At 43.5% G+C, this 57,671-nt stretch carries 59 protein-coding genes, 2 other RNA genes, 1 pseudogene and 2 other annotated features (1 of these 64 only partly in view); of the genes and pseudogenes, 53 read left to right on the top strand and 9 right to left on the bottom strand.

Features of this window, described 5'->3' with window-relative positions:
* The first annotated feature begins 228 nt into the window (after window positions 1–228).
* From mreC to obgE, 12 genes are all read left to right on the top strand, one after another.
* Complete coding sequence (mreC, locus tag CJ483_RS06945; protein ID WP_120033442.1) at window positions 229–1,122, top strand: rod shape-determining protein MreC; 894 nt, start codon at window positions 229–231, stop codon at window positions 1,120–1,122.
* Window positions 1,119–1,634 (top strand): rod shape-determining protein MreD, encoded by a 516-nt coding sequence (gene mreD / locus CJ483_RS06940; RefSeq protein WP_120033438.1) that lies wholly within the window; start codon window positions 1,119–1,121, stop codon window positions 1,632–1,634. The genes mreC and mreD overlap by 4 nt, the downstream gene beginning before the upstream one ends.
* Window positions 1,635–1,710: 76 nt before the next feature.
* A complete protein-coding gene (gene minC, locus CJ483_RS06935; protein WP_120033435.1) occupies window positions 1,711–2,397 on the top strand; it encodes a septum site-determining protein MinC in 687 nt (228 codons plus the stop codon).
* Window positions 2,390–3,199, top strand: coding sequence for a septum site-determining protein MinD (gene minD / locus CJ483_RS06930; RefSeq protein ID WP_120033432.1), 810 nt, complete (start codon window positions 2,390–2,392; stop codon window positions 3,197–3,199). The genes minC and minD overlap by 8 nt, the downstream gene beginning before the upstream one ends.
* 135 nt (window positions 3,200–3,334) lie before the next feature.
* Complete coding sequence (locus CJ483_RS06925) at window positions 3,335–3,994, top strand: M23 family metallopeptidase (RefSeq protein WP_120033429.1); 660 nt, start codon at window positions 3,335–3,337, stop codon at window positions 3,992–3,994.
* Window positions 3,987–4,844 carry a M50 family metallopeptidase gene (locus CJ483_RS06920; protein WP_259455583.1) on the top strand — a complete coding sequence of 286 codons (858 nt, stop codon included), beginning with the start codon at window positions 3,987–3,989 and terminating at the stop codon, window positions 4,842–4,844. The genes CJ483_RS06925 and CJ483_RS06920 overlap by 8 nt, the downstream gene beginning before the upstream one ends.
* Window positions 4,845–4,897: 53 nt before the next feature.
* Window positions 4,898–6,364, top strand: a complete 1,467-nt coding sequence (locus CJ483_RS06915) for an Rne/Rng family ribonuclease (protein WP_120033426.1) — start codon at window positions 4,898–4,900, stop codon at window positions 6,362–6,364.
* A gap of 46 nt (window positions 6,365–6,410) precedes the next feature.
* Window positions 6,411–6,491 (top strand) — a sequence feature (ribosomal protein L21 leader region).
* Between the two features lie 13 nt (window positions 6,492–6,504).
* Entirely contained in the window at window positions 6,505–6,813 is a 309-nt protein-coding gene (gene rplU, locus CJ483_RS06910) for a 50S ribosomal protein L21 (RefSeq protein ID WP_120033422.1), read from the top strand.
* A gap of 12 nt (window positions 6,814–6,825) precedes the next feature.
* Window positions 6,826–7,158: a ribosomal-processing cysteine protease Prp gene (locus tag CJ483_RS06905; RefSeq protein ID WP_120033419.1), complete on the top strand. Its 333-nt coding sequence runs from the start codon at window positions 6,826–6,828 to the stop codon at window positions 7,156–7,158.
* A gap of 15 nt (window positions 7,159–7,173) precedes the next feature.
* Entirely contained in the window at window positions 7,174–7,458 is a 285-nt protein-coding gene (gene rpmA / locus CJ483_RS06900) for a 50S ribosomal protein L27 (protein ID WP_049663432.1), read from the top strand.
* 245 nt (window positions 7,459–7,703) lie between these two features.
* Window positions 7,704–8,249, top strand: coding sequence for a Spo0B C-terminal domain-containing protein (locus CJ483_RS06895; RefSeq protein ID WP_120033416.1), 546 nt, complete (start codon window positions 7,704–7,706; stop codon window positions 8,247–8,249).
* A 42-nt stretch (window positions 8,250–8,291) separates the two neighbouring features.
* Window positions 8,292–9,581 carry a GTPase ObgE gene (obgE, locus tag CJ483_RS06890; protein ID WP_120033413.1) on the top strand — a complete coding sequence of 430 codons (1,290 nt, stop codon included), beginning with the start codon at window positions 8,292–8,294 and terminating at the stop codon, window positions 9,579–9,581.
* 108 nt (window positions 9,582–9,689) lie between these two features.
* Here obgE and CJ483_RS06885 read toward each other — a convergent pair whose 3' ends face one another.
* Window positions 9,690–9,896 (bottom strand): hypothetical protein, encoded by a 207-nt coding sequence (locus CJ483_RS06885; RefSeq protein ID WP_120033410.1) that lies wholly within the window; start codon window positions 9,894–9,896, stop codon window positions 9,690–9,692.
* Window positions 9,897–10,077: 181 nt separating this feature from the next.
* Here CJ483_RS06885 and CJ483_RS06880 point away from each other — a divergent pair, with 181 nt between their 5' ends.
* The gene (locus CJ483_RS06880) at window positions 10,078–10,533 is read left to right on the top strand and encodes an ACT domain-containing protein (protein WP_120033407.1); all 456 of its coding nucleotides are present in this window, start codon (window positions 10,078–10,080) and stop codon (window positions 10,531–10,533) included.
* A gap of 56 nt (window positions 10,534–10,589) precedes the next feature.
* A complete protein-coding gene (gene pheA, locus CJ483_RS06875; protein ID WP_120033404.1) occupies window positions 10,590–11,447 on the top strand; it encodes a prephenate dehydratase in 858 nt (285 codons plus the stop codon).
* 229 nt (window positions 11,448–11,676) lie between these two features.
* Here pheA and CJ483_RS06870 read toward each other — a convergent pair whose 3' ends face one another.
* The gene (locus tag CJ483_RS06870) at window positions 11,677–12,216 is read right to left on the bottom strand and encodes a transcription repressor NadR (RefSeq protein ID WP_120033400.1); all 540 of its coding nucleotides are present in this window, start codon (window positions 12,214–12,216) and stop codon (window positions 11,677–11,679) included.
* A 60-nt stretch (window positions 12,217–12,276) separates the two neighbouring features.
* Entirely contained in the window at window positions 12,277–13,401 is a 1,125-nt protein-coding gene (locus CJ483_RS06865) for an IscS subfamily cysteine desulfurase (RefSeq protein ID WP_120033397.1), read from the bottom strand.
* Between the two features lie 105 nt (window positions 13,402–13,506).
* Between CJ483_RS06865 and nadB the strand changes: the two genes are divergently transcribed.
* The 9 genes and pseudogenes from nadB to rpmG all read left to right on the top strand — a co-directional run bounded on the left by nadB (window position 13,507) and on the right by rpmG (window position 23,511).
* Complete coding sequence (nadB, locus tag CJ483_RS06860) at window positions 13,507–15,102, top strand: L-aspartate oxidase (protein ID WP_120033394.1); 1,596 nt, start codon at window positions 13,507–13,509, stop codon at window positions 15,100–15,102.
* Window positions 15,071–15,949 carry a carboxylating nicotinate-nucleotide diphosphorylase gene (gene nadC, locus CJ483_RS06855; protein ID WP_120033391.1) on the top strand — a complete coding sequence of 293 codons (879 nt, stop codon included), beginning with the start codon at window positions 15,071–15,073 and terminating at the stop codon, window positions 15,947–15,949. The genes nadB and nadC overlap by 32 nt, the downstream gene beginning before the upstream one ends.
* The gene (gene nadA / locus CJ483_RS06850) at window positions 15,927–17,030 is read left to right on the top strand and encodes a quinolinate synthase NadA (RefSeq protein ID WP_120033388.1); all 1,104 of its coding nucleotides are present in this window, start codon (window positions 15,927–15,929) and stop codon (window positions 17,028–17,030) included. The genes nadC and nadA overlap by 23 nt, the downstream gene beginning before the upstream one ends.
* Window positions 17,031–17,302: 272 nt before the next feature.
* Window positions 17,303–17,450: pseudogene (safA, locus tag CJ483_RS25710) on the top strand (SafA/ExsA family spore coat assembly protein); the annotation flags it as partial.
* 1,049 nt (window positions 17,451–18,499) lie between these two features.
* Window positions 18,500–19,396 carry an aminoglycoside phosphotransferase family protein gene (locus CJ483_RS06840; protein WP_120033382.1) on the top strand — a complete coding sequence of 299 codons (897 nt, stop codon included), beginning with the start codon at window positions 18,500–18,502 and terminating at the stop codon, window positions 19,394–19,396.
* A gap of 140 nt (window positions 19,397–19,536) precedes the next feature.
* Entirely contained in the window at window positions 19,537–20,250 is a 714-nt protein-coding gene (locus CJ483_RS06835) for a YhcN/YlaJ family sporulation lipoprotein (protein ID WP_120033377.1), read from the top strand.
* A gap of 271 nt (window positions 20,251–20,521) precedes the next feature.
* Window positions 20,522–21,934: a glycoside hydrolase family 18 protein gene (locus CJ483_RS06830; RefSeq protein ID WP_120033374.1), complete on the top strand. Its 1,413-nt coding sequence runs from the start codon at window positions 20,522–20,524 to the stop codon at window positions 21,932–21,934.
* A gap of 225 nt (window positions 21,935–22,159) precedes the next feature.
* Entirely contained in the window at window positions 22,160–23,338 is a 1,179-nt protein-coding gene (locus tag CJ483_RS06825; protein ID WP_120037839.1) for a GTP-binding protein, read from the top strand.
* A gap of 23 nt (window positions 23,339–23,361) precedes the next feature.
* A complete protein-coding gene (gene rpmG / locus CJ483_RS06820; protein WP_120033371.1) occupies window positions 23,362–23,511 on the top strand; it encodes a 50S ribosomal protein L33 in 150 nt (49 codons plus the stop codon).
* 69 nt (window positions 23,512–23,580) lie between these two features.
* Here the strand turns inward: rpmG and ssrS (CJ483_RS06815) are convergent.
* Window positions 23,581–23,766: non-coding RNA, 6S RNA (gene ssrS, locus CJ483_RS06815), on the bottom strand.
* 121 nt (window positions 23,767–23,887) lie between these two features.
* Between ssrS (CJ483_RS06815) and CJ483_RS06810 the strand changes: the two genes are divergently transcribed.
* From CJ483_RS06810 to yajC, 8 genes are all read left to right on the top strand, one after another.
* Entirely contained in the window at window positions 23,888–24,109 is a 222-nt protein-coding gene (locus tag CJ483_RS06810) for a hypothetical protein (protein WP_120033368.1), read from the top strand.
* Between the two features lie 109 nt (window positions 24,110–24,218).
* Window positions 24,219–24,497, top strand: coding sequence for a BofC N-terminal domain-containing protein (locus CJ483_RS06805; protein WP_120033365.1), 279 nt, complete (start codon window positions 24,219–24,221; stop codon window positions 24,495–24,497).
* Window positions 24,498–24,613: 116 nt separating this feature from the next.
* Complete coding sequence (gene ruvA / locus CJ483_RS06800) at window positions 24,614–25,225, top strand: Holliday junction branch migration protein RuvA (protein WP_120033361.1); 612 nt, start codon at window positions 24,614–24,616, stop codon at window positions 25,223–25,225.
* A 23-nt stretch (window positions 25,226–25,248) separates the two neighbouring features.
* Window positions 25,249–26,262 (top strand): Holliday junction branch migration DNA helicase RuvB, encoded by a 1,014-nt coding sequence (ruvB, locus tag CJ483_RS06795; RefSeq protein WP_120033358.1) that lies wholly within the window; start codon window positions 25,249–25,251, stop codon window positions 26,260–26,262.
* Window positions 26,246–26,452, top strand: coding sequence for a DUF2905 domain-containing protein (locus CJ483_RS06790; RefSeq protein ID WP_120033355.1), 207 nt, complete (start codon window positions 26,246–26,248; stop codon window positions 26,450–26,452). Before ruvB ends, CJ483_RS06790 begins: the two co-directional genes overlap by 17 nt.
* 19 nt (window positions 26,453–26,471) lie before the next feature.
* Window positions 26,472–27,500: a tRNA preQ1(34) S-adenosylmethionine ribosyltransferase-isomerase QueA gene (gene queA, locus CJ483_RS06785; RefSeq protein WP_120033352.1), complete on the top strand. Its 1,029-nt coding sequence runs from the start codon at window positions 26,472–26,474 to the stop codon at window positions 27,498–27,500.
* A 521-nt stretch (window positions 27,501–28,021) separates the two neighbouring features.
* A complete protein-coding gene (tgt, locus tag CJ483_RS06780; protein WP_120033349.1) occupies window positions 28,022–29,161 on the top strand; it encodes a tRNA guanosine(34) transglycosylase Tgt in 1,140 nt (379 codons plus the stop codon).
* Window positions 29,162–29,187: 26 nt separating this feature from the next.
* Window positions 29,188–29,454, top strand: a complete 267-nt coding sequence (gene yajC, locus CJ483_RS06775; protein ID WP_120033344.1) for a preprotein translocase subunit YajC — start codon at window positions 29,188–29,190, stop codon at window positions 29,452–29,454.
* 44 nt (window positions 29,455–29,498) lie between these two features.
* Here the strand turns inward: yajC and CJ483_RS06770 are convergent, their stop codons facing one another.
* Window positions 29,499–29,870, bottom strand: coding sequence for a TIGR04086 family membrane protein (locus tag CJ483_RS06770; protein ID WP_259455582.1), 372 nt, complete (start codon window positions 29,868–29,870; stop codon window positions 29,499–29,501).
* Between the two features lie 97 nt (window positions 29,871–29,967).
* On the opposite strand from CJ483_RS06770, the gene CJ483_RS06765 reads away from it, so the two are divergent.
* A complete protein-coding gene (locus CJ483_RS06765) occupies window positions 29,968–30,612 on the top strand; it encodes a DUF421 domain-containing protein (RefSeq protein WP_120033340.1) in 645 nt (214 codons plus the stop codon).
* An 8-nt stretch (window positions 30,613–30,620) separates the two neighbouring features.
* Here CJ483_RS06765 and spoVB read toward each other — a convergent pair whose 3' ends face one another.
* Entirely contained in the window at window positions 30,621–32,159 is a 1,539-nt protein-coding gene (gene spoVB / locus CJ483_RS06760) for a stage V sporulation protein B (protein ID WP_120037835.1), read from the bottom strand.
* Window positions 32,160–32,273: 114 nt separating this feature from the next.
* Between spoVB and CJ483_RS06755 the strand changes: the two genes are divergently transcribed.
* The 8 genes from CJ483_RS06755 (at window position 32,274) to dtd (ending at window position 42,385) form a co-directional block, all read left to right on the top strand.
* On the top strand, window positions 32,274–32,588 hold the full coding sequence (locus CJ483_RS06755; protein WP_120033337.1) for a post-transcriptional regulator: 315 nt from the start codon (window positions 32,274–32,276) through the stop codon (window positions 32,586–32,588).
* A 140-nt stretch (window positions 32,589–32,728) separates the two neighbouring features.
* Window positions 32,729–34,993, top strand: coding sequence for a protein translocase subunit SecDF (gene secDF, locus CJ483_RS06750; protein ID WP_120033333.1), 2,265 nt, complete (start codon window positions 32,729–32,731; stop codon window positions 34,991–34,993).
* Window positions 34,994–35,239: 246 nt separating this feature from the next.
* Entirely contained in the window at window positions 35,240–36,148 is a 909-nt protein-coding gene (locus CJ483_RS06745; protein WP_120033330.1) for a cation diffusion facilitator family transporter, read from the top strand.
* Window positions 36,149–36,167: 19 nt separating this feature from the next.
* A complete protein-coding gene (locus tag CJ483_RS06740) occupies window positions 36,168–36,497 on the top strand; it encodes a LapA family protein (RefSeq protein ID WP_120033327.1) in 330 nt (109 codons plus the stop codon).
* A 128-nt stretch (window positions 36,498–36,625) separates the two neighbouring features.
* The gene (gene recJ / locus CJ483_RS06735) at window positions 36,626–38,992 is read left to right on the top strand and encodes a single-stranded-DNA-specific exonuclease RecJ (protein WP_120033323.1); all 2,367 of its coding nucleotides are present in this window, start codon (window positions 36,626–36,628) and stop codon (window positions 38,990–38,992) included.
* Entirely contained in the window at window positions 38,983–39,498 is a 516-nt protein-coding gene (locus tag CJ483_RS06730) for an adenine phosphoribosyltransferase (protein ID WP_120033320.1), read from the top strand. Before recJ ends, CJ483_RS06730 begins: the two co-directional genes overlap by 10 nt.
* A 237-nt stretch (window positions 39,499–39,735) precedes the next feature.
* A complete protein-coding gene (locus CJ483_RS06725; RefSeq protein ID WP_120033317.1) occupies window positions 39,736–41,931 on the top strand; it encodes a RelA/SpoT family protein in 2,196 nt (731 codons plus the stop codon).
* A 13-nt stretch (window positions 41,932–41,944) separates the two neighbouring features.
* On the top strand, window positions 41,945–42,385 hold the full coding sequence (gene dtd / locus CJ483_RS06720) for a D-aminoacyl-tRNA deacylase (protein WP_120033314.1): 441 nt from the start codon (window positions 41,945–41,947) through the stop codon (window positions 42,383–42,385).
* A gap of 200 nt (window positions 42,386–42,585) precedes the next feature.
* Here dtd and CJ483_RS06715 read toward each other — a convergent pair whose 3' ends face one another.
* Entirely contained in the window at window positions 42,586–43,920 is a 1,335-nt protein-coding gene (locus tag CJ483_RS06715; RefSeq protein WP_120033311.1) for an N-acetylmuramoyl-L-alanine amidase family protein, read from the bottom strand.
* Between the two features lie 319 nt (window positions 43,921–44,239).
* Window positions 44,240–44,470: a binding site (T-box leader), on the top strand.
* Window positions 44,471–44,538: 68 nt separating this feature from the next.
* Here CJ483_RS06715 and hisS point away from each other — a divergent pair.
* From hisS to CJ483_RS06670, 9 genes are all read left to right on the top strand, one after another.
* The gene (hisS, locus tag CJ483_RS06710; RefSeq protein ID WP_120033308.1) at window positions 44,539–45,816 is read left to right on the top strand and encodes a histidine--tRNA ligase; all 1,278 of its coding nucleotides are present in this window, start codon (window positions 44,539–44,541) and stop codon (window positions 45,814–45,816) included.
* Window positions 45,816–47,591 carry an aspartate--tRNA ligase gene (gene aspS / locus CJ483_RS06705; protein WP_120033305.1) on the top strand — a complete coding sequence of 592 codons (1,776 nt, stop codon included), beginning with the start codon at window positions 45,816–45,818 and terminating at the stop codon, window positions 47,589–47,591. The genes hisS and aspS overlap by 1 nt, the downstream gene beginning before the upstream one ends.
* A 69-nt stretch (window positions 47,592–47,660) precedes the next feature.
* Window positions 47,661–47,849: non-coding RNA, 6S RNA (gene ssrS, locus CJ483_RS06700), on the top strand.
* A 157-nt stretch (window positions 47,850–48,006) separates the two neighbouring features.
* Window positions 48,007–48,780 carry a tRNA threonylcarbamoyladenosine dehydratase gene (locus tag CJ483_RS06695; RefSeq protein WP_120033302.1) on the top strand — a complete coding sequence of 258 codons (774 nt, stop codon included), beginning with the start codon at window positions 48,007–48,009 and terminating at the stop codon, window positions 48,778–48,780.
* 279 nt (window positions 48,781–49,059) lie between these two features.
* Window positions 49,060–49,836: a hypothetical protein gene (locus CJ483_RS06690; protein ID WP_120033299.1), complete on the top strand. Its 777-nt coding sequence runs from the start codon at window positions 49,060–49,062 to the stop codon at window positions 49,834–49,836.
* A gap of 3 nt (window positions 49,837–49,839) precedes the next feature.
* Window positions 49,840–50,223, top strand: coding sequence for a GntR family transcriptional regulator (locus tag CJ483_RS06685; protein ID WP_120033295.1), 384 nt, complete (start codon window positions 49,840–49,842; stop codon window positions 50,221–50,223).
* Window positions 50,216–50,905, top strand: a complete 690-nt coding sequence (locus CJ483_RS06680; RefSeq protein ID WP_120033292.1) for an ABC transporter ATP-binding protein — start codon at window positions 50,216–50,218, stop codon at window positions 50,903–50,905. Before CJ483_RS06685 ends, CJ483_RS06680 begins: the two co-directional genes overlap by 8 nt.
* An 11-nt stretch (window positions 50,906–50,916) precedes the next feature.
* A complete protein-coding gene (locus CJ483_RS06675) occupies window positions 50,917–51,837 on the top strand; it encodes an ABC transporter ATP-binding protein (RefSeq protein WP_120033289.1) in 921 nt (306 codons plus the stop codon).
* Window positions 51,837–52,784: an ABC transporter permease gene (locus CJ483_RS06670; RefSeq protein ID WP_120033286.1), complete on the top strand. Its 948-nt coding sequence runs from the start codon at window positions 51,837–51,839 to the stop codon at window positions 52,782–52,784. Before CJ483_RS06675 ends, CJ483_RS06670 begins: the two co-directional genes overlap by 1 nt.
* Window positions 52,785–52,989: 205 nt before the next feature.
* On the opposite strand, the gene CJ483_RS06665 is transcribed toward CJ483_RS06670, so the two are convergent.
* Window positions 52,990–53,793 (bottom strand): DUF2935 domain-containing protein, encoded by an 804-nt coding sequence (locus tag CJ483_RS06665; RefSeq protein ID WP_120033283.1) that lies wholly within the window; start codon window positions 53,791–53,793, stop codon window positions 52,990–52,992.
* Between the two features lie 117 nt (window positions 53,794–53,910).
* Entirely contained in the window at window positions 53,911–55,176 is a 1,266-nt protein-coding gene (locus CJ483_RS06660) for a replication-associated recombination protein A (RefSeq protein ID WP_182916986.1), read from the bottom strand.
* Window positions 55,177–55,330: 154 nt separating this feature from the next.
* Between CJ483_RS06660 and CJ483_RS06655 the strand changes: the two genes are divergently transcribed.
* The 4 genes in view from CJ483_RS06655 to mnmA are tightly spaced (at most 34 nt apart) and all read left to right on the top strand, a layout consistent with a single transcriptional unit that may run on beyond the window.
* The gene (locus CJ483_RS06655; RefSeq protein ID WP_120033277.1) at window positions 55,331–56,008 is read left to right on the top strand and encodes a YczE/YyaS/YitT family protein; all 678 of its coding nucleotides are present in this window, start codon (window positions 55,331–55,333) and stop codon (window positions 56,006–56,008) included.
* The gene (gene cymR / locus CJ483_RS06650) at window positions 56,005–56,427 is read left to right on the top strand and encodes a cysteine metabolism transcriptional regulator CymR (RefSeq protein ID WP_120033274.1); all 423 of its coding nucleotides are present in this window, start codon (window positions 56,005–56,007) and stop codon (window positions 56,425–56,427) included. Before CJ483_RS06655 ends, cymR begins: the two co-directional genes overlap by 4 nt.
* Before the next feature lie 15 nt (window positions 56,428–56,442).
* Window positions 56,443–57,588, top strand: coding sequence for a cysteine desulfurase family protein (locus tag CJ483_RS06645; protein WP_120033271.1), 1,146 nt, complete (start codon window positions 56,443–56,445; stop codon window positions 57,586–57,588).
* A gap of 34 nt (window positions 57,589–57,622) precedes the next feature.
* On the top strand, window positions 57,623–57,671 hold the beginning of the coding sequence (gene mnmA, locus CJ483_RS06640; RefSeq protein WP_120033268.1) for a tRNA 2-thiouridine(34) synthase MnmA. Its footprint extends 1,067 nt past the window's final position; the window shows 49 of its 1,116 coding nt (coding positions 1–49); the start codon lies at window positions 57,623–57,625; its stop codon lies off the right edge, out of view.

Below are 57,671 nucleotides of genomic sequence, written 5' to 3'. Positions count from 1 at the left end.
GAAGAGCGGGAGGATATTGTTCTCTCTGAACAAGCGCCTTTTATATTTTTCATGCAGTTGCTATTTCTAGAACAACTGGCTTGGCCTTTCCAGCCTAAATACAGCTATGAGATACAGTCTTCTCCTGCGCTTGTTAGGACTGGACGGGCGTTTTCTCTTTTCATTTATCCGGCAGCAGCTGACAGCTGCCGGATTCTAACTTAATGCAAACAAACAGAGGTGGAGTATATGCCACAATTTTTTACAAATAAGCGTCTGATCATTTTACTTGGAAGCATTATTGTTCTTGTCGCTTTAATTGGTTTTTCTCTTCGCGATAGGGAGAATTTATCCTGGCCGGAGCAATTCGTCAAAGACATTGTCGGTTTGGGACAAGCAGCGGTGTCTAAACCTGCCAACAGCTTCGCAGGTTTTTTTGATGAAATTAAAGACTTGCGGAATACATACGAGGAGAACAAAGAGCTACGAGCAAGAATTGATAAGACTGCCCAGCTCGAAAGTGATGTTGCCCGTCTTCAAAAGGACAATCAGGAACTTCGAAAAGTGCTTGATAAAAAGAAGAGTTTAGCAGATTACGAGCCAGTACAGGCGACCGTGATTGCCCGCAATCCGGACCGTTGGTATGACGTTATCACCATTGATCAGGGAGAAGCGACCGGCGTCGAGCCTAATATGGCTGTCATTACTGCTCAAGGTTTGATCGGTAAAGTGCAGAGTACATCAAAATTCACATCGACTGTTCAGTTGTTGAGCGCCCACGATTCAAGAAATCGTGTATCAGCCGTCATTCAAGGAAAGAACAATGTTTTTGGAGTGATTGAAGGCTATGATAAAGAGAAGAAAGCATTGCTTATGACGAAAGTTCCCTATGATTCTAAAGTGAAAAAAGGAATGCTCGTTATGACTTCTGGTAAAGGCGGTGTTTTTCCGGAAGGCTTAATTATTGGGAAGATCGAAGAAATGGTCCCTGATGAGTTCGGCTTGACACAAACAGCCCTTATCAAACCAGCGGCTTCTTTTAATGATCTTGAGCATGTGATGGTTACAAAACGCAGCATGACAACAGTTCTTCCAGAAAAGGAAGAGCGTAAACAGGTTCTTGTTGAGGAGGGGAACTTGTGAAACGGCTTTATCTTCCTCTCCTAATGATTGTCCTCTTTTATAGTGACAGCTTGTTTCTTACTGTATTCCCGGAAACGGCGTTTGATGGCAAATATGTAATCACCCCACGCTTTTTTGTCATCGGTTTGCTGCTGATGGCCGTTTTCTTTGACCGTAATACAGCAATTAAATATGGTTTTCTCTTTGGTTTTCTCTTTGATATTTTCTACACGGGGATACTAGGGGCTTATATGTTCTTCCTGCCTCTTGTTGTGTATATTGTATCGAAGCTTGTAAAAGTTCTGCAAAACAATTTATTTATTCTTGGTTTTATTGTTTTGTTTGGGGTCTTTTTGTTGGAATTGATTTTATTCCAGCTAAATGTGCTGATTAAGCGGACTGATATAGACTTAACACAATTTATGTCGATTCGCTTGGGACCAACTTTACTTTTAAATCTTATCTTTTATATTCTTCTAGCATTTCCGCTAAAAAATGCTTTTGAGAAGCTTCAGCGCATTTACAATGACTAGCTTCATAGGAATGGAAAAAGAGGAATCAGGAGAAGGCTTGTCGAATTAATTGGACAACAGAGGTGAATTTCGTGCTATGAAAACAAAACAGAACGTTGTCATTAAAGGGACAAAAGATGGGCTCACGCTGCATTTGAATGACAAATGTGCATACGATGAATTGCTGCAGGAACTAAAAGATAAAATGGATGCCGTTAGTGGCCAAGAGCACGGTTCTCTCCTTACAGTCACTGTTCAGGCGGGAAACCGCTATTTATTAGATAAAGAAATAGAAGAAATAAAAAATTTAATTAACCAGCGCGAGCATCTTGCTGTTGAATCGGTTAAATCTAATGTGATGACAATGGAAGAGGCTATTCGCTGGAAGGAGGAAAGCGAGATTGTTTCCTATACAGGAAGAATCCGCTCTGGGCAGGTACTTGAGGTTCCCGGTGATTTATTGCTGATCGGCGATGTCAATCCTGGTGGAACAGTAAGAGCCGGAAGAAATATTTTCATCATGGGCGCTTTAAAAGGAATGGCCCATGCCGGCTGTTATGGAGACGAAATGGCTGTGATCGCTGCCAGCCGGATGATGCCGTCTCAACTTAGAATCAGCCGTTATTTTAATCGCGCACCTGACCGTTATGAGGAAGAGGAAGGCTATGAGACGGAGTGCGCTTACATAGATGATTCTAACCAGATTGTGGTTGACCGCTTGCAGGTGCTCAAGCATCTGAGACCGGGAATTTCTACGTTTAAAGGGGGAAAGCACAGTGGGTGAGGCTATAGTTATTACATCTGGAAAAGGCGGGGTCGGCAAAACAACGACTACGGCCAATTTAGGCACCGCACTTGCACTGCAAGAGAAAAAGGTTTGTTTAGTTGATACAGATATCGGGCTTAGAAACTTAGATGTCGTGATGGGGCTTGAGAACCGGATTATTTATGATTTGGTAGACGTGGTAGAAGGGCGTTGTAAGACTCATCAGGCGCTTGTAAAAGATAAGCGTTTCAATGATTTGCTTTATCTGCTGCCGGCGGCCCAGACAACAGATAAGTCGGCGGTCCAGCCTGAACAACTGAAAAAACTAATGGAAGAATTGAAGCAGGAATTTGATTATATTTTAATAGATTGCCCAGCTGGAATTGAGCAGGGCTACAAAAACGCTGTGGCCGGAGCTAATAAGGCGATTGTCGTCACCACTCCTGAAAAATCTGCCGTCCGTGATGCCGATAGGGTCATTGGATTGTTAGAAAAAGAAGAAGGAATGGAACCTCCCAAGCTGATTATTAACCGGATACGTAACCATATGATGCAGCAGGGGGATATGCTGGATGTGGATGAAGTAGCTGCACACTTGTCGATTGAGCTGCTTGGTATTGTGGTGGATGATGATGAGGTTATTAAATCCTCACACAATGGCGAGCCGGTTGCTCACAATCCAAACAATCGGGCATCTATCGCCTACCGCAACATTGCCAGAAGAATCCTTGGAGAATCTGTCCCGCTTCAGCAGCTGGATGACATAAAGGAAGGGTTTTTTACTCGTTTAAAGAAGTTTTTCGGCGTTCGTTCGAAATAGCTCCATTAGTTGAAAGAGGCTGTCTGCAAGCTGCGAAGCTGCAGACGGCTTTTTTTGTTAGGTGAATTCTTTCTTCTTAATCAGGCCTGTCACTCATATAGTGTACAAACCTGTGTAGAAAAGGAGGAAGGATACGTGAAAGAAGAAAAGGAGATGTTTCCGCTGCCGGAAGAAAAAGAACAACTGCATCCATTGTTTAGCTGGAATCGTTTTTTATTTAAGTGGCTAGCAGCGGCTGCATTAGTGTTAGCTACTGCCATTTTGTTTCAACACCCCTCTCCTGTTTTTATAGAAGGAAGGGAATGGATGGAAAAGACGATGGAAAAAGAATTTCCTTTTTCAAAAGCGGCTGCTTGGTATGAAAACACGCTCGGAAAACCGCTCCCTTTTACGGCTGATGGCTGGACGGATAAAAAACAAAGTCCCGATGCCTCTCCAGAAATCGCCTTGCCGGCGTCAGGACGTATCTTGGAAGACTTTCAAACGAACGGTCAGGGGATTCTCGTTGAGACCGGACCAGCTGAAGAGGTAAAGGCTATTAAAGAGGGGACGATTATTTTCACTGGTGAAAAGGAGGGGCTAGGAAAAACAGTAGTTTTGCAGCACGCTGATAATAGTGAATCGTGGTATGGTCATCTATCAAATATATCTGTACAGCCTTATGAACGGGTGAAAACAGGAAGCACGCTTGCAAAAGCAGAAGCAGGAGAAAATGCAAATGGCGGGCAATTCTATTTAGCTATCAAGCGTGATAACGTATTTATCGATCCAAACGAGGTGGTTCCGTTTGAGTAAATGGATGAAACATGTTCATGTCCATCCACTTTTATGGGGAGTCACCGGTGTTTGTATTTTAACAGGAACTTTTTTGCACTTGCTACTAGCGTTTACGGTCATTGTTATTCACGAATTAGGCCATATTTTAGCTGCCCATCTACTAGGATGGCGCATTAGAAAAGTGGTGCTTCTCCCATTTGGAGGGGTAGCAGAGGTGGACGAGCACGGAAATCGGCCCTTGAAGGAAGAACTGCTCGTCGTGCTGGCGGGGCCACTCCAGCATCTTTGGCTGTTTGGAATAGCTTGGCTGGCACACGAAGGCGGGGTTCTGCCTGCCAGTATATATGAGGCTTTCTGGCAAATTAATTTGGCTATCTTGCTGTTTAATTTGCTGCCTGTTTATCCACTTGACGGCGGTAAGCTGCTAATGCTCAGTTTTTCTGCGGCTAGGCCGTTTTTGTCTGCTTTTCGCCTTGTTATTATATGCTCTGCATGCTTGCTATTCTGCCTGCAAATGACCGCCTTTCTTTTTTTTCCTTTCCATTTGCAGGCATGGACATTATTTTTTTATTTAGCATGGACACTGTGGCGGGCCTGGAAGGAAAAACGCTATGCTTTCATGCGTTTTCTCCTCGAACGTCATTACGGGAATAAAGGATCAGCCGACTTCTTAAAGCCGCTCACTGTCCCAGCGGGAGAACCAATCATGAATGTGCTTGAACGATTTCAACGCAATGCCAAACATATTATTTATGTGACAGAAGGAGGAGAAAAACGAGGCCGGCTAGACGAGAATGAATTACTGTATGCGTATTTCTCAGAAAAGAAAACAGACTCCATTCTGAAGGATTTATTGCCTGTCGATTGACGGAAGTGTCTTGTAGCAGTAAAGTGAAACAAAAAGAGGAAAGCGGGTCTGATATGAATACGTTGATTGTCAGCGCAAAAGGCAGGGAAAAAAGATTGGCGGTTGTCAGAGAAGGAGTAGCCGATCAGTTTCACGTTTTTCAGCCGTCACACCTTTCCCGTGTCGGCTTTATTTATTATGGAATTGTTTCTAAGATAGAAAAAGGAATGAATGCTTGTTTTGTGAATATTGGGCTAGAACAGAATGCTTATTTGCATCGCAATGACTTTCCCAATCATCAAAATAAATCGATTGATGAACTTGTTCACCAGGGCCAGAAGGTCATCGTTCAAGTGATTAAAGACGGATCAGAGGCGAAAGCGCCGCGATTAACAGCCATTATTGAATGGCCGGGGGAGCTGCTTGTTTATCTGCCGGCAGGACATTACATTGCTTTATCAAAAAAGCTGGATAATGAAAAGAAACGCCGTGAATGGATAAAGTGGGCAGAAGAGTATAAGGAGGAAAGGGAGGGGCTGATTCTCCGGACAGCTGCCTTCCATTCTTCGAAAGAAGCACTGCTTGCCGAATGGGAGCATCTTCGCCTTCAGCATGAGCAGATCGTTAAAAAAGCAGAGAAAAGCAAGGCGCCGGCTTTGTTAATGGAAAAGCAGCAGTTAAAAGAAGAGCTATTTGCGCGAATGAGCCAATTAGGGCAAGGAGAGTTGATTTGCGATGAGGTAGCTTTTTTGTCGGATATTAAAGAAGATCTTCGCTTCGAAAGGGGAAGCTGGACAACTGTTCTCCATTCAGCAGATCAGGATATATTTTCGGCATTCAGATTGCCGGATGCAGCCGAATTTTCATTAAAGCGTATTATCTGGCTGCCGAGCGGTGGATTTATCGTTATTGATCGGACAGAAGCTATGACGGTAATCGACGTGAATACGGGGAAATTCACTGGGAAAAGTAGTCAGCGGCAGACGGTTTTTTTAACCAATAAGGAAGCGGCAACAGAGAGTGCCCGTCAGCTGCGCTTACGCGACATTAGTGGCATTATTCTCATTGATTTTATAGACATGGCAAATGAAGCAGATCGCAGGGAGATTGAGAGTGAATTTATGCGGGAGGCAAAGAAGGATTCAAAACAAATATCCATCCGCGGGTTTACCTCTCTCGGTCTCATGCAAATCACCCGTAAAAAAACAAAGCCGTCTCTCATAGAAACAGTAACGGTACCTTGCCGAGCATGCCGGGGGACCGGACGGGTCATCAGTGCCGAAACAGCCGCTTTTGCGCTTGAAAGAGACTTGTTTGAATTAATAAAAAATGTGGAGGAGGCAGTGCTTGTAGAGGTAACGCCGGATGTTATGGAGGCCTTTGTTGGTGAAAGGTATAAGTACCATGAAAAGCTGCAGGAAATGCTTCATAAAAAGATTATTTACAACGTGATCGATGGACAAGTGCCGATAGGAAAAATGATAAGAACGGGCAGCGTTAAGGAGCTATCAACGAAGGGAATGTTGATAAAAAGCAGTTGACATAAAAAGCAAAAGTGATAAGATTCTAATGTTATTGTTTGTAGCACCCGTGCTACAACCGCTCATACCAGGTCATAAGTGTATGCTGTTAGCAAACCACCTGCGAATGGCGAGTCTGAGTAATTAAGGAGGTGCAGGGAATGTACGCAATTATCGAAACTGGCGGTAAACAAGTAAAAGTAGAAGAAGGTCAAGCTATCTACATTGAAAAATTAGATGCTGCAGAAGGTGATTCTGTAACGTTTGATCAAGTATTATTCGTCGGCGGTGAAAATGTAAAAGTAGGCAGCCCAACTGTTGATGGTGCTACTGTTACAGCTAAAGTTGAAAAACAAGGCCGTCAAAAGAAAATTACTGTTTTCAAATTCAAAGCAAAGAAAAACTACCGCAGAAAACAAGGCCATCGTCAGCCATACACTAAAGTTGTTATCGAAAAAATCAACGCGTAAGGCGATGATCCAATGATTCGGGTAGACGTAATAAGGCAGCCTTCCGGAAGGATTACTTCCTTCACAATGGAGGGGCATGCAGAATTTGCTGAACATGGAAAAGATCTCGTGTGTGCAGGAGCGACAGCTGTCTCTTTCGGAGCGCTTAATGCTATTCTTTCATTGACTGATGCTAAGCTTGGGATCGAGCAAGGGAAAGAAGGCGGATTTCTTCGATGTCTTGTTCCGGAGGATCTTCCGATGGACGAGGCTGAAAAAGTCCAGTTGCTGCTTGAAGGAATGGTTGTTTCCTTACAGACGATTGAACGTGAGTATAGCAAATATATAAAGATTACTTTTCACTAACAGGAGGTGAGACTCATGTTAAGATTAGACCTTCAATTTTTCGCATCGAAAAAAGGGGTTGGTTCTACAAAGAACGGACGTGACTCTGAAGCGAAGCGCCTTGGCGCAAAGCGTGCAGATGGTCAGTTCGTAACTGGCGGATCTATTCTTTACCGTCAACGTGGAACAAAAATTTACCCTGGTGAAAACGTTGGCCGTGGTGGAGACGACACTCTATTCGCAAAAGTTGACGGCGTTGTTCGTTTTGAACGTTATGGCCGTGACAAGAAAAAAGTGAGCGTATACCCTGCAGCTCAATAATAAAAGCTGGATAAAATGGAAGTGGAAAGCTCTAACCAACCGGTTAGAGCTTTCTTTATGGTTATTTTGAAGAGGCTTTTAAGTGTTTGCTATCTCTATTCACTCGATTTCTGTTATACTAATTGGAAAGCCACAACAGGCAGGAAGATTATGGACGTATATTTACCAATAACGCAGGTGAATGAGAAGGCAGAAGCTCCTTCTTTTTCTTCCATTATGTTTGGCACAAGGGGGGTACCTGTGCAGTGGATAGGAAAAGTAATAATTGGACGATCATTCGAGCACTTCAGCACGCCCGACATGACTGGATGAATCACATTCAGCTTATTAAAGGGTATATTGCGCTTGGGAAAATAGAGGAAGCGGAGCGGGTGATTGAACGAGCGGTTATGCAAGCAAAGCAGGAGGCTCATGTATGCAATTTATCTTTGCCGGAGCTCGCAAAAACACTAATCACATTTAATTGGGAAGCGCACTCCTTTCAGTTAGAATATGAAGTGCTGGATACGGATATAACAACGAGGGCAACTGATCACCGTCTGTCATGCTGGACATCTTCGCTTTTTCAGTTGGTTGAAAATTATATTGAAACGTATGCCGATAATCATTTGTATCTCTCCATTGGAAAGGCAGAGGAAGGAATTCGTTTCTTTTTTGAGTTCAGTGGGATAATAACCAATGAAGAAGCGTTAACTAGCGAATTAGCAGAAATATTAAGCATGCCTCATGTGAAACGGTATGAAATTCATGTGCACTCGGAAGAGGAAATGCTCTTTGAAGCAATCATATAGAACGCTTCACAAAATGCATAGCTTCATTAATAGGAGGATTTTATGTTTGTAGATCAGGTAAAAGTATACGTAAAAGGCGGTGACGGCGGGAATGGCATGGTTGCTTTCCGTCGTGAAAAGTACGTGCCAAAAGGTGGACCGGCTGGCGGCGATGGCGGCAACGGCGCGGATGTAGTTTTCGAAGTGGATGAAGGGTTAAGAACACTTATGGACTTCCGCTATCAGCGTCATTTTAAAGCTCCGCGTGGCGAGCATGGAATGAGCAAAAGTCAGCATGGAAAAAATGCAACCGATATGGTTGTAAAAGTTCCTCCTGGCACTATTGTTATGGATGATGACACGAAAGAAGTAATCGCTGATTTGACCGAGCATGGCCAGCGGGCCGTTATTGCAAGAGGCGGACGGGGCGGACGTGGTAACACTCGCTTTGCTACACCGGCTAACCCTGCTCCTGAATTGTCCGAGAATGGAGAACCGGGTCAAGAACGCTATATTGTAATGGAGTTAAAACTATTGGCAGATGTAGGTCTTGTCGGTTTTCCAAGCGTCGGAAAATCCACCCTGCTTTCTGTTGTTTCTGCTGCCCGCCCTAAAATTGCTGAATACCACTTTACAACGATTGTGCCAAATCTTGGTGTAGTGGAAACAGAAGATGGCCGCAGTTTTGTTATGGCAGACCTTCCGGGACTGATTGAAGGTGCACATGAGGGAGTAGGGCTAGGCCACCAATTTTTACGCCATATTGAACGGACACGTGTTATCGTACATGTTATTGATATGTCTGGTATGGAAGGGCGAGATCCGTACGAAGACTATGTAACGATCAATAATGAATTGAAGGAATATAATTTAAGGCTGACTGAGCGTCCGCAAATTGTTGTGGCCAATAAGATGGATATGCCTGACTCAGAGGAAAACCTTGCAGCATTTAAAGAAAAGATAGGTGAAGAAGTGCCGGTTTTCCCAATTTCCGCTGTGACCCGTGAAGGACTAAAAGAGTTGTTGTTCGCTGTAGCAGATATGGTAGATAAAACTCCAGAATTCCCTCTTGCCGATTTTGAGGAGGAAAAAGGCATCCATCGTGTGATGTACAAACATGAAGATCAGCCGGCGGAATTCTTAATTACAAGAGATTCAGCGGGAGTGTTCGTAGTAAGTGGAGCGAAGGTAGAAAAGCTGTTTAAAATGACAGATTTCTCTCGGGAAGACTCTGTTCGTCGCTTTGCTCGCCAGCTCCGTTCTATGGGTGTAGATGATGCACTGCGCGAACGGGGAGCAGAAGATGGCGATATCGTTCGTCTGCTTGATTACGAATTTGAATTTGTGGAGTAATTGGAAAAGGAAAACGGCTAATAGTTTCAGTCAGAGTAAGCTGTCACGCCCAGGGGACACAAGTGGTCACAGAGGCGTCCGTCTTGCATTGGCCGGGTTTTAACCGCCTTAATTTTGTCTAGCTGCAGCGCCTAGCTGCTCGAGGTCATAAAACAAATGGACTGCATGGCAGAAAAGCGCCATTTCGTCCATTTGCTTTATGCTTGTTGCAGCTGACGAGGCGCTTCCGCTTTTAAGTTGTCTAGCTGCAGCGCCTAGCTGCTCGAGGTCATAAAACAAATGGACTGCATGGCAGAAAAGCGCCATTTCGTCCATTTGCTTTATGCTTGTCGCAGCTGACGAGGCGCTTCCGCTTTTAAGTTTATCTAGCTGCAGGTGCTAGCGCGTACGGTGGTTTCGGAAAGTCTTAGGGAGTCAAAGAGCGACTCCCGATGCCTTCCCTCCAACCCCCTAGCGCGCAGATCAAGCGCCTTCCGCTTTTAAGTGAGGGAGAGTCGTGGCTAAGAAGGATTTTGAACGGAAATTTTATCTCGTACGTGAAGATGTGTTGCCGGAAGCAATGAAAAAAACGCTTGAGGCAAAAGAGCTGATTGACCGACACCGGGTGGAATCTATCTGGGAGGCAGTAAAAAAGGTTGATTTGAGCCGCAGTGCTTTTTACAAATATCGTGATACTGTCTTTCCTTTTCACAAGGTCGTCACCGAACGGATCATTACTCTGTTCTTCCATCTTGAAGACCGAGCTGGTACGCTGTCCGAATTGCTGGGGCTCGTCGCTAAATATGAATGCAATATTTTAACGATTCATCAGACGATCCCTCTTCAAGGAAGAGCGAATGTTACTCTTTCGTTAAATGTAAGTAATATGACAATTGACCTGGATGATATGCTGGCAGAGCTGGAAAAGCTAGAGTTCATCGATACTGTAGAAGTTCTCGGTTCAGGGGGGTAAGAGCCGGCTTCTTTCATTCTAAATAGTCCCAATTTTCTAGTAAGGAGTAGATCTCATTGCGAAAAATCGCTTTTTTAGGCCCCGCCGCTACTTTCACTAATTTAGCGGTACGCCATGCGTTTCCGGCGGAGGAACATGTTCCTTATTCAACGATTCCAGCTTGTATGGATGCTGTTATTAATGGAGATATGGACTTTGCCGTTGTACCAATTGAAAATACGCTTGAAGGCACAGTAAATTTAACAATTGATTATTTGTTTCATGAGGCAGATTTAAAAATTGTAGCAGAAGTGACGGAACCAATTCAGCAGCATTTGCTCGTACATAAAGAATATGCCTACGAGTGGCAAAAGACAGAAAAAGTCCTTTCGCATCCCCATGCTATTGCTCAATGTCACAAATTTTTACATAGTTATTTTCCGGATATTCCCCATGAGCAGGTGGCGTCGACAGCCGCCGCCGCAAAGTATGTAAAAGAGCATCCTGAACAGCGGCTGGCGGCGATTGCCAATGAATTATCCGCCCAAGAGTATGATTTGGCTATTGCCAGAGTAAATATCCACGATTATGATTTTAACCATACTCGTTTTCTTGTGCTTGCCAAACAGGAACAGGACATCTCGCTTCCGCTTATTCGGCCTCGTGATAAAACGACCGTCGTGATCACACTGCCTTCTGATCGGCCGGGTGCATTGCATCAAGTGCTGTCTGCATTTTCCTGGCGGAATATCAATTTAAGTAAAATTGAATCCCGTCCGTTAAAAACGGGCCTTGGGCATTATTTCTTTATTCTTGATATTGAACAGCGAATGGATAAGGTGCTCTTGCCGGGTGCATTTGCTGAGATGGAAGCGCTCGGCTGCAATGTGCATGTGCTTGGAAGCTATCAGGCGTACGCTATTCAATATGAGTAAGTGAAACGAAATAAATTGCTCTGTTAAAGAAGCATGTAGTTTTTAGAGTGGGTTGTAGCAGAAGGCGGCGACTCCATCAGGAAAAGCTGATCTTGGTAGGAATGTACATAACGAGGGGGCTTATGGACCAGCCGTGAGGAGCGCCCGCCTGTCACCAAAATCAACCATTAAGTATAGAGAGCAAAAGAAATAAAAAGAGCTGTCCTAATAAACAAGACAGCTCTTTTTATTATTCGGCAAGCAAGAAACCTGCCTGTTTTAAGACGGCTTCCGCTTCATCTAGGATTCTTTCTTCTCTTGCGGCAATGGTGTGAAGATGAACGCCATCTGTTAACTGTGATAAATATGAAGCATTGGTCTCGTTTACACGCTGGATAAATTGAGTTACTTCCCTTCGATTGGAGACCATAATAGAAGCTGTTAAGTCTCCGTACACTGGGTGCTCAATTTTCACGTCTTTCACGAGCAAGCCAAGATCAACCAGAAGATTTAATTCTTCTTTTGCGTCTTGAGGTTTGTGGCTGCAGGCAATGGAACGTTCAAACCATTGCTCTGGGGCTGCCGGGGCAAAATAACAATAGCCTTGACTCGTAGCGATAATGGGTTCATTTCTCGCTTTTAATAATGTAATATCATTTACGATCACTTGGCGGCTAACATTGGAACGATTCGCCAGTTCCCCGCCTGTTAATGGTTCCTTGCTCATTCGCAGCCATTCCACTATAAGCTTGCGTCTTTCTTCTCCTAAAATCTTCTTCCCGGGAGTCATGTTAATCCCTCCATGTTCAATATCCACTGCCTCTATTCTATCATAAGGTGTTAAGCAGTTCTAACGGAGAACTGATGCGGTTATTCCCAGTAAAAGATTTCCCAGCCTCTCTATTTCTTGTATAGTTGTTCGGCTGCTCAATGAAATGCGGAAGAACTGCCGTGCTTTTTCTATGGAATGTCCCATAGCAAGGATAGCCTTTGTTCCATTTTCGGAACGGGTATCACAAGCGCTGCCCGTTGAAATAGCACAGCCTTGTTCATTTAGCTTTAGCAAGACGAGCTGTCCTTCCATTCCTTGAATTGTCATGCCAATAATCGAAGGGAGCTGTCTTGTTTCGTCCGCTTCAATCCAGCGAAAAGAAGAGGAAGTCAGCTTTTCTTTTAACAGACGGCGAAGTTCCCATTCTTTTTGCAAGCTGGATGTCCGACAGACTTCCTCGGCAGCAGCTGTGAAAGCTGCAACTGCTGGAACATTAACAGTGCCTCCCCGAAACCCATTTTCATGAGTGAGGCCGGGAAAAAGAGGAGACCAGTGGAGGGAAGGACAGATGTAGACTGCTCCTATCCCTTTTGGACCGAATATTTTATGAGAAGAGACGGACAAGCTGTCTACCCATAGAAGCAATGGACGAAGATCTAGCTTACCAAATGCCTGGACGCAATCTGAATGAAATAAAATACCCTTCTCTTTTAGCAGCCTTCCAATTTTATCTATAGGATTAATCGTTCCAATCTCCTGATTAGCATATTGTAAAGATACGAGAATGGTATCTGGACGAATAGCGGCTGCCAGTTCTTCAGGTTCTATCACTCCTTGGGAGCTGAGGGGCAGCTTTGTAATATGAAACCCTTCTTTTTCTAAAAAGGCCAATGCAGAGTGGACAGATGAATGCTCCGCCATTGATGCAATCACATGGTTTCCCCTTTTTCTTGCTGCCCGTGCAAGCGAAATGATGGATAACAAGTTGCTTTCCGTTCCTCCGGAAGTAAAGTAAATCCCTTCCTTTTTTCCACCGATCAGCCTAGCCAAAGTTTCCCTGCATTGTTCAAGCAGAAAACGTGCCTGGCTGCCTTCATCATGAAGGCTTGAACTGTTGCCGAAGAATTCCTGGCTAGCCTTTATATAAACGCTAAGCGCTTGTTCACTCATAGGCGTAGTGGCTGCGTAATCAAAATAAATCAATGAATGTTCCTCCTTTATAAAAGGATTTAAAAAAAGCCTTGTCATTAGTTTAAATTTGTGTAAATATATGTGTCAAGACACCTGTTAAATCAGGAGGAGAAAATAATGGATAAACAAGCGGATGTCATTATTGTTGGCAGCGGACTAGCTGCTCTGCAGCTGGCTCATCATTTACATTCAACCAGTCATGTGATTATTCTCACAAAAACAAAGATCAGACAAAGCAACTCTTACATTGCTCAAGGGGGCATTGCAGCAGTAATTGACAAAAATGACAGTATCCATTCACATATAGAAGATACGTTAAAGGCAGGAAGATATCATCATTTTACGGAAGAAGTGAAACGGTTAGCTAGTGAGGGAGCGACTGCAGTAAGAGAATTAATCGAAGGTGGACTAGGTATCGATAGAGACGAGAATGGACAGCCCTCGCTTGGTCTTGAAGGAGCACATAGTGCGAAAAGAATTGTTCACTCTGGTGGGGATGCGACAGGCCGGCATACGGTAGAATACTTGTTGGCAACTTTGCCTGCAAATGTGGAAATGATCGAGGGAGAAATGGCTTATGAGTGCTTAATGTCGGAAGACCGTTCTAGGTGTATCGGCATAAAAACAAAAAACAAAGACGGAGAGAGAAGCCGTTATTGGTCACCGCATGTTGTTTTGGCAACAGGAGGGGTTGGTGCCGTTTATCCTGCTACCTCTAATCAGCCGACCATGACAGGAGATGGCATTGCCATCGCTTTTCGTGCCGGTGCTGAAGTTATCGATATGGAGTTTGTTCAGTTCCATCCTACTTTGCTTTTCAAGAATGGAGCTGTGAGAGGGCTGATTTCTGAAGCGGTTAGAGGGGCGGGGGCTACGCTTATTGATGAGGATGGTTTGCTTCTCATGGAAGGAGTCCACCCGTTAAAAGATCTGGCTCCGCGTCATATTACAGCTTATGAGATCTATAAGGCACGGGCAAAGGGAAAAGATGTTTTTTTAGATATTAGCGGAATTCAACAATTTGAGAAGCACTTTCCAACAATTACGGCGATATGTGAGAGAAATGGTGTGCCAATCAGGGAAAAACTTCTTCCAGTTGCACCGGGAAGCCACTTCTTAATGGGCGGCGTTTCAGTCGATTCAAACGGATGCACAACAGTGCCGGGGCTTTATGCCGTTGGTGAAGTGGCTCATAGCGGTGTCCATGGTGCCAATCGGCTGGCGAGCAATTCTTTGTTGGAAGGGATTGTATATGGAAAAAGATTAGCAGAATTTATTAACAGCCATCTGCCGATAGATCATCAGCGGGCAAATATTTTTCATTACGGAAAACAGTTAAAAAATGAATCAGTCACCGGGCTTTCAAAGAAAGAATTACAGATGCGCACAATGGGAGCAGCAGGTATTATCCGAGCACCAGAGAGTTTAGAGAGCCACATAAACTATTTAAAAGGCCAAGGCATTCAACAATGGATAGAAAATGGCTTAGACGAGCTGGATAGGGACAACATCGAACAAGTTTATATGCATATCAACAGCTATTTAATCAGCCGTGCTGCTTTCCTCCGGCGGGAGAGTCGAGGAGCGCACATCCGTACGGATATTGCAACAGAGGAAGCGGGCTGGCAAGGAAAACAAATTGTGCAAACAAAGAATCAAATACAAATAAGAGGTGGGCAGCATGAACGAAATTCAATTAGAATCCATGCTTAAACGATTTTTTATTGAGGATATCGGTGACGGCGACTTAAGCGGCGAAGCGCTTTTTTCACAAAAGGAAAAGGGATCTTTTACTTTACTAGCAAAAGAAAACGGAATCTTCTGCGGAGAGCTGATTTTACAGCGCGGCTTTGCCCTTATTGATCCATCTGCTAGTGTGGATATAGCTGTGAACGATGGAGATGTGGTTACACCCGGTATGGTGATTGCGGAAGTGTCAGGCACGATGCAAGGGCTTTTGAAAGGAGAACGTGTCATTCTCAATTTAATTCAGCGGATGTCCGGAATTGCCACGGCAACGGCAAAAGCCGTAGAGCAAACGGCAGGTACTCGTGCAAAAATTTGTGATACTCGTAAAACAACACCGGGATTGCGGATGCTTGAAAAATATGCAGTGAAGGTAGGTGGCGGTTACAATCATCGTCGCGGCCTTTATGATGCAGTGATGTTAAAGGATAATCACATTGCTTTTGCAGGGGGAATTAAACAGGCAGTAGAAAAAGCGAGGGCTGCCGTTGGTCATACAGTAAAAGTAGAAGTTGAAATAGAGACGAAGCAGCAGCTGATTGAAGCTGTGGAAGCGGGCGCGGATATTATTATGTTTGATAATCGGACACCAGAAGAGATTCGGGAATGGCTGCCGCTTGTCCCGGCTGGCATCGCCACCGAAGCTTCAGGAGGCATTGCACTCGACGGAATTCAGCCGTTTGCAGAAAGTGGCATTGAATGGATTTCTCTTGGTGCACTAACTCATTCAATCCGCGCTTTAGATATTAGTGCAAAGGTAATCACCAATTCTGTTAAGGAGGTAGTTCATCATGTCTATCATGGAAATGCTTAAGCAGCCATCTTTTGCTCTGCCGGAAAAATACCGGAAACTGGAGACAAAAGAAATGGAGGAAAAAGTAAGAGCGATTAAACGACAGCTTGGTGATTCACTTTTTATTCCAGGCCATCATTATCAACGAGACGAAGTGATCCAATTTGCTGACGCTGTTGGTGATTCCTTGCAGCTAGCGCAAATCTCCGCCCGAAACAAAAAGGCTAAGAATATCGTATTTTGTGGTGTTCATTTTATGGCGGAAACAGCGGATATTTTGACAACAGCAGAGCAAACGGTCATTCTTCCTGATATGCGTGCCGGCTGTTCAATGGCGGACATGGCGGATATTTATCAAACAGAAACGGCTTGGAAAGAACTTCAAGGTCTATTTGGCGATACGATGCTGCCGCTTACGTATGTGAACTCAACTGCAGCCATTAAAGCTTTTGTTGGCCGTAATGGCGGGGCTACAGTTACTTCATCTAATGCGCATGAGATGGTCAAATGGGCCTTTGGAAAGAAAGAGAGAATTTTATTTTTGCCAGATCAGCATTTAGGGCGTAACACTGCCTTTGATTTAGGAGTGGATCTTAGTGAGATGGCCGTATGGAATCCAATAAATAATGAATTAGAGTATGAAGGAGACTTGAGCAAAGTGAAAGTCATCCTATGGAAAGGTCATTGCTCTGTTCACGAGAACTTTACTGTCCAAAATATTGAGTATGTACGCCGTACTTACCCGGATATGAAAATTATCGTTCACCCGGAATGCACACACGAAGTGGTAGGGCTATCTGACGACAATGGTTCAACAAAGTATATCATTGAAAAAATTGAAGAAGCCGAGCCAGGAAGTGCCTGGGCTATCGGGACAGAAATGAATCTTGTGAACCGCCTTATTCAGCAGCATTCCGATAAGCATATCATTTCGTTAAATCCAAATATGTGTCCATGCCTCACGATGAATCGTATCGACTTGCCTCATTTACTATGGTCGCTTGATACCATCATTGAAGGAAACGAAGGCAATGTGATTAAAGTAGACGAGCAAACTGCCCATGAAGCGGTATTGGCGTTGGATCGCATGCTAAATAGATAGAATGTTGTAAGTCCACACCTGTTTTTAAGCAGGTGTGTTTTTTTTGAAGGAGTATTTTAACAGAGTATCTAACAGAAGAAAGAACATCTAGTTAAGAATGAATAACTCGGTAATCACAACCATATATATTTTAAGTCAATGGTCCTTTCTATTTCTCTTATATCCATTCTTTTCTCATAACTTCTTTTTTTGACGCATACAATTTGGTGTAGGTTCGTTCACAAATCCGCATCGCTCACATATACTACGACGAATGTCTAAGGAGGGAGAAAATGAGAATCCATATTGTTCAGAAAGGAGATACACTCTGGACGATCGCTAAAAAATACGGAGTGAACTTTGATGAGTTAAAAAAATTAAACGCACAGTTGTCCAATCCAGACTTGATTATGCCAGGTATGAAGATCAAAGTCCCTACACCGGCAGGAACCATGAAAAAAGAGATGCCAGTAAAAGAAGCGCCGGTTGTTCCTATGCAAATGCCAAACAAAGAGGCGCCGGTCGTTCCTCCACCAAAGCCTGTTAAAGAGCAGCCAACACAAGTTTCACCGGTGAAAGAACAGCCGAAAGAACAGCCGAAACAACCGATGATGCCACCGCTTCCTCCAGTTGTACCAGAGGTGGAGATTAATCAAGTGTTCCAAATGAATATGGAACAAATGCAGCAGACGGTTCAACCGCCACCACCTCCTACTCCACCTGTTAAGCCGGACAATATATTTCCGGGACTTGATAAAAAGGAAGAATTAGTAGAAAGCACAAGTGTTCCAATTATGCCGCCGCCTATGCCGGAGATAGAGATGGCACCACAACTACAAGGAGGAAGTAATTATCCAATGAGCGCATATGTGAATCAACATCAAATGGCCCCACAAGTACAAGGGTATGGTATGCATCCAGGCATGCATCCACAATGGTGCATGCCAATGCCAACGCCAATGGAGATGCCGATGCAGATGCCGATGCAGCAAGCACCTCTCATGCAGCCTTCATATGAGATGGGCGAAGAAATAATGGAATCCTCTGAAGAAATATCGTCACATTATCCAATGATGAATTATCCGTCATCTGATCATGTGCAAATCACACAAGAAGCAGGAGTCGTTGCGCCAATGAATTACGCGCCACCAATGTATCCAACCATTGCTCCTTATCAGATGCCGCCGCATCCATCGCACAGTTACTGTGTACCGTGCACGCATGCTATGCCGGGAGCAGGCTATCCAGGCTATCCTATGCCAATGGAATATGCGATGGAATCACCGGATTACGGAGGCTATCCGCAAGTTATGGGAGCTTATCAGCCGCCTGCTTATTACCCACCTCCGATGATGCAGCCGCCTTATATGCCGGGGTATTCTCCGCAGCCAATGATGTACCCAACGGGGGAATGATGATGCCTAATCAATATCCTCCACAGTCATTATCAGGGAAATCAGATTGTGGCTGTCAGCGTGAAGACGAAGAGAATGAAGAATAAATTTCAGCAGGGAGACGGATTAACACCTCGTCTCCTTTTTCTGTTATCCGCTCGTTTGGAGGAAACGATACAAACAGTTTTTTCATTAAAAAAAGGAAAATGGCTCGTCATTACAAATAGAAACAAGTGGTTCGTTAAAAAGTATGCTTCCCTGTCACAACTGGAGAAGCAAATTCAGTTATGTCATTTTTTATCTGACCAAGGGTTTACGCAGGTGATTCTTTTTCATTCTGTCACACCTATCATATTTGAGAAGCAGATTTTTGCTGTTATGCCCTTTATCGAGCCCGCAAAAAAAACTTTTTACTTTCAAACAGAGGAAGAAAGAGAAGAGGCATTGGCTTTACTTTCAGTCTTTCACCAGCAGACCGAGAAACTCCCTGAAAAAATTACCGCCTGCTTTCCCCATTTTGATCAGGCTGCTGTTTGGCGTAAAAGGCTGACTGCATTTCAAAGAGAGTTGCCTGAATTGATACGTTATTTTCCTGCTTCCGTTTTAGAGCATTACGCGGAGGCAGGCAAGTGGTGTTTAGATCACTTATCCGATCAGCCTAAGGATGAAGGCAAATTGGCAGTGATTCATGGAGATGTGGCTTCTCATAACTTTTTTCGATCAGCTGATGGAACGCTTTATTTAATTGATTTTGACTTAGCTGCACAAGCGCCCGTTTTATTTGATTATGTACAATGGACCAACCGGGTTCTTCCGCTTGTCGATTGGAACTTAGAGAAAGTTATGGAGCATCGCGTAATAACTCCATACACGCATAAAAAGAACTGGTTTATTTATACGTTGTTTCCAGCGGATGTTTTTCGTGAATGTCGACGGTTTGCTCGGGCTCCTCTCAAGGAAAAAAGTCAGCTTACAAGCATGCTTATGAGCTAACGGTCAAGCCATTTACACAGCGGAAGATATTTTTCAAAAGATGGAAGAAAGTATGGGAAGACCAACAGGGATAAGAATGTTCCGCTTCTGCAAACTAAGAAGGGCATCATTTGCCCGAATAAAAGTTCAGGGGTGGGGTCATGGAGAAAGCGCTAAAAGCTTTTGCTATATTGTCTTTATCGGCTGGCCTTGCAGCATGCGGCATTGAAAGTGAAAGCGGCTATGGCGACGGAAATAATCGCTATGAACCACAAGGATATTTTTCGAATGCTGGGCATGGGGACCAAAATGATCGTCATGACGGTCCTATGACAGAATGGTACGACCATTCTGTGGGGGAGGAACAAAAAGTTATACGCAAAGACAAAGCCCGTTATCTACAAAATGAAGATGACAACGGACATCCGCAAAATCCATCGAAACCACTCGCTAAAGAGGACCGCAGCTTCTTTGAACGTGACAACGAGCAGCCCTATAGCAGTGATGCTAATTATCACGGCCATCAAAGCATTCAAAATGTCCAAAAGAAAAATTCTTACTATACCAACTACGACGGAAAGCTGGCAGAAAAATTAACTCGAAAAGCTGAAGGAGTAGAAGGTGTCCTGGCTGCTCAAACATTTATTGGCGATAAGGAAATAATGGTGGCTCTGCAAATTTCTAAAAATAGTGATGAAAAGGCAGTAAAAAGGGCAGTCAAGCAAACAGTGACACGTGATGCCAAAGGAGCCGATGTAAACGTATCTAGTGATATCGGTACTTTTAATTACATTCGTGTTCTGGACAATGACTTGCGTGATGGCGGACCAATTGACTTAAAAAATGTCCGTTTTAGCAAAGAAAAATACAGGTAAACAGGAGCCTTAGGCTCCTGTTTATTTAATTTTTGGGGAGACGGTTGTGGCGTCTCCGTTAAGTATGAATGGGCAAGCCTTTTATTCAATGGTTTTGCAAACATTTGCCTGCTGCTTTTCTCTCTGAGAACCCTTTCGTTTCAACGGTTAGGCAGAGTGATTCTGAATATCATAAAAGGGTAATTTTAATAAATATTAGCAATAGAAGGTTTTCCTAAAGCATCATCCTGCATATGTATAGTCATATGACTATGATTTGGAGGAGACACCTATGATTATACATGTGATTCAAAAGGGAGAAACGCTCGCTCAGCTGGCTCGCAGGTACGGAGTAGAAGTAGCACAGATTGAAGCTGCCAATGAGTTGCCTGATCGCGATCGTCTTTTGATTGGCCAGGCTTTAGTTATTCCTCTTTTGGCTCAGCGACATAGAGTGCAAGCGGGGGAAACATTGCGGCAAATTGGCCAACGATATGGGGTAACAGTAAGAGAGATTATTCGGGTGAACCGAATAAGGGATCCGGAACGCATTAATCCTGGAATGATGTTATATATCCCGGCGAGAAGACACGTAGTAGAGGCAGGGGAAACATTATCCCAAATTGCTCAGCGGTATGGAGCAGATGTGCAAGAATTAATGAGAATTAATAACATTCGGCGCCCGGCTTCCATTTATCCAGGGATGGTTTTATATATTCCCTTTGAAAGACCCGTGATTGATGTGAACGCCTATACGATTGAAAAGGGAGAGGAGGGTGCCAGGCAAGTCCGGGAGGTGGGTGAGTACTTAACCTATGTTTCTCCATTTGCTTATATTATGAGAGCAGACGGCGGATTGGAATTGATCAATGATACTGCAACGATTCAGGCTGCCCAGGCTGCCCAGGTAGTGCCAATGATGGCTATTACAAACTTTACTGCGAGCGATCCAGGCTCCAGGCTGGCAAGCACCATTTTAAGAAGCAGGGAACTGCAAGATACACTCTTAACTAATGTTATTCAAATCATGAAAAGAAAAGGTTACCAAGGAATAAATATTGATTTTGAAAATGTATTTCCGGCCGACCGTGAACGGTATAATCAATTTTTACAGCGGGCAGTAGACCGGCTGCATCCGGAAGGTTTTTTTGTCTCCACAGCTTTAGCGCCTAAAACAAGTGCTAATCAGAAAGGGTTGTTATATGAGGCGCATGATTACGAGGCTCATGGGCGAATCGTTGATTTTGTCATTTTAATGACATATGAATGGGGCTATCGTTTCGGACCGCCACAGGCTATTTCACCGCTTAATCAAATTAGGAGAGTGCTTGACTATGCAGTCTCTGTCATCCCAAGAAATAAAATCTTCTTTGGCTTCCAAATATATGCAAGAGATTGGCTGCTGCCGCATCAGCAAGGGCAGGAAGCCCAAACATTTGATATGCAAGAAGCCATTCGCCGGGCGGTAAGATATGAAGCGCCTATTCAATATGACTCCGCATCCCAGTCGCCATTTTACCGCTATACAGATCAGCAGGGGCGCACGCATGAAGTATGGTTTGAGGACGCCCGCAGTGCTCAGGCAAAGTTTGATGTTGTAAAAGATTATAATCTTCGCGGCATTAGCTATTGGGTCCTCGGATATCCATTTCCGCAAAATTGGCTGCTTTTACAGAGTAACTTTAGGATCAGAAAAATAGGATGATGTCCAAATCAAGAAACTAAGTAAAAGACCACTGCCTAATTCCTTTCTCTCCCGGAATTAGGCAGTGGGTTTGAGGAACTATGGTACAGTCATTCGTTGAAGAAAAATTATCCTTTTAGTTTATTTTTTTAAAAAAACTCTTGCAAATAGGAATAATTACGTTTTAATATAAAAGTTGTAAATCGTAATGATTACGGTTTGTTGAAGGGAGAGAATAAAGTGAAAATAAAAATTCCAGTAACAGTATTAAGCGGATACTTGGGTGCAGGGAAAACCACACTGCTCAATCATATTTTAAAAAATAGGGAAGGAAAGAAAGTCGCAGTTATCGTAAACGATATGAGCGAGATTAACATCGATGCTTCACTTATTAAACAAGGTGGGTTTTCGCGGACAGAGGAAAAGCTTGTTGAAATGCAAAATGGCTGTATTTGTTGCACACTTCGGGAGGATTTAATTAAAGAAGTGAAAAAGCTTGCAGCAATTGGCGATATCGATTATATCGTGATTGAATCAACGGGGATTAGCGAGCCTATGCCGGTAGCTCAGACATTTACATACATGGATGAAGCTGTAGGAATTGATTTATCAGCTGTTTGCCGGCTTGATACGATGGTAACGGTTGTAGACGCGTGTCGTTTTTGGCATGACTTTGCTTCCGGTGAGAGCCTGCTTGAACGAAAAGAAGCGGCAGATGAAACAGACACAAGAGAAGTGGTTGATTTATTAATTGACCAAATTGAGTTTGCTAATGTTATTGTACTTAATAAAATTGATCTCGTAGGAAAAGAGGAAACACTGGAATTAAAGGCAGTTTTGGAAAAGTTGAATCCAGAGGCCCGTATTGTTTTAACAGATCATGGCCGCCTTTCACTAGATGAGGTACTCAATACGAATTTACTCGATTTTGAACAGGTGAGTCATAGTGCTGGGTGGATTAAAGAGTTGAACAGTGAACATACACCGGAAACAGAAGAATATGGGATTTCCTCTTTTGTTTATCGCAGACAGCTGCCATTTCATCCGAAGCGCTTAAAGGATTGGCTGGAAAACTGGCCAGCAGAAGTAGTTAGAGCAAAGGGATTTATTTGGCTCGCTTCCCGCAATGATACAGCCTGCATACTATCACAAGCCGGACCTTCCATCATCTTTCAGGGAGTCGGACAATGGATTGCTGCTTATCCTGAGCAGGAGCAAAAGCAAATGCTACAGGAGGAACCTGAATTACTGAAAAGATGGCATCATGAACATAGAGACCGGATAAATGAGCTTGTATTTATTGGGATTGGAATGAATAAAGAAGAAATTGAAAAGGCACTCGATTGCTGTTTGTTGACCGAGAACGAACAAAAAGCAGAATGGTCTTCTTTAAAAGATCCGCTGCCTCCGTTTGTAACGGCATAATCACTATTGAAGGAGAGAGAAAAATGAGAGTAACTATTACATTAGCATGTACGGAGACAGGAGATAGAAATTACATGAAAACAAAGAATAAACGGACAAACTCGGAACGATTGGAACTGAAAAAGTATTGTCCACGGCTGAAAAGACCTACGCTGCACAGGGAAACAAAATAAAAGAATATGTATGATTGTATATGCAAAAAAGCCGGCTTCCAAAAAGGAAACCGGCTTAAATTATGTAAAGGAAAGGCCGCAGTTGCCGTACGTTTAATGAAGTTTTAAAACCACCACTCCATAAAGTGGGTGTTTGCAGAAACGTTCCTGTCGTCCTCATAGCAATGAGGCATGACATTCCGGCTTCAATTTAAAACTCCCTATTTCAGCTTAAAGGTTAAAACTTTATTAAGGTTACGCACAACGCAGCTGATATATATAATATACACGAGATTCTAAGAAAATGCAACACCGCTTTTATCCATCAATCCGGCGTTTAAATCAGAAAGAGCAGGGAAAATAACAAATACATATGAAAGAAAGCGAGGAGAGCAAAATGAAAGTAGTAAATGTAGAGCTTCGGTATGATGAAGACAAGATGAAAGAGGATTTCACAGAAATACTGAAGAGTGCGCTGAGAAGAGAGAACATTGAAGTTATTTCTGTTGATAAAAACAAAAATACTGAGCCGGAAAGCCCTTACCAGCGTGTAGAGCATAAAGAGGTAGATGATGATGTCAGCTCTGCAGGAGCAGGCGGCATGGTATCCCCTAACTAAACATAATTGAACATTGGACTTATGATAGGTAAGACCGTCAATTAAGACGGTCTTTTTGTTTGTGCTCTTTTCTTTTTGGCGAAAATGAAGGTAAAAAGGAGAGAGACAAGTGAAAGGTCCTGTGCTTGTAATGTTACTGCTCTGTGTGCTGTCAGGCGGTGTATATGCGCTGAGAGAGAAAGAGAAAGAAGGAGAAGGTCTGGCAGCCGTTCAAGAAAAGCCACACAGTGTTCAAGTGACACTTCTGGAAGTAGGAAGAGACGGTCAATTAAGGAAGTCAGTCCATCAGGAAGTTATTTGGGCAATGGAAGATTTCTGGTCAGAGTATAAGAGGTATCAGCTTGTTGATATGAACGCAAAAGAAGTTATATTTGAAAAACGACAATGAGGCGAGCGAAAAAGGAGATTCTTTATAAGAACAAACGTTTCTTTTTATTTTTTTCAACAATGAATCATGTTATGATAAAATGAGGAGTAATGTGCAGTGTAGGGGAGCGAATAAACTTGTATGAATATATTAAAGGCAGCGTAGCGTTCGTAGGTCCGGAATATGTGGTAATTGAAAATGGCGGCATTGGCTTTCAAATATTAACGCCAAATCCATTTGCTTTTTCCAAACACGAACAGCAGACTGTCACTGTGTATGTGCATCAGCATGTACGCGAAGATGTGCTGGCGCTGTATGGATTTGTTTCTATAGAAGAAAAGAGGCTGTTCGAGAAATTGATTTCGGTGTCGGGCATCGGGCCGAAAGGAGCGTTAGCTGTATTGGCGAGCGGAGAGCCTCAGCAAGTAGTATCGGCTATTGAACAAGAAGATGAAAGGTTTTTAACGAAATTCCCGGGTGTTGGCAAGAAGACTGCTCGGCAAATGATTTTAGATTTAAAAGGAAAATTAGCGGATGTTGTGCCGGAGTTTTTTCCGAATTTATTTCAGCCGGAGGGCATGGAACAAAAAGCGGCTGTTTACGCTGAGCTAGAAGAAGCATTGCTCGCGCTTGAGGCACTTGGCTATTCTGCACGGGAAATTAAGAAGGTAAGTGTGAAGCTGAAAGCAGAGCAGTTAACGACAGACCAATATATCCGCAAAGGCTTGCAATTACTGCTGAATGGATAACTGAATGAGGGAGTGATCTTGCGATGGAAGAACGCATCGTTTCCGGAACGGCTGAAGTGGACGAGTTATATGAGGAGCAATCACTGCGTCCTCAGACATTAAAACAATATATTGGCCAGGAGCAAGTGAAAAATAATCTGGCAATTTTTATTGAAGCCGCCCGTCAGCGACAGGAAACTCTCGATCATGTACTATTGTATGGACCACCTGGTCTTGGCAAAACCACACTTGCCGCTGTGATTGCTAATGAAATGGGTGTGCAGATGCGGACGACAGCAGGACCGGCGATTGAGCGGCCAGGTGATTTGGCTGCCGTTCTAACATCACTCGAACCGGGTGATGTGCTGTTTATTGATGAAATTCACCGGCTGCCGCGTGCGATTGAGGAAGTGCTGTATCCAGCGATGGAGGATTTTTGCCTTGATATTGTAATCGGCAAGGGGCCGAGTGCCCGATCTGTCCGCCTGGATTTGCCGCCATTTACCTTGATTGGAGCAACGACAAGAGCAGGCTCTCTTTCTGCCCCACTGCGAGACCGTTTCGGTGTGTTAAGCCGTCTTGAGTATTATAATGAGGAGCAGCTCCGCGAAGTGGTTATGCGAACAGCAGATATATTTCAAACAGCGATTGATCCTGCCGGCGCCACTGAGATTGCTCGCCGATCCAGGGGCACACCTCGGATTGCTAATCGGCTCTTAAAAAGGGTGCGCGACTATGCACAGGTGCGTGGAAATGGCATAATTACCTATGAGCTGGCAGAAGAGGCGCTTGAATTGCTGCAGGTCGACCGTAGAGGACTTGATCACATTGACCACAAATTGTTAAAAGCAATTATTGGGCGATTTCGTGGCGGTCCCGTCGGTGTGGAAACAATAGCTGCAAGCATTGGTGAAGAAGCCGGCACGATTGAAGATGTGTATGAGCCGTACTTGCTGCAAATTGGCTTTTTGCAGCGGACACCAAGAGGACGGATCGTCAGTGAATTGGTGTACCAGCATTTTCATATGGAGGTTCCGACAGATGAGCGGAATCGGTAAGACACTGATGTTAATCGGTGTAGTGATCTTTGTGTTAGGGCTAGTGATGCAGTTTGTTAAAATAGGGCGTCTGCCTGGCGACCTGTTATTCAAAAAAGGAAATACCACATTTTATTTTCCGATTATGACATCTATTATTGCCAGCATTGTACTGTCACTCATTTTTTATGTGATCGGAAGATGGAAATAAAAAGATAGGGATGAAGAAAGTGAAAGTAGAGGAATTTGACTTTAATCTGCCTGAAGAATTAATTGCACAGACGCCGCTTGCCGAGCGGGCGGAGAGCCGGTTGATGGTGCTTGATAAAGAAACAGGTGCTATTCAGCATGAAGTATTCAAAAATATCACCTCTTTTTTACAACCAGGTGATTGTCTTGTCTTGAACGACACAAAAGTTATGCCAGCCCGGCTGTACGGTACAAAAACAGATACAGGTGCGAAAATTGAAGTGCTCCTGCTAAAACAGGAGGAGGGCGACCGTTGGGAAACACTTGTAAAACCGGCGAAGCGTATTAAAGAGGGCAGTCAGATTATATTCGGAGACGGCCGGCTTTCCGCTGTTTGTACAGGTGAAAAAGAGCATGGTGGCCGAATTTTAGATTTTTCTTATGAAGGAATTTTTTACGAAGTGCTTGATGAGCTTGGAGAAATGCCGCTGCCGCCTTATATTAAAGAACAGCTGGAGGAGCGTGATCGTTACCAGACGGTCTTTGCGAAAGAACGGGGATCAGCTGCTGCTCCGACAGCCGGACTTCACTTTACAGAAGAGCTGCTGGAAGAAATCCGAGCCATGGGCGTACATACCGCTTTTTTAACGTTGCATGTCGGTCTCGGTACTTTCCGCCCGGTGTCTGTGGAGGCGATCGAGGAACATGAAATGCATGCTGAGTTTTACCATTTGTCGGAAGGAACGGCTCATCTTATTCAGAAAGTGAAAGAAGAGGGAGGCCGTATCATCAGTGTGGGCACGACTTCAACAAGAACATTGGAAACAATAGCTCGGGATTATAACGGACGTATCGAAGCAGCCAGCGGCTGGACGGACATTTTTATTTATCCCGGCTTTGACTTTAAAGCAATTGACGGCATGATCACCAACTTCCACTTGCCCAAATCTACATTAATCATGCTGGTAAGTGCCCTTGCCGGAAAAGAGCATGTGATGAATGCTTACAAGGAAGCAGTAGCTGAGAAATATCGCTTCTTCAGCTTTGGCGATGCGATGCTAATTAAGTAAGAATAACACTTTTGTACTCTGATTATGGCGCTGTAGCGTCTTCTCCTTGATTTTTCTCTTTTTTAAGAGGTAAAGACTGACTTTTTTGGAGAGAACGTTTGTCGAGCAGAGACGAGCAAGTGTATGATTATCTAGTTATAGGCGCTAGCGCATACGACCGTTTCGATAGGTCTCAGGAGTCAAAGAGCGACTCCCCGATTCCTTTCTCCAACCGTCTATTGCGCTGAGCGAGCGCCTTCCGCTTTTATTGTTATCTAGCTATAGGCGCTAGCGGCTCGAGGTCACAAGCCCACCCGTCTGGAAGGCTCAAGGGCAGCCTTTCAGTCGGTTCGTGTTGTGCTTGTCACCGCTGGACGAGCGCCTTCCGCTTTTGTTGTGTTATCCAGCTGCAGGCGCTAGCGCGTACGCTGATTTCGCTCTCTCGGTCGGAGTCTAAGAAACGACTCCACGTCGAAAGCTCCAATCTGCTATTGCGCTGAGCGAGCGCCTTCCGCTTTTATTTAGAAGGGAGTGGCATTGATTTGCCAGCAATTAAATATGAATTAATCAAAACGTGTAAGCAAACGGGAGCTCGTCTGGGACGTGTTCACACACCGCATGGAAGTTTTGAGACGCCTGTGTTCATGCCGGTAGGAACATTGGCGACTGTTAAGACGATGTCTCCGGAAGAGTTAAAAGAAATGGGCGCTAACATTATTTTGAGTAATACATACCACCTTTGGCTGCGCCCTGGCCATGAAATCGTTAAAGAAGCAGGTGGTCTTCATAAATTTATGAATTGGGACCGGTCGATTTTAACAGATTCAGGCGGTTTTCAAGTATTTTCTTTAAGTGATTTTCGTAAAATTGAAGAAGAGGGGGTTCACTTTCGTAATCATTTAAATGGGGACAAGCTGTTTTTATCTCCGGAAAAAGCAATGGAGATTCAAAATGCGCTTGGGTCTGATATTATGATGGCGTTTGATGAGTGCCCGCCCTATCCTGCAGAGTATGATTACATGAAACGCTCAGTCGAAAGAACCTCTCGCTGGGCAGAAAGGTGTTTGAATGCTCATTCTCGACCGGAGGATCAAGGGCTGTTCGGCATCGTCCAAGGAGGAGAATATGAAGAGCTCCGCCGTCAAAGTGCCAATGACTTAGTTTCTCTCGACTTCCCAGGCTATGCGATCGGTGGCTTGTCTGTTGGAGAGCCAAAAGATGTGATGAATCGCGTGCTTGAATTCACCACTCCGCTTTTGCCGGCACAAAAGCCGCGCTACTTGATGGGGGTTGGTTCGCCTGATTCTTTAATTGACGGGGCGATCCGTGGCGTAGACATGTTTGATTGTGTATTGCCAACGCGAATTGCAAGAAATGGGACACTGATGACGAGTGAGGGAAGATTGGTTGTAAAAAATGCTAAATATGCCCGGGATTTTGGGCCGCTTGATGAAAATTGTGACTGCTACACGTGCCGAAATTACTCGCGCGCTTACATTCGTCACCTCATACGTGCGAATGAAACATTTGGAATTAGGCTTACAACTTACCATAACTTATATTTTCTGATAAAATTAATGGAACAAGTAAGAGAAGCGATTAGAGAAGACCGTCTGGGAGACTTTAGGGAAGAATTTTTCGAGACCTACGGTTTTAACCGTCCGGATGCGAAAAACTTCTAACATCGTTCTCAGAAAGGGGTGAAATTATGCAGTCAATTATTATGCTCGTGTTGATGTTTGTTTTATTTTACTTTTTGCTTATCCGTCCACAACAAAAGCGTCAAAAATCAGTAGCGGAAATGCAAAACAGTTTGCAAAAAGGCGACAGAGTGGTGACTATCGGCGGTTTGCATGGATTTATCGATGCAATTGAAGAAGGCACAGTCGTGATTAAATGCGGGGATGGCAGCCGTCTTACATATGATCGTTCTGCCATTCGTGAAGTGTCCGAAAAAGCAGTGACACCTCAATAATGTAATAAAAAAGCAAATCAACCAAATAGGTTGATTTGCTTTTTTTATTTTTTTGAAGACATATTCACACCGAGCACGCCGCCCATCATTGCTGTGACGATAAAGCAGAGATGATAGACGAGCTGCTCCCATCCGAAGACGGAATCATGACCTAAATACTGGTAAAGAATCATAACTAAACTGTATAAGAGCCCAGCGGCTCCTCCTGAGAGCCAGCCCTTTTGGCCAGAGAGCTTTCCTGAAATAAATCCCCCGATAAAAAGCACAAAAAATGAGGTGATTGTAATCGAGAGATGCAAGGATGATTCATTCAACGTGCTGAACCGTAAAATAAGAGAAAAGACAAGGCTACACACCGCAGCAAATACAAAAATTACGATCGTTCCATACATAATTCCATAACTGAAAGGCTTCACATTAAAGTCCTCCTTACTTTCCATTGTTTGTATTTCATGTTTTTTTCACTTAGGCTCACACTAAGAGGTAACATTAACAGATATAAAGGAGAGTTCCATGGTTTACTGGACAATCATTTTTCGAGTCATATTTCTATATGTTGTTATTTTATTTGTATTCCGGATGATGGGCCGAAGAGAGATTGGTGAGCTGAGTATCCTGGATCTCGTTGTATTCATTATGATTGGTGAAATGGCTGTCATTGCCATTGAGCAGCCGAATGATCCGTTAATGCACACACTTGTGCCCATCGCTCTTCTCGTTATTATTCAAATCAGCCTTGCGTATATCTCTTTAAAAAATGTAAAGTTCAGAGAGTTTATCGACGGCAAACCAGAGATTGTTATTAAACACGGAAAGATTGATGAAAAGGCGATGAGAAGACATCGCTATAATTATGATGATTTACTTCTTCAACTGCGTGATAAAGATATTCGCCATATTGATGATATCGAATTCGCTATATTGGAAACATCCGGCACCCTGTCAATTCTCAAGAAAGAGAATAAGAAAAAAGAGGGCTCATTCACATTGCCGATTGTGCTGGATGGCGAAGTCCATCATGAACATTTGCGAATGATCGGCAAAACAGAGCAATGGCTCATGCGTGAATTAAAGAAAAGAGGCTACAAAGATATTAAAGGCATTTCGTTTTGTAGCTTCCATGATGGCACGTTTTATATTGACAAGATGGGAGTATAAAAGCCGATTTATTTTTTTACAAAAGGAAGCCGCGATAAATCTTGTTTAGTCACAAGACCGAGCATAACGGAAAAAACAAAGTAGCAAAGAATGGTTAGTGCTGCCCCGGCAGCTAGGTAAGTGAAAGAACTAAGCTTATCCAACCATAGATCGTTTAAGGAACGGCTAATAAAGAAAGAAGCAGCCAGAACGAGAGAAAATTTAATGTACTGGTGAATGTTTACGGTAAGAGAAATTTTTTTAAAGACAGTCGCCAAATGCAGCAGAGTAACGAGTAAAATGCTTGCAGCCATGCCAAGCGCAGCGCCATAGATGCCAAATTGCGGTTGTGAAGCAAAAATAAAGATAACAGCTAACTTTACAGCGGCGCCAATTAGGCTGTTAATCATTGCTGCATTGGCCAAGTTCAACGCTTGCAAAACAGCCTGGAGAGGGCCTTGATAATAATAAAATAAGAAAAAAGGAGCCATTAACTCAATAAAGCGGGCACCATTGGATGAATGATACATAAATTGCATGAGCGGTTCAGCATATAAGAACAAAAGCAGCACAGACAGCCCGCCTGTCACAAGGCAAAAGCGCAAGGCTTCCTGGACGCGGTGCTCCAGCAGCTGATGTTGTTTCTTAGCGTACGCCTCGCTGACAGCAGGAACGAGAGACGTGGACAAGGCTAGGGTAACGAATGATGGCAAGAACATAACCGGGAGTGCATATCCGGTTAACACGCCATATTGTTTGGTAGCCGCGATGGCTGTTACACCAGCGATAGCTAAACTTTGAGTGACGACGATCGGTTCAAAAAACCACGAGAGAGAACCGATCATCCGGCTGCCAGTTGTAGGAATGGCGACCTCGAATAGTTCTTTTACTGTTTCTTTTCCAGTGCGAATAGCCCGGAAGAAGCGACGCCGAAGCAGAAAGTTTTTATTAAATCGGAACATTAGTAATAAATAAAGCAATGAAACAAGTTCTCCACAGGCAGCGGCAGCCATTGCTCCGGCAGCAGCGAATTCCATTCCATAAGGGAGCATTTCCTTTGTAAATAAAGCAATCAGACCAATTCGGACAATCTGCTCCAATATTTGAGAATAAGCAGCCGGCTTCATATTTTGTCTACCTTGGAAATATCCACGTAGCACGGAGGAAACCGCAATAATCGGAATAGCTGGCGTAATGGCGATTAAAGGATAGTAGGTGCGCGGATCGGTAAATAACACTTCTGACAAATAAGGAGCGAGCAGCAAAAGTGCAGGTGTAAAAAGTAACGATAGTGACAGCGTAATAGATAGCGATACAGCTAAAATCCTTTTCATTTTTGCTATGTCGCCCCTTGCTTCTGCGGCGGCAATACTTCTGGAGATGGCTACAGGGAGCCCCATCTGTGTGAGTGTGACTACAAGAATAAATGATGGGAATACCATCATGTATAAGCCGACACCTTCCTCGCCGATCAGACGGGCGATTACAATGCGATTGACAAAGCCGAGTATTTTTGTGATGAACATAGCTGCCATTAAAACGAGTGTCCCCTTTAAAAACTTTGACATCTGTCTCCCTGCCTTCTCAAAATAGATGAATTGCTTTACAATGATATATATGCCATCTAGTCGGGCAAGCATGACAAGTTCATTGATTCTTCTAAACAAAAGGGGAGGAGAAGGATGGGGGAAATACATCCATATGACAAGTATTTTCAATATTTATTGCCGGCGTTAAAAAGCAAGGTTGAGGAATTTCGGCTGTTGAATTACGGAACCATTGACATTCCTTCTTTGTGGAAGTATTTAACGATGAAAAAATGGCGAAAGCCTGAAGAGGATGTACACGTATATGAACTCGTCGCTGATATCCTATCCATGATGCCGGGGGATTATATGAATTATGCAACCGTTGAAGCCTATCGCTCGACGAATTGGTTTGAGGAAATCAATGAGGAAGAACTGCGGGAACTGCTTGGGACGAAAAAAGTTAAGTAAAATTGACAGCAGTTATTTTCTACTTCATAATAGTTTTGTTAAGGAATTCTGGTATCCTTTTACCAGAATTTTTTTCATCATATTGGAAATCATTTTATTCATTTGTTGCAGATGATTTGAATTAAGGAGGAAATTGTACAATGGTAAAACGCAGCCGGATTGTGGCCTTTTTTCTTATTGTGCTGCTGCTTGCAAGTGCAATCGGGCTCACGACAAAGGACATTGTCAACAATATAAAACTTGGGCTTGACCTTCAAGGCGGGTTTGAAGTGCTGTATGAGGTCGAACCAGCAAAACCGGGCCAGAAGATTACACAAGAAGTCGTGAAAAATACAGCCGATGCCCTGGATAAGCGGGTGAATGCTCTCGGCGTAAGTGAGCCGATTATTCAGATTGAAGAAGGCAATCGTATCCGTGTTCAGCTCGCGGGTGTAGAAGACCAAACAGAAGCACGGAAAATGCTTTCTACGCAAGCAAATCTGTCTTTCCGCGATGCCAACGATAAGCTTATGATGGACGGGAGTGACCTTGCAGAAGGCGGAGCGAAGCAATCGTTCACACAGCAAGGAGCGCCAAACGTTGCATTAAAATTGAAAAGCAGCAAGAAGTTTAAAGAAGTGACAGAGCACGTTCTTAAGATGGCGCCAAACAATCAGCTTGTTATTTGGCTTGATTTTGAAGAAGGAAAAGACTCTTTCCGAAAAGAAGTTCAGCAGAAAAATCCAGGATTCCTATCTGCGCCAAATGTTAGCCAAGTATTTGATACGAATGAAGTGACAATTGAAGGAAATTTTACAGTTGAAGAAGCACAAAATCTTGCTTCCCTATTAAATGCAGGGGCTTTGCCAGTGAAATTGGATGAAGTGTATTCCACTTCCGTTGGAGCGCAATTTGGGGAAAAAGCACTGAATGAAATGGTCCTCGCCGGGATTATCGGCATCTCTATTATCTATTTATTTATGCTTTTCTATTACCGGTTGCCGGGATTCATTGCGACAGTTACTCTTTCAGTCTATATCTATTTAATTTTACTAGTTTTTGACTGGATGAATGTTGTCTTAACGCTTCCTGGTATTGCCGCTTTAATTCTCGGTGTTGGGATGGCGGTTGATGCCAACATCATTACGTATGAACGGATCAGAGAAGAAATTAAAGTAGGCCGCTCGATCAGGGCCGCTTTTAAAGAAGGGAATAAAAGTTCCTTCCTAACGATTCTTGATGCAAACTTAACGACTATTTTGGCCGGGGCCGTTCTATTTTACTTCGGAACAAGCTCGGTTAAAGGGTTTGCGACGACGCTTATTGTCAGCATCCTCGTGAGTTTTATTACGGCCATTTGGGGGTCTCGCTTGCTGCTCAGCTTGTTTGTTCAAAGCAACTGGCTAAAGGACAAACCAGGCTGGTTTGGTGTTAGGAAAAAAGATATTAAAGACATTAGCGAGAACTATGATACGATCGATTTACCGACACGCTTTGACAAGCTTGATTTTGTGAAGCATCATAATAAATTTTTCGCTTTTTCAGCAATCGTTCTTGTAGCAGGCATCATTGTCCTGGTGTTCTTCCGTTTGAACCTTGGAATTGACTTTTCAAGCGGAACGCGCATGGAAATTATGTCAAACAAGCCATTAACTGAAGAAGTGGTGAAAAATGAATTAAAAGAAGTTGGACTTTCTACGGACGATATCGTTCTTTCGGGAGAAAAGAAAAACGTGGGGGTTGCCCGTTTTAAAGAGTCTTTCTCTCAAGATAAAGTAGCGGATGTAAAAGCACACTTCGCTAAAAAGTATGGCAGTGAGCCAAATATCAGTACAGTTTCGCCAATCATTGGAAAAGAGCTTGCGAAAAATGCGGTCAAAGCTCTTGTTATTGCTTCTGTTGGGATTATTTTGTACGTGACGATCCGCTTTGAAATTTACATGGCGCTCGGAGCGATTATTTCCTTGCTGTACGATGCCTTTTTCATCGTAGCTGTTTTCAGTCTAATACGCCTTGAAGTAGATATTACCTTTATCGCTGCGGTTCTAACGATCATCGGTTATTCCATTAATGACACGATTGTTACCTTTGACCGGATGCGTGAGAATATGGCGAAGAGACGCAAAATCAAAACAGAGCAGGAGCTTGAAGACATCGTCAATGTCAGCTTGCGCCAAACGTTTACGCGTTCAGTCAATACTGTCCTGACGGTTGTTATTGCTGTCGTTGCCTTGCTTCTATTTGGAAGTGAATCAATCCGTAACTTTTCCATTGCGCTTCTCGTTGGTCTGATTTCAGGGGTGTACTCGTCCCTCTTTATCGCCGCCCAGCTGTGGCTCATATGGAAGAAGAAGGAACTCAAGAAAAAAGGCTCTATTATTACTTACAAAGAGAAAAAACAATGGAGCGACGAACCACAAGTATAAAGAAAAGCGGAAGGTGCTCAATCAGCGCGATAGCGCTCGGCGAGAAGTTGCCGTTCAGACTCCGAAAGAGGGAGTGTCGTTTACCGCTATTCTGTTAACCTGAAGTGTAAAGCCCTCTGTCATCTACTCTTATGTAAATGACAGAGGGCTTTTTCTGTAAGATAATCAATCGGACGGCTGTCCCTTTTCATGAATCCTCTGCTGATTGTTCATAATAATAGCAGAGGAAATGGAGGAGGCCGTTAGATGGAGAAAGAGGAAAGATTTAAAAAAGCAGAATTTGCAGCAGTGGTTGGAATCGTCGGGAATATTTTTTTGGCTGTTCTTAAGGGAGTATGCGGAGTGATCGGCCACAGCCGGGCGCTGATTGCAGATGCTGCACACTCAGCATCCGATGTGGCTGGCTCACTCGCTGTATGGGTTGGCTTAAGAGCGGCTAAACGCCCACCTGATGAAGATCATCCCTATGGGCATGGCAAAGCAGAATCGATTTCAGCTATTGTTGTTGCTGTACTGCTCGTTCTTGTCGGAATCGAGATTGGCATTTCGTCAGTCAAAGCATTTTTTCACAACATCGAGCCTCCCAAGGCCATTGCTATTTATGCCGTTCTCTTTTCTATTCTTGTGAAAGAGGCGATGTTTCAATACAAGTACCGGTTGGGAAAAAGGTTAAAGAGCAATGCGCTAATTGCGAACGCGTATGAACACCGTTCGGATGTGTACTCTTCTATAGCTGCACTGATTGGTATTGGGGCCGCGATGCTAGGTGGGAAGCTCGGAATAGAATGGCTTGTTTATGGTGATCCAGTTGCGGGGCTTCTTGTTTCGGTGCTTGTGTTGAAGATTGCTTGGACGGTCGGAAGCGAGTCGATACACAACACAATGGACCATGTTCTTCATGAGGAGAATACAGGCTCATTTAGAGAGGCCGTCTTATCTGTTCCTGATGTGCGAAAGATTAATTCTCTTTACGCACGGGAACACGGCCATTATGTAATTATAGATTTGAAAATATCCGTGGACCCTTTAATGACCGTAGAAGAAGGGCATAGTGTCGGAAAGCAAGTAAAGCAGAAGCTGCTGGCACTTCCTGACGTTCAGGACGCTTTCATTCATATAAACCCCGACCAATCGCGCTTCAAGGAAGAGAGTTAGCTGAAAAGGAGGAATAAAGATGAAGATGCAATCGGCTTTGCTACTCGTGATTCTTTTTGCTTTGGTTGTTGCAGTGTTTGCTGTCATTAACGTTAATCCGGTGGAAGTAAATTATGTATTTGGACAGTCGGAATGGCCGCTTGTCCTTGTCATCATAGTTTCGGTATTAATGGGAGGAGTAGTTTCAGGAGCGTTCAGTCTGTTTCGTACAATCGGCTTGAGGCGGCAAAACGATGTGCTTATTCATCAAATTGAAAAACTAAAACAGGAACTTCACGATTTAAAGCTGGAGAGACGGGAAAAGAGCCAAGCTGATTCAATCAAACGAATAGCTCCTGATGGAAAATAAGCAGGGATCCTCTCCATACAAGGTGTTCTAGAAGATTTGCTCTAGAACGCTTTTTTTTATGAAAATAAACACCTGCATTGAATCCCTATTTTTACTCTTGTATAATAGTAGGGCTAAGGGGTGACGGTATGTTAAAATCAAAAACCCGCTGGATTGTTCAGAAGACAGATGAACAAGTGAGGGATCAACTGATGGAACAATTGGGAATTAGCCCATTGTTGGCCTCCTTGTTGATCAATCGCGGTATAACTGAGACAGATGCAGCGCGGAGTTTTTTATACGATAAAGGGCATGAATTTCACGATCCATTTTTGTTCGATGGAATGAGAACAGCGATTGAGCGAATTTATCGGGCGATTGAAAATGAAGAGCCCATTTTAGTATTTGGAGATTATGATGCAGACGGAGTAAGCAGCACGTCTGTTATGATGACGGCTTTAACGGATTTGGGGGCAAAAGTAGATTTCTATATTCCAAATCGCTTTACCGAAGGATATGGGCCAAATGAGTCAGCTTTTCGTTTGGCAAAGGAACAGGGGTATCAGCTAATCATTACTGTAGATACGGGTATTGCTGCAGTGAATGAAGCAGCTGTAGCCGCTGAGCTTAGCATGGATTTAATTATTACTGATCACCACGAGCCGGGACCAGAGCTTCCGCAGGCGCTGGCTATTATTCATCCGAATCTGCCAGGAGGAAGCTATCCATTTCCTTATTTAGCAGGCGTTGGAGTAGCCTTTAAGGTGGCTCATGCGTTGTATGGCCATGTGCCGGAACATCTATTGGACCTGGCTGCTATTGGGACAATTGCAGATCTTGTGCCTTTAAAGGGAGAGAATCGAACCATCGCCAAAGCGGGAATAAAAAAGCTTCAGCAGGCATCGCGTCCAGGAATTGAATCGCTTTTACAGCTAACATCTACAAAGCCAGAAGCGGTAGATGAGGAAACAGTGGGCTTTATGATTGCTCCTCGCATCAATGCCGCCGGCCGTCTCGCTGATGCAGCGCCGGCTGTTGATTTACTGCTCACAAAAGATCGGGCAGAGGCGAGTGAACTTGCCCAGGAAATTGACGCCATGAACAAAGAACGGCAAACGATTGTTTCAGAGATTGCAAAGGAAGCAATTGAGACAGTACAGGCCCACTATCCCCCAGAAAAATATCCTGTTATTGTTGTAGGCAAAGAAAATTGGAATGCTGGTGTGATCGGCATTGTGGCATCGAGACTAGTAGATACATTCTACCGGCCGGCTATTGTGCTTAGTTTTGATCCAGAAACGAATAAGGCAAAGGGATCAGCAAGAAGTATTCCAGGCTTTGATCTCTTCAAGAATTTGTCCGAGTGCCGGGAATTGCTTCCTCATTTTGGTGGGCACCCAATGGCAGCTGGCATGACGCTGGAATTGTCTGATGTTGATGAGCTGAGAGAGCGTCTTTGCTCACTCGCTAGCGAGCAGCTATCTGCCGAAGACCTGGTTCCTGTTACGGAGCTTGATGCAGTGGTGCCGCTAGCACAGGTGAATTTGTCTGTAATTGAAGAATTGAATATGTTGGCACCTTATGGAATGGGCAACCCCAAACCACAAGTACTGATCGAGAAAGTGGAATTTTCCACTATTCGTAAGATTGGATCCGATAAGACACATTTGAAGCTTCAGCTTGAAGACCCTGCCGGTTCGCTGGATAGCATTGGTTTTGGCCTGGGCCAATATGCTGATCATATTGCTCCTTTTTCAAAAGTATCAGCTATTGGAGAATTAGCAGTTAATGAGTGGAACAATATCCGAAAGCCGCAATTGTTTCTAAAAGATCTTCGTGTGGACGATTGGCAATTATTTGACGTCAGAGGTCATCGGCAGCTTGAAAGGTGGATAAGCCAAGTGCCGGATGACCGCTTGTTGGTTACATTTAAAGAGGAAACAGCAGCCGAATTAAATTTAGGCAAATTTGCTGGAGAAACTGTATATGTCAATGGGCAGGAAGCCGCTTTACAATTGTCCATTGACAAGCAAAACATTGTGCTGGTTGACTTGCCCCCGACGAGAGAAGTAGTGGAAGCACTCCTGCAAACAGGCTGCCCGGAACGCATCTATGCTCACTTCTATCAAAAGGACAGTCACTTCTTCAGCACGATGCCGACGAGGGAACATTTTAAATGGCTATACGCTTTTTTATTAAAAAGAAAAAGCTTTGATTTAACTAAACAAGGAGACCAGCTTGCCCAGCATCGCGGGTGGTCGCGGGAAACGATTGACTTTATGTCAAAAGTGTTTTTTGAGCTTGACTTTGTTACAATAAGTGAAGGAGTCATTCATTTGAATGAACAGGCTCCTAAACGAGATTTGAATGAATCTCGAACCTATCAAAATAAGAAAATGCAATTTGAACTGGAGAATCAGCTGCTCTATTCTTCATGCCAGGAATTAAAGGACTGGCTGGATAAGCATGTGAATGCCCCTGTTGATAATGAGGAGGAAGTTGAATCATGGATTTAAAGCCGTATATTAAAATTGTACCGGATTGGCCAAAGCCGGGCATTAAGTTTAAAGATATTACGCCATTAATGGACAACGGAGAGGCTTTTCGCTATGCGACAGATCAAATTGTCGAATATGCTAAAGAGAGAGAGATTGATCTAATTGTCGGTCCTGAAGCCCGTGGATTTATTGTCGGCTGTCCAGTCGCTTATGCGCTGGGTGTCGGTTTTGCTCCTGTGCGCAAAGAAGGAAAACTTCCGCGTGAAACAGTGAAGGTAACCTATGGAAAGGAATACGGGGATGACGTTTTGACCATTCATAAAGACGCGGTGAAGCCGGGCCAGCGTGTATTAATTACAGATGACTTGCTTGCTACAGGCGGTACGATTGAAGCTACCATTAAGCTTGTGGAACAGCTGGGTGGAATCGTGGCAGGTATTGCATTCTTAGTGGAGCTTTCTTACTTGAATGGACGCAGTAAATTGGACGGATATGATGTATTGACATTGATTCCTTATGAATAAAAGGAAAAACAGGCACTGATGACAGTGCCTGTTTTTTTATACTTTCTTTGCTAAAGAAGGGCAGTTTTAGAAAAAATCTGAAAATAACGTGAATATTTTCGACATTCTTTTTCATTTTCTTTAGAAAATGAGCAAGATATCTTTACATCTGCCTACTTTTTTTCGATAATAAGAACTATTAGTATCTTTTAGAGCAGAAACAAAAATATTTAATAGATGGCAAAGGTGAGTAAACATATGGCAAAAGATCGGGTATTGACTGCCGATGAAGTGATTGAGAAGGCGAGTGAATATTTAAACGCAGAACATGTCAAGCTCGTAGAAAAAGCTTATCAATACGCTAAGGAAGCGCATAAGGACCAGTACCGTAAATCAGGGGAGCCTTACATCATCCACCCGATTCAGGTAGCAGGAATACTGGCAGATTTAGAAATGGATCCGGCCACTGTAGCAGCCGGTTTTTTGCATGATGTCGTTGAAGATACAGACATAACGTTGGCAGACATGGAAGAAGCCTTCGGCAAAGAAGTGGCCATGCTCGTAGATGGGGTAACAAAGCTAGGAAAGATTAAATATAAATCTAAAGAAGAGCAGCAGGCGGAAAATCATCGGAAAATGTTTGTAGCAATGGCGCAGGATATCCGGGTTATTTTAATTAAACTGGCAGACCGTCTGCATAATATGCGGACACTAAAGCACTTGCCTCATGAAAAACAGCGGCGCATTGCCAATGAAACACTTGAAATCTTCGCACCGCTGGCTCACCGTTTAGGAATATCAAAAATTAAATGGGAATTAGAAGATATTGCTTTACGTTATTTAAATCCGCAGCAATATTATCGAATTGTTAATTTAATGAAGCGTAAACGGGCGGAACGTGAGCAATACTTGGATGAAGTGATTAATGATGTAAAGACGCGTTTGGACGAGATTTCGATTAAGGCCGAGCTATCTGGGCGGCCAAAGCATATTTACAGCATTTATCGTAAAATGGTGCTTCAACATAAGCAATTCAATGAAATTTATGATTTGCTAGCTGTTCGGGTTATTGTTGACAGTATTAAAGACTGCTATGCAGTATTAGGAATTATTCATACTTGCTGGAAGCCAATGCCGGGTCGATTTAAAGATTATATTGCTATGCCGAAAACGAATATGTATCAGTCTCTTCATACGACGGTCATCGGTCCAAAAGGAGATCCGCTTGAAGTGCAGATCCGCACGAAGGATATGCATCATATCGCTGAGTACGGGGTGGCTGCTCATTGGGCATATAAAGAAGGCAAGACGGTTGATGAAAAAGCTTCATTCGACAAAAAGATGTCCTGGTTCCGGGAAATTATGGAGTATCAAAATGATTCTGCGGATGCAGAAGAATTCATGGAATCATTAAAGATTGACTTTTTTTCCGATATGGTCTTTATTTTCACACCAAAGGGAGATGTCATTGAGCTTCCAAAGGGCTCGGTCCCTCTTGATTTTGCTTATCGCATTCATTCCGAAATTGGCAACAAAACCATCGGTGCAAAAGTGAATGGAAAGATGGTTACTCTCGATTATAAGCTTCAAACAGGAGATATCGTCGAGATTTTAACATCTAAGCATTCATACGGCCCAAGTAAAGACTGGTTGAAAATGGCTCAGACCTCACAGGCGAAAAATAAGATTAAACAATTTTTCAAAAAGCAAAACCGCGAAGAAAATGTAATTAAAGGCCGGGAACAAGTTGAGAAAGAAATTAAAAACATGGATTTCGATGTGAAGGAAGTCCTCACTCCTGACAATGTGAAGCGTGTGGCAGAGAAGTTTAATTTTGCCAATGAAGAAGATATGTATGCAGCTGTTGGATACAATGGGATCACCGCTTTGCAAGTGGTTAACCGCCTGACCGAAAAATTGCGGAAAATGAGAGACCAGGAGGCGATCGTTGAAGAAACGTTAAAAGATTTAAAGCCCGTTTCCTCCCCGTCTCATCCAAAGAAAAATTCCGGAGTGACAGTGAAAGGCATTGATAATCTTCTTATCCGTTTGTCTCGCTGTTGTAATCCTGTTCCTGGAGATGACATCGTTGGTTATATTACGAAAGGACGCGGTGTTTCTGTGCACCGAGCTGATTGTCCGAACGTCAATGATGAAGAATCGACAGACCGTCTGATCGAAGTAGAATGGGAAGGCGGCGCGGCTGATCAAAAAGAGTATACGGTTGAGATTGAAATTTCAGGATATGATCGTCAAGGATTATTGAATGAGGTGCTGCAAGCGGTCAGCGAAACGAAAACGAATATTTCCACTGTTTCGGGGAGATCGGACCGCAATAAAGTGGCAAAGATTGATATGGCCATTTATATTCGCAACATTAGTCACCTGCATAAAGTAGTGGAACGGATTAAGCAAATACCAGATATTTATTCGGTACACAGAATTTTAAATTAAGGGTGTTTTAACAATGAAAGTTGTTTTGCAAAGAAGTAAAGAAGCATCGGTTACTGTAGAAGGAGAAGTGGTAGGCCGCATTGATAGCGGCCTCGTGCTTCTTGTTGGTGTGACTCATGAAGACGGGGAAGCAGAAGCGGCTTATTTGGCAGAAAAAATTGTCCACTTAAGAATTTTTGAGGATGAAGAAGGAAAGATGAATCGTTCACTGCTTGATGAAGGCGGTGCCATTTTATCTGTTTCTCAATTCACCTTGTATGGCGATTGCCGTAAAGGGCGCCGTCCCAACTTTATGAGCGCCGCTAAAGGAGAGCAAGCTGAGAAATTGTACGACCGATTCAATGAAATGCTGAGAGAAAAAGGTGTCCATGTTGAAACGGGGAAATTTGGTGCAATGATGGATGTGTCCCTTATTAATGACGGACCGGTCACATTTATATTAGAAAGCAACTAAAGCGGCTCTTTAGAGAGTCGCTTTTTCTCTTAGCAGGAAGACAAGAAGGTCGGTTGTCTTTCTACGAAATGAAGAGGTGCAGGCGCTTCAAGCGATAGCGTCCATAAAAACAAAGCGACCAGAGCGTCAATCCATGCTCCTTCGTAACAGAGCTAATAAAAAAACAGACGAATCCATTTTGGATTCGTCTGTTTTTCATATTAGTTATTAAAATAAGAGCTTAACCCATTATATACACCATTGGTAATTAATTCTTGATAAGGGCTTGTTACAACAGCCGAAGCCTCTCGTGGATTGCTTAAATAGCCAAGTTCCAGTAAAATGGCAGGCTGGCTGTTTTCACGTAAAACGTAATAGTCACCGTGACGGACACCACGATTTTTCATAGGAAGAGACTGTTCTAAATTACGGTTTACCTTTTTTGCAAGCTGTTTATGCCCATTGTGATAGTAATAGGTAGTAAAGCCGTTTGCTCCGTTATGGTGAGTGCTATCATAGTGAAGACTGATGAACGCATCAGCACGATGATATCTGGCCGTGGCCACCCGGGAAGGAAGAGAGATGTATTGATCATCCGATCGGGTTAAAATAACATTAGCCCCTGCCTGACGCAGCTTATGGTATAAGCGTTCCGCTGTTTTTAAGGTAATGAATTTCTCAAACGTTCCGTGCATACCCGTGGTCCCGGCATCGACACCGCCATGGCCCGGATCGAGAATGATGGTTTTCCCTCTTAACCCAGGTGTGCGGTCATCAACTGGCTCGGTTGAAGGCTCGTCCACGGCAGCCTTTCCATTGACTGACACCACCCAGCTCGCCACATAGGCTTTTTGGCCGCTGGAAAGACTAATTTTATACCAATCGCCAACCCGGGATTGAATAGGATAGCGTTCTCCTTGTGATCCTCTTGCCACGACAGAAGCAGATGTGCTGGCATCGGAACGAAGGTTGGTCCCATTATATAAAATAACGGCAAAACCGTCTGCTGGAGCCTCGCTGTTGTCCGCTGTTTGTTTCGTTTTATTCGAGATGCGGACAAATTGTCGACTTACCCAAGCTCTTTGTCCCTTGTAATGGATATGTACCCAATCATTTGTCACTTTTTCAACTGGTACTTGCTCGCCGATATGCAGCTTGCCAAGAACACCGGCTGATAGCGAAGGCTCGTTGCGTACGTTTAAATCATCAACGAGAACAGTCGCCGATCTCTCAGCTGTTGTACTTTTTACAATCCCTTGTTTGTCTTCTTGGACCGAAGTGCTGGCCCCTTTAACAATATAGCCAGCAACCCAGCCTTTTGTGCCGTTTGCAAGCTGAATTTGATACCAGTCATATTTTTCCTTTAATACTATGTACTTCTTGCCGCGCTCTGCTTGTCCCACCAGGCTGGCGGACATACTCGGCTCACTGCGAACATTTGCTTTGTTCACGGCAATTTCTACCTGTTGCGCCTCCTCTGCAAAAGTAGTGGCTGCAGGCAAAAGGCTCAATAGTAAAACAAATGCCATGATTAAACTGACTGTCTTTCTTTCCATAATCCACCGCCTTCAAAAAAGATAAATAAATTCACGTATTATTTTAGCATCTCTTTCACGATTTGGTGTTTCTTTCCGTGATTTTTCTAAAATTAAGAAAATGGTCCGTCTTTTCAGGATAAAACAGTCAAAAAGCTTTCTATATGCGGAAAGTTGTGAAAAAGAAACTTGAATGCTTCAGTAAAGTTTTTTATAATAGGAACATTGATATTGAAAAGCGGAAGGTGTACGTGTAGTACGGTTGGAGACTGTCTAGAGAAGTCTCCCGGGCCTTATCATACGCGTTAGTACCTGTTTGGCTGTTACTGACAATTGAATGATCAAACCAATGAGGGAGAAAAGTAATTACGGATCGCACGTCCAGAGAGGAATAGCCATGGCTGTAAGCTGTTCCCGCCAGCACCATAATGAAGGAACACTCCGGAGGTTTTTCCTTGAAAGAAAAGTTTTTTAGTAAGGGAAAACGCGACCAAGCGTTATCGGAAAAGTGAAAGCGACAAGTTCGCTTTAACTAGGGTGGTACCACGGGAATGAAACTCTCGTCCCTTATTTGGAGGGATGAAGAGTTTTTTTATTTGGAAAAAAACACCTGAAAATTGATTGAAGGAGGAAAAGGAAATGAGTGTAAATATTCCGCGCGGCACACAGGACATTTTGCCAGGAACGGTAGAGAAATGGCAGCAGCTTGAGAAGATTGCTACAGATATTTGCCGTAATTATCAATATAAAGAAATTCGGACGCCGATTTTTGAACACACAGAATTGTTTCAACGAAGTGTCGGTGATACAACAGACATCGTGCAAAAAGAAATGTATACATTTACTGATCGTGGCGACCGCAGCTTGACTCTTCGCCCGGAAGGAACAGCCGCTGTTGTTCGTTCGTTTGTGGAAAATAAAATGTTCGGTGACCCGAACCAACCGGTTAAATTATATTATAACGGACCAATGTTTCGCTATGAGCGTCCGCAGTCAGGACGATATCGTCAGTTTGTTCAGTTTGGTGTGGAAGCGATTGGCAGTGAAGATCCGGCGATTGATGCGGAAGTAATGGCGCTTGTTATGGACATTTATCAATCAGCAGGATTAAAGGACATTGAACTTGTCCTCAACTCCCTTGGCGATAAAGAGAGTCGAGTATCTCATAGAGAAGCGCTTATCCAACATTTCCAACCGCGGATTGGAGAGTTTTGTGAGGATTGTCAAAGCCGCTTAGAAAAAAACCCAATGCGTATCCTTGATTGTAAAAAAGACCGGGATCATGAATTAATGAAGTCAGCCCCATCTATTCTAGATTATTTAAATGAGTATTCCCGTACATATTTTGAAAAAGTGCAAAGCTATTTAACCGCTTTGGGCATCAATTTTACGATCGACCCCACCCTCGTTCGCGGCCTTGATTATTATAACCATACAGCTTTCGAAATCATGAGCCGGGCAAAGGGGTTTGGTGCCATTACAACTTTGTGCGGTGGCGGGCGTTACAACGGGCTCGTTAGTGAAATGGGCGGTCCGGACGTTCCTGGTATCGGTTTTGCTTTTAGTATGGAAAGGTTTCTAGCTGCCATGGAGGCAGAAGGGATCGAATGGACAGCTGACAACCGTCTCGATTGTTATGTTGCTTCTTTAGGAGAAGAAGCGAGAGATCATACGGTTAAATTGGTTCATGACTTGCGAAAAGCAGGAATAAAGGCGGAACGCGACTATCAAGACAGAAAAATGAAGGCTCAATTTAAAGCGGCCGACCGCTTAAATGCAAGGTTTGTGGCAATCTTAGGCGAAGATGAACTAAAGGAAAATAAAATCAATATAAAAGACATGGAAACTGGCGAGCAGCAAGAGATAACGCTTGACCAATTCGTTGAGACATTAAGAAAGAAAATGGAGGAAAAATAATGTTTGGCAGATCATATGAATGTGGAAAAATTTCAGAGCAGCAAATTGGTGAAAGCGTCACTTTAAAAGGATGGGTACAGCGCCGCAGAGATTTAGGCGGAGTCATTTTTATCGATCTTCGCGACCGCACAGGCATTGTACAAATCGTGTTTGATCCCGAAACATCTGCTGAAGCATTAGCTATAGCTGAAAAAGTACGTAATGAATATGTATTAGATATTCAAGGAACAGTCATCGCTCGTGACGAAAGTACAGTTAATGAAAACATTGCTACTGGAAAAGTTGAAATAAAAGTAAATGAAATAACGATTTTAAGCGAGGCGAAAACTCCTCCGTTCCCAATTGAAGATGCGACAGAAGTGTCTGAGGACATTCGCTTGAAATACCGCTACCTGGATTTACGTCGTCCAGTGATGTATGAAACATTTAAAATGCGCAGCGATGTGACAAAAGCAGTGCGTGATTATCTTGATGAAGAAGGATTTCTTGATGTAGAAACACCGATTTTGACAAAGAGCACACCAGAAGGAGCGCGTGATTATTTAGTGCCGAGCCGTGTCCACGGAGGAGAATTTTATGCGCTGCCACAATCACCACAGTTGTTCAAGCAGCTGCTGATGGTATCTGGATTTGACCGTTATTATCAAATTGCTCGCTGTTTCCGTGATGAAGATTTGCGAGCAGACCGTCAACCGGAATTTACACAAATCGATATTGAAGCAAGTTTTATGAGCCAGGAAGATATTATGGCTATGGCAGAAGAAATGCTGAAACGTGTGCTGAAGCGAGTAAAAGGCATTGAAATAACTGAGGCATTCCCGCGAATGACCTATGACGAGGCCATGAGTCGCTTTGGTTCCGATAAGCCGGATACACGCTTCGGTATGGAATTAGTCAATGTGTCTGAACAAGTAAAGGATTCAGGCTTTAAAGTGTTCGCTAGCGCTGTTGCCAGCGGTGGACAAGTTAAGCTCCTCAACGTTAAAAATGGTGGAACGATTTACTCTCGTAAAGATATTGATGCATTAACGGAGTTCGCTGCTATATACGGAGCAAAAGGGCTTGCCTGGATGAAAGTGGAAGAAGACGGCTTGAAGGGACCAATCGCTAAATTCTTCTCCGAGGAAGAACAAAATGGTTTAATCTCTTCTGCAGAAGCGGCTGCAGGCGACTTATTGCTATTTGTGGCAGATAAAAAATCGATCGTAGCCGACGCCCTTGGCGCTCTTCGTTTAAAGCTTGGAAAGGATCTTGGCTTAATCGATGAAAATAAATTTAATTTCCTGTGGGTGACAGATTGGCCGCTTCTTGAGTATGATGAGGACGCAAAGCGTTATTTTGCTGCTCATCATCCATTTACAATGCCAGTTCGTGAAGACTTGCCACTCCTAAATGATGAACCGGAAAAAGTACGAGCACAAGCTTATGATATTGTTTTAAATGGGTATGAGCTTGGCGGCGGTTCTATTCGGATATTCGAGCGTGATATCCAGGAAAAAATGTTTGAAGTGCTTGGCTTTACGAAGGAAGAAGCAAGAGAGCAATTTAGTTTCTTGCTGGATGCGTTTGAGTATGGGACTCCTCCTCATGGCGGGATTGCTCTCGGACTTGATCGGATGGTTATGCTGCTTGCAGGGCGCACAAACTTACGCGACACGATTGCTTTCCCAAAAACAGCGAGTGCCAGCGATCTTTTAATGGATGCTCCGAGTGAAGTAAGCTCCGGCCAACTGGAGGAATTGCATTTAGCTATTCGTCAAACAGCGAAAAAGTGATTTTTAAATATTTAGACAATTGAAAGTTGAAAACATTATTTACGTATGTTATTATAATTTCAACGAAGGGAAGTCCTGATGTGTCCGTTTATTTTCACTATCTGTTTTGACCGAACAATGTATGTTACGGGAGCTCGGGTTTGTAAATGGCGTACATGCCTCCTTCGCGAGGACTTACAAATTTTACTGCAGGGCACCCACCTGCCTAGAGCGGGTTCAAAACATATAGATTTATAGGACGGCACGATCGGGATTTCCCCTCTGTGTCTAAAATAACCGACAGCCTCTGATCAAGAGGCTGTTTTTTTTATGTATATAATGGGGAAAACATTGAATGAATGTATCTTTTCAAGTAAGATTATTCCTATCTGAAAAGATAAGAATATATTATTAAAGTTATGGAGTGATCCTATTCATGTTGCATCAATTTTCACGTAATGAACTTGCCTTCGGTCAAGAAGGGCTCGACATTTTAAAAAATAGTACCGTCGCTATTCTCGGTATCGGCGGGGTTGGCTCCTTTTCTGTGGAAGCACTGGCTCGTTCAGGGGTAGGACGTCTAGTACTCGTAGACAAAGACACCATTGATATTACTAATGTGAACCGTCAACTGCCCGCTTTGCTGTCAACAATTGGCCAGCCAAAGGCAGAAGTAATGAAGCAGCGAATTGCTGACATTAATCCGGAATGTGAAGTCATTACGCTCAATATGTTTTATACAGAAGAAACCTATGAAGAGTTCTTTAAGTATGACTTGGACTTTGTGGTTGATGCCTCTGATACGATTTCTTATAAAATCCATTTAATGAAAGAATGCCTGAAACGCAACATTCCAATCATTTCGAGCATGGGGGCAGCTAATAAAATGGACCCAACGCGCTTTCAAATTACGGATATCTCAAAGACTCACACGGACCCTATCGCTAAGGTGATTCGTACTCGTCTAAGAAAAGAAGGAATCCGTAAAGGCATCCCGGTTGTATTTTCTGATGAAAGTCCCATTGTTATTCGTGAGGATGTTCGCAAGATAGTTGGCAATGATCAAGCGGAGATTCGCAAAGCGAAAATGCCTCCTGCCTCTAATGCATTTGTTCCTTCTGTTTGCGGATTGGTCATGGCCAGCTATGTGGTAAGAGAGTTATTAAAAGACATTAAAATTACTCGTGTAAATGATGAAAAGCAAATATAAGCTCTTTCTTTCTAATACCGTTATGGCTAGAGAGAGTAAAAATGAGAAACGGTCGGCAGCAAGGCAGAAGTAGGTAAAAGCATAATACAGAGCAGAAAGAGGTTTTTTCTAATCAAAGGAAGTCTCCTTCCGCTCATTGACTTATTATCGTTAATAGGAGAGCCACCCTAGAAAGACAGGGTGGCTTTTTTTATGAGAAAAAACAGGAAATGGGAATTGACAGTGTCAATGTTCTAGTGTACTATCTAACTAGAACACCGATACACGGGGGGATCGTTAATGTTTCAAGGACTGTTAAGAAAAGACTTTTTATTGATTAGAAATTATTTTTGGCTATGGCTGATTCTTGTATTGGCAGTATATGGTTGTGGCCTTGCAGTTGCTGTTTATTATGGAGAGTTTTTTCTCGTTTTTCCATTTCTCTTCATGATCTACTTTTTTCATGTGGCGCTTTTGCCGATTGCGGAAATGATCTTGCTGAGGGCGGAGGAGAAAGGGCAGTATTGGCTGCATAGTAGAGCAGGCGGTGTAAAGCTGCTGCTTTCCAAAATCTTGGTGGCAGTTGCTGCTTTTATTGTTTCTTTAGTTCTAACAGATGTTCTGGCGCTCATTTCATTGAACATTGCTTTGCCGCAAGGCTTTATTGATACACCCGAGAATCAGATGCCCTACAGGGAAGGGTTTTTGCTAAATATTGCCCTTACAGCGGGAGCCTTATATTTTGCCGTTTGGGGATTGTTCCTTTGGGCGGTGTATCATTCGCTGAACGCCTATCCGGTATTCAAGAAATTACGCTGGCTCGTTGTGATTGCCGTCTATGTCTTTCTCCAGTGGATAACAGCAAAGCTGTTGCAAGTACCATTTGTTCAAAAGTGGTTTGAAAGTTGGACTGTAAATATCGGTGAATCCGGTGCGAGAGCATGGGGAGTAGGCGGAATGCATTTCTCTATTGAGAACGGTGCTGTTCAAATATGGCCGGTTATTTTTTCCATTCTCCTTCATGTTGCTTTGTTTTTAGCTGCTGCCTGGCTGCTCAATCGAAAAGTAGAGGTGTAAAACATGACAGAAGAATTCAAAACATCGAAACCGATCTATCGGCAAATTGCTGACCGGATCATTCAGCAATTTGTCCGTGGCGAGGTCAGCCCGGGTGAGAAGCTGCCATCTGTAAGAGAGATGGCTATTCAGTCGGGTGTTAATCCAAATACAATACAACGAACATATGGAGAGTTGGAACGCATGGGCGTAGTAGAAACGAGGAGAGGGCAGGGAACGTTTATGACTGAACAAAGCGAGATGAAAAGGCAGCTAAGAGTAGAGATTCAGCGGGAGATGATCGAAACTTTTATACAGAATATGCGAGGGATTGGTGTAGAAGACGGCGAGATCGCAGAAGCAGTGGAACAATTTTTATCGGGAAAGGGGACAGCCGGCAATGATTGAATTGCGAAATGTCACGAAAGAGTACGGTAAGAGAAAAGCTTTGGATGACATTAACCTTCAGTTTGAGAAAGGGAAAATATATGGCATTCTAGGGCCAAATGGCAGTGGAAAATCAACGATGATGAAAATGGCGGCAGGTCTCGTATTTCCTACAAAAGGCGAGGTAATGATTAACGGGCGGGAGGTAGATCGTTACATTGCTCAAGATGTAGCTTATCTTGCGAGTGAAGGAATGATTTATCCGGGACTGACCGTGGAACAAATGATTCAGTTTTTTGCTTCTCAATATAACGATTTCTCAATGAATAAAGCGGAAGAACTGATTCAGTTTATGCAGCTTGAGCGTCATCAAAAAGTGAAAAAACTGTCAAAAGGCCAGCAGGGACGGCTGAAGCTGCTGCTTGTTCTTTCACGTGAGGCTCCAGTCCTTTTATTGGATGAACCTTTTTTAGGGCTTGATCCGATGGTAAGAGACACGATCGTAAAAGGACTCGTTTCTTTTATTGATTTTGGTGAACAGACGGTTATTATCACTACTCATGAAATTACAGAGATTGAGCCAGTTTTGGAAGAAGCAGTTATTTTAGATGAGGGAAAAGTGCGTGCCCGCTGCCACGTAGAGGAGCTTCGGGAAGAAGAAGGGCTGTCAGTATTGCAATGGCTGAAAAAGAATTACCAATAGGGGGTTAGTTCATGACTGCATTAGTAGAATTAAAAAACGTTTCCAAAATCATTAAGGGGAAAAAAATCATTGATTCATTAAGTTTCACAATACAGGGAGGGGAAGTATTTGGTTTTCTCGGTCCGAATGGAGCCGGCAAAACAACAACTATTCGGATGATTGTTGGGCTGATGAAATTGACAGAAGGAGACATTGTCATTTGTGGGCACAGCATTCAAAAAGACTTTGAGAAAGCTGTGAGCCATATTGGGGCTATCGTGGAAAACCCTGAAATGTATAAGTTTTTAAGCGGCTATCAAAACTTGCAACAATATGCCCGCATGCAAAAAGGGATAACGAAAGAAAGAATCGACGAAGTCATTGAGCTTGTCGGGCTCAGTGACCGCATCCATGACAAAGTAAAAACATATTCGCTCGGCATGCGTCAGCGTCTTGGTATTGCCCAATCTCTTCTCCACAAACCAAAAATTCTCATTCTGGATGAGCCGACAAATGGACTTGACCCTGCTGGTATAAAAGAGATTCGCCAGTATATCCGTGATTTAGCAGAGAAAGAAGGAATGGCGGTTATCGTATCAAGCCACTTGTTGTCAGAAATGGAGATGATGTGTGACAGGATTGGTATTATCCAAAAGGGGCGCTTAATTAATGTCCAATCAGTCCATGACTGGGTAGATGACGGACGTGAAATTTACTCAATAGAAGTAAATCATGTAGAAACAGCAGCTAAATTACTATCCGCTTCCTTCCAAGGCGCCCAAATAAAAATATCGGAAAGCTGTTTATCCATTGAAGCAAACAAAGAACAAATTCCAGAAGTGATTAGTCTGCTTGTTTCAAAGAATATAAAGGTATATGAAGCCAAGCAACTGTCTAAAACACTGGAAGAAAGGTTCTTAGAAATAACAGAAAAGCAAGGGGCGGTGAGCTAATGGTACGCTTAATTCAAAACGAGTGGATTAAGATTTTTAAACGGCCTGGCACCTATGTCATGATCGGGTTGCTAATTCTCATGGCAGGTACATTTGCCGGCTTTACAAAGTATGATGAGAGCCGGCAGAAAGAGACGCCAGACTGGCAACAAATAATCAAGGCGGAAACGGCTGGTTATGAAAAAGAATTACAAGAAGATACGGGCATGTCAAAAGATCGTAAGGAATACTTACAGGGACAAATAAAAGTAAATGATTATCGACTTGAGCATAATGTACCTATTGATACAAAAACAAACATGCTGTCTTTTATCGAAGGAAACAGTGATCTATTAAGCTTTGCAGGATTATTTATGATTATCATTGCAGGAGGAATTGTTGCAAGTGAATACACATGGGGAACAGTGAAGCTATTGCTGATCCGCCCAATCAGCCGCACAAAAATTTTGTTTTCTAAATACTTGGCAGTTGTGCTGTTCGGTTTATTTATGATATCCGTGCTCTTTCTTGTATCTGCGCTGATTGGCGCTGTCTTGTTTGGCACTTCCGGAGAATCTGCCCACCTGGCCTACGAAGGCGGGAAAGTCGTTGAACAAAGCATGTTCCTTTACTTGTTGAAAGTGTATGTATTAAAGTCCGTCGATGTGTTTATGCTTGCCACCATGGCGTTTATGATTTCAGCCGTATTCCGCAGCAGCTCGCTTGCTATCGGCATGTCTTTATTCCTGTTGTTTGTCGGCATGAATGTGACAATGATTATTGCGATGAAATATGAATGGGCCAAATATTTACTGTTTGCCAATACAAATTTAATGCAATTTGAAAGTGGGCAGCCGCTCGTGGAAGGCATGACGCCTGGTTTTTCACTAGCTGTGCTTGCCGTGTATTATATCCTCTTTCAGTTGTTGGCATTTACCACATTTGCAAAGCGGGATGTCGCTGCTTAAGCTTAGTGTACAGAGAGTTAAATTTTAGTCCAGTGAAATATCTTATATTAAAAGTTAAACAACTGTATTCTATCCCCGTCCTAAAATTAGAATGGGGTTATGCTTGTTTGAGCTTTTAAAAATTAAATAGCTTAAGTGTCATTTTTCATTTAGGAGATTAAATAAAGAAAAGCGGCTGATTGGCAAACCAGCCGCTTTTCTTTCGCTATTCATTTATTCTTGGCTTTGTTGGATCGCAGCTTGGCATTTGCAGTCCCGTAGACTCAGCGAGCTTCATTAAATAGTAGCATTCTTCCCTCATCATATGGTCAGCCATAAGCGGGGCGAATGTTCCGAGTGCTTCTTTACTAATCTCCAGTTCTTCAATTTCCCGGAGAAAATTCATAAATAGCTTTATTTCCAGAGAAGTATCTTGGTTAAAACGATCCAATGCAGGAAAGGTAGAAAGGGCGGTCCGCAAGAATCCCGTCATTTCTACTGCTTTTAAGTAAAAAGCTTCAAAATCCTTTGTAAAGCTGTCGCTTTTTTGCTTAATTTTCTTTTCAATCTGATCCATGTTATCTGATATGGCACCAGCGTGGCCTGCTGCATCTAGCAGCCACAATAAATGGTGATGGAGCGCGTGATAAATTGGAGGAACTTCTCCTATTTTCAAGTCATTTAATAGGCGTATATATTCGTCAAGTTCATTCACCATATGGCTAATAAAAGTGGGACTTAGATGGATGGACACTTTTCCTATAAGATGTCTGCGTATAAGATCGAGTTTGAGTGCTCTTAGCTTTTTTGTTTCTCCCTCAGCCAGCCTGCTGAGCGCCAGTAAATCATCTGTTCCTCTTCGAACGCTCTCCAACAGCTGGTCAAAAGCTTGGATGAAGTGATGGGCCAGTTTGATATCCCGTTGTTCAGTTGGAGCAAGCGAATCGTGAATGAAGCGGGCATGATCACCTAATATTTGCAACCAAAATTCATGTTCAAACTTAGCCGTTTCAGCATACGACTTGACCATACAACCTCTCCTTTTATCATACTCCTATCATTTTACCGAAAGGAAGGAGGGGATATGACAAGTTTTCAAGCAGAGAAACATCTGCAATAGCCATGGGCATGTTCAATTTTTTGTCTATTATTTCCCTCTCTCAATTTTTTCATAGATGCCAGACAGCGCCTGTTCAAATTTCCCTGTTTGCTTCGGTTCGTAATAGCGTTTGTTTTTTAACGTATTAGGAAGGTACTGCTGTTTCACCCAGCCGCTGTCATAATTATGAGGGTATTTATACTCAATCCCACGGCCAAGTTCCTTGGCGCCTGCATAGTGAGCGTCCTTCAGATGGTCAGGCACGTCACCGCTTTTACCAGCACGTATATCAGTGAGAGCAGCATCGATCGCTGTAATGGCTGTATTGGACTTCGGTGACAAGCATAATTCAATAACGGCTGCTGCCAGTGGAATTCGGGCTTCCGGAAAACCAATCCTTTCCGCGATTTGTATAGCGGCGAGTGTCCGCTGTCCTGCTTGTGGGCTAGCAAGACCAATATCTTCGTAAGCCGTCACAAGCAGCCTTCTTGTAATGCTGGGCAAATCACCAGCTTCAATCAACCGTGCCAAGTAATGAAGAGCCGCATTCACATCGCTGCCCCGGATGGATTTTTGAAAAGCACTGATCACGTCATAATGAGCATCACCGTCTTTATCGTGAGAGAAACTTTTCTTCTGCAAGCATTCTTCAGCTATCTCACGGCTAATAACAACGACATCTTCTTCGTTTGGAGGTGTAGATAACACCGCTAATTCAAGGGCATTTAATGAACTGCGCACATCACCACCGCTCGCCTGGGAAAAATGCTGAAGGGCGCTTTCTTCTACCTCCGTATGATAACTGCCGAGACCCCGTTCTTTATCCTCAAGAGCCCTCCGTAATGTTTCTTCAATTTGGATAGGTGTCAGCGGTGTTAGTTCAAAAATTTGGCAGCGGCTGCGAATCGCGGGATTGATTGCATGGTAGGGATTACTTGTGGTCGCTCCAATTAGTGTAATCATCCCATTCTCCAAAAATGGCAGCAAAAAATCTTGTTTGCCTTTGTCCAACCGATGGACCTCATCAAGAAGTAAAATGACCTTTCCCGACATCTTTGCTTCGGCAGCCACAATTTCCATGTCTTTTTTGTTGCTGGTGACAGCATTTAATGTCCGAAAAGCATATTTTGTACTGCCGGCAATAGCACTGGCGATCGATGTTTTGCCAACGCCGGGCGGGCCGTATAAAATCATGGAGGACAGCTGCTTTGCTGCGACCATGCGATAAATGATTTTTCCAGGGGCGACCAAGTGCTCCTGGCCAACAATTTCTTCGATCGTCCGCGGACGCATTCGAAAGGCTAATGGTTTCATGCTTATTCCTCATTTCTTGATCCAATTCTTTTTCTCCACTGTATCATAGGAAATGAGAGCAGAGCATGTTTTTTGACCGGTTTTCTATGATATAATAGCGAAAGCTGACTATATTAAAGGTAATAGACAATCCATTCGATAAGGGGAAAAATGGATGAAAAGAGAAAAGGCAAAAAAGCAGGGGAATATTGTGATTCGGCTGACGATTTTTACGATTGGCCTTTTATTTATGTCTCTCGGTATTGTTCTATTGATTCGAGCAGACCTTGGGGCAACGCCGTGGGATGCCCTTCATGTAGGATTGTATGAACAAGTAGGACTGACGGTTGGTACATGGTCGGTGCTTGTCGGTCTTTTAATTTTAGGGATTGCTTCTTTCTATTTGCGGGAATGGCCGCAAATAGGGGCTTATTTAAACATGCTGCTTGTTGGTATCTTCATTGATTTCTTTTTATGGCTGCCGATCATTGTCACACCCGGCAGCTTCAAAGGAAAGCTCGTCATGTTTATTGCAGGTGTGTTTGTCATGGCTTATGGAATGTCTTTTTATCTTTCTGCACAGCTTGGCGCTGGGCCACGAGACAGCTTTATGCTGGCTGTCATGAAAAAAACAGGCTGGAAAGTATCCAGCATCCGGCGAGGAATGGAATTTATCGTGTTAGCCATCGCCTGGCTGATCGGTGGACCGGTTCACTTCGGCACGTTTCTATTCAGTTTGCTGATGGGAACGGCGGTTGGGGTTTCATTGCCGCAATGTCAACAATTTTCCGATATACTAATAAACAGAGTAAATGAATGGAAAAAAGCTCAAAATCAGGGGGTAAACATATGAGAATTTCAACTAAAGGAAGATATGGATTAACAATTATGATTGAATTGGCAAAGAGACACGGGGAGGGCCCGACTTCTTTAAGAGTTATTGCGGGTGCCCACAATTTGTCAGAGCACTATCTTGAGCAGCTGATTGCACCGCTCCGTAACTCTGGACTTGTTCGCAGCATACGTGGCGCTTATGGCGGGTACGTACTTGGCAGAGAACCGGAAACAATTACAGCGGGAGACATTATTCGCGTGCTAGAAGGACCAATCAGTCTCGTTGAAGGCATTGAAGACGAGGAGCCGGCAAAGCGTGAGCTGTGGATTCGAATTAGCGACGCGATCAAAGGAGTGCTTGAAAATACAACATTGGAGGATTTGGCGAAGCACACGGACGGCAACGGCCAATCCGACGCCTACATGTTTTATATTTAAGGAGAGATCAGAGGAATGGAACGCATATACTTAGATCATGCGGCAACGACTCCCATGCATCCGGAAGTAACACAAACAGTGGTAGAACAAATGAATGACACCTTTGGCAATCCGTCAAGCATCCACTCATTTGGCCGAGCATCACGGCAGGTTGTAGACAAAGCACGGACAATGGCGGCAACAAGCATTGGGGCTAATTTTAACGAGATCATTTTTACGAGCGGAGGCACCGAAGCTGACAATTTAGCCATCGTTGGAACCGCACAGGCGATGAAGCAACGCGGCCGTCATATTATTACATCATCTATAGAGCATCATGCAGTTCTTCATACATGCGCTCATCTTGAAAATGAAGGATATGAAGTGACCTATTTGCCAGTCAATGAAGAAGGACTTGTTCGTCTGTCAGACCTGGCGGCTGCCCTGCGGGAAGATACAATTTTAGTATCGATCATGTATGGAAATAATGAAATAGGAACGATCCAGCCGATTGCTGAGATTGGTGAACTGTTAAAAGAACACCAGGCTGTTTTTCATACGGATGCAGTGCAGGCATACGGAGCTGTACCGATTGATGTGAAAGCCGAACATATTGACCTGCTGTCGGTATCAGGCCACAAAATTAACGGCCCAAAAGGCATCGGATTTCTCTATGTAAAAGAAGGGCTCACACTCACCCCTGGCCTCTTTGGCGGCGAGCAGGAGAGAAAGCGCCGAGCGGGAACAGAGAATGTTCCGGCGATTGCTGGTTTTGGAAAGGCAATTGAAGTGGCAATGGCATCCATGGAAGAAAAAAGAGAGCGTTATATGTCATTTAAGAAACAGCTCACCCGGATGCTGTCGGAAAAACAGGTGAACTTTTCGATGAACGGATCGCTTGAACGATCATTGCCTCACGTGATAAACTTGAGTTTTCCTGGAACAGATGTAGAATCGTTGCTTGTGAACTTAGATCTTGCTGGAATTGCTGCTTCGAGCGGATCTGCTTGTACAGCGGGGTCAATTGAACCATCGCATGTACTCGTGGCAATGTTTGGGAAGGAATCTGAATGCCTTCGCAACTCCATCCGTTTCAGTTTTGGCATCACCAATACGAAAGAACAAATAGATCAAGCAGGAGAAGCTTTGGCGGCAATTATTGAACGCCTAACAAATAAGTAAGTAACTATCCCTGCTTAGAAAGAGAGTGGACAAAATGAAGAAAGCACCGAAAGATACCCGTGTGGTTGTCGGCATGTCCGGCG

This window comes from Bacillus sp. PK3_68 (genome assembly GCF_003600835.1).
Lineage (GTDB): Bacteria > Bacillota > Bacilli > Bacillales > Domibacillaceae > Pseudobacillus.
The sequence above is the reverse complement of the archived record's forward strand: the minus strand, read 5'-3'. Positions and strand labels throughout refer to the sequence as shown.

Bases quoted from the DNA above. Each gene is read 5' to 3' on its own strand.
- mreC (WP_120033442.1), top strand. From the start codon at position 229: ATGCCACAATTTTTTACAAATAAGCGTCTGATCATTTTACTTGGAAGC.
- minC (WP_120033435.1), top strand. From the start codon at position 1,711: ATGAAAACAAAACAGAACGTTGTCATTAAAGGGACAAAAGATGGGCTC.
- CJ483_RS06915 (WP_120033426.1), top strand. From the start codon at position 4,898: ATGAATACGTTGATTGTCAGCGCAAAAGGCAGGGAAAAAAGATTGGCG.
- rplU (WP_120033422.1), top strand. From the start codon at position 6,505: ATGTACGCAATTATCGAAACTGGCGGTAAACAAGTAAAAGTAGAAGAA.
- CJ483_RS06905 (WP_120033419.1), top strand. From the start codon at position 6,826: ATGATTCGGGTAGACGTAATAAGGCAGCCTTCCGGAAGGATTACTTCC.
- rpmA (WP_049663432.1), top strand. From the start codon at position 7,174: ATGTTAAGATTAGACCTTCAATTTTTCGCATCGAAAAAAGGGGTTGGT.
- obgE (WP_120033413.1), top strand. From the start codon at position 8,292: ATGTTTGTAGATCAGGTAAAAGTATACGTAAAAGGCGGTGACGGCGGG.
- CJ483_RS06885 (WP_120033410.1), bottom strand. From the start codon at position 9,896: ATGGACGAAATGGCGCTTTTCTGCCATGCAGTCCATTTGTTTTATGAC.
- CJ483_RS06870 (WP_120033400.1), bottom strand. From the start codon at position 12,216: ATGACTCCCGGGAAGAAGATTTTAGGAGAAGAAAGACGCAAGCTTATA.
- nadB (WP_120033394.1), top strand. From the start codon at position 13,507: ATGGATAAACAAGCGGATGTCATTATTGTTGGCAGCGGACTAGCTGCT.
- nadC (WP_120033391.1), top strand. From the start codon at position 15,071: ATGAACGAAATTCAATTAGAATCCATGCTTAAACGATTTTTTATTGAG.
- nadA (WP_120033388.1), top strand. From the start codon at position 15,927: ATGTCTATCATGGAAATGCTTAAGCAGCCATCTTTTGCTCTGCCGGAA.
- CJ483_RS06840 (WP_120033382.1), top strand. From the start codon at position 18,500: ATGAAGAATAAATTTCAGCAGGGAGACGGATTAACACCTCGTCTCCTT.
- CJ483_RS06835 (WP_120033377.1), top strand. From the start codon at position 19,537: ATGGAGAAAGCGCTAAAAGCTTTTGCTATATTGTCTTTATCGGCTGGC.
- CJ483_RS06830 (WP_120033374.1), top strand. From the start codon at position 20,522: ATGATTATACATGTGATTCAAAAGGGAGAAACGCTCGCTCAGCTGGCT.
- rpmG (WP_120033371.1), top strand. From the start codon at position 23,362: ATGAGAGTAACTATTACATTAGCATGTACGGAGACAGGAGATAGAAAT.
- CJ483_RS06810 (WP_120033368.1), top strand. From the start codon at position 23,888: ATGAAAGTAGTAAATGTAGAGCTTCGGTATGATGAAGACAAGATGAAA.
- ruvB (WP_120033358.1), top strand. From the start codon at position 25,249: ATGGAAGAACGCATCGTTTCCGGAACGGCTGAAGTGGACGAGTTATAT.
- CJ483_RS06790 (WP_120033355.1), top strand. From the start codon at position 26,246: ATGAGCGGAATCGGTAAGACACTGATGTTAATCGGTGTAGTGATCTTT.
- yajC (WP_120033344.1), top strand. From the start codon at position 29,188: ATGCAGTCAATTATTATGCTCGTGTTGATGTTTGTTTTATTTTACTTT.
- CJ483_RS06765 (WP_120033340.1), top strand. From the start codon at position 29,968: ATGGTTTACTGGACAATCATTTTTCGAGTCATATTTCTATATGTTGTT.
- spoVB (WP_120037835.1), bottom strand. From the start codon at position 32,159: ATGTCAAAGTTTTTAAAGGGGACACTCGTTTTAATGGCAGCTATGTTC.
- CJ483_RS06755 (WP_120033337.1), top strand. From the start codon at position 32,274: ATGGGGGAAATACATCCATATGACAAGTATTTTCAATATTTATTGCCG.
- secDF (WP_120033333.1), top strand. From the start codon at position 32,729: ATGGTAAAACGCAGCCGGATTGTGGCCTTTTTTCTTATTGTGCTGCTG.
- CJ483_RS06745 (WP_120033330.1), top strand. From the start codon at position 35,240: ATGGAGAAAGAGGAAAGATTTAAAAAAGCAGAATTTGCAGCAGTGGTT.
- CJ483_RS06740 (WP_120033327.1), top strand. From the start codon at position 36,168: ATGAAGATGCAATCGGCTTTGCTACTCGTGATTCTTTTTGCTTTGGTT.
- recJ (WP_120033323.1), top strand. From the start codon at position 36,626: ATGTTAAAATCAAAAACCCGCTGGATTGTTCAGAAGACAGATGAACAA.
- CJ483_RS06730 (WP_120033320.1), top strand. From the start codon at position 38,983: ATGGATTTAAAGCCGTATATTAAAATTGTACCGGATTGGCCAAAGCCG.
- CJ483_RS06725 (WP_120033317.1), top strand. From the start codon at position 39,736: ATGGCAAAAGATCGGGTATTGACTGCCGATGAAGTGATTGAGAAGGCG.
- dtd (WP_120033314.1), top strand. From the start codon at position 41,945: ATGAAAGTTGTTTTGCAAAGAAGTAAAGAAGCATCGGTTACTGTAGAA.
- CJ483_RS06715 (WP_120033311.1), bottom strand. From the start codon at position 43,920: ATGGAAAGAAAGACAGTCAGTTTAATCATGGCATTTGTTTTACTATTG.
- hisS (WP_120033308.1), top strand. From the start codon at position 44,539: ATGAGTGTAAATATTCCGCGCGGCACACAGGACATTTTGCCAGGAACG.
- aspS (WP_120033305.1), top strand. From the start codon at position 45,816: ATGTTTGGCAGATCATATGAATGTGGAAAAATTTCAGAGCAGCAAATT.
- CJ483_RS06695 (WP_120033302.1), top strand. From the start codon at position 48,007: ATGTTGCATCAATTTTCACGTAATGAACTTGCCTTCGGTCAAGAAGGG.
- CJ483_RS06690 (WP_120033299.1), top strand. From the start codon at position 49,060: ATGTTTCAAGGACTGTTAAGAAAAGACTTTTTATTGATTAGAAATTAT.
- CJ483_RS06685 (WP_120033295.1), top strand. From the start codon at position 49,840: ATGACAGAAGAATTCAAAACATCGAAACCGATCTATCGGCAAATTGCT.
- CJ483_RS06680 (WP_120033292.1), top strand. From the start codon at position 50,216: ATGATTGAATTGCGAAATGTCACGAAAGAGTACGGTAAGAGAAAAGCT.
- CJ483_RS06675 (WP_120033289.1), top strand. From the start codon at position 50,917: ATGACTGCATTAGTAGAATTAAAAAACGTTTCCAAAATCATTAAGGGG.
- CJ483_RS06670 (WP_120033286.1), top strand. From the start codon at position 51,837: ATGGTACGCTTAATTCAAAACGAGTGGATTAAGATTTTTAAACGGCCT.
- CJ483_RS06665 (WP_120033283.1), bottom strand. From the start codon at position 53,793: ATGGTCAAGTCGTATGCTGAAACGGCTAAGTTTGAACATGAATTTTGG.
- CJ483_RS06660 (WP_182916986.1), bottom strand. From the start codon at position 55,176: ATGAAACCATTAGCCTTTCGAATGCGTCCGCGGACGATCGAAGAAATT.
- CJ483_RS06655 (WP_120033277.1), top strand. From the start codon at position 55,331: ATGAAAAGAGAAAAGGCAAAAAAGCAGGGGAATATTGTGATTCGGCTG.
- cymR (WP_120033274.1), top strand. From the start codon at position 56,005: ATGAGAATTTCAACTAAAGGAAGATATGGATTAACAATTATGATTGAA.
- CJ483_RS06645 (WP_120033271.1), top strand. From the start codon at position 56,443: ATGGAACGCATATACTTAGATCATGCGGCAACGACTCCCATGCATCCG.